The organism is Methylobacterium sp. J-118, from assembly GCF_057836565.1.
In genome coordinates this window covers 2891424-2947867 of sequence record NZ_JBYQFA010000001.1, presented here as the reverse complement: position 1 = coordinate 2947867, position 56444 = coordinate 2891424, and the positions used below count along the sequence as shown (strand labels likewise).

General features: G+C 70.4%; 50 protein-coding genes and 1 tRNA gene (2 of these 51 cut by a window edge). 10 read left to right on the top strand and 41 right to left on the bottom strand.

Features of this window, described 5'->3' with window-relative positions; genetic code table 11:
- The 5 genes from AC3IF3_RS14205 to AC3IF3_RS14185 form a co-directional block, all read left to right on the top strand.
- A protein-coding gene (locus AC3IF3_RS14205) for a TlyA family RNA methyltransferase (RefSeq protein WP_489229294.1) crosses the window boundary here: on the top strand, positions 1 to 141 show its 3' end. The gene continues 642 nt to the left of window position 1, outside the view; only the last 141 of its 783 coding nucleotides appear in the window; its start codon lies beyond the left edge, outside the window; its stop codon occupies positions 139 to 141.
- On the top strand, positions 138 to 1373 hold the full coding sequence (locus AC3IF3_RS14200; RefSeq protein ID WP_489229292.1) for a class I SAM-dependent RNA methyltransferase: 1236 nt from the start codon (positions 138 to 140) through the stop codon (positions 1371 to 1373). The genes AC3IF3_RS14205 and AC3IF3_RS14200 overlap by 4 nt, the downstream gene beginning before the upstream one ends.
- 51 nt (positions 1374 to 1424) lie before the next feature.
- Entirely contained in the window at positions 1425 to 1697 is a 273-nt protein-coding gene (locus AC3IF3_RS14195) for a hypothetical protein (RefSeq protein WP_489229290.1), read from the top strand.
- Between the two features lie 313 nt (positions 1698 to 2010).
- Entirely contained in the window at positions 2011 to 3015 is a 1005-nt protein-coding gene (locus AC3IF3_RS14190) for a magnesium transporter CorA family protein (RefSeq protein ID WP_243969896.1), read from the top strand.
- A gap of 97 nt (positions 3016 to 3112) precedes the next feature.
- Positions 3113 to 4798, top strand: a complete 1686-nt coding sequence (locus tag AC3IF3_RS14185; RefSeq protein WP_489229288.1) for a methyl-accepting chemotaxis protein — start codon at positions 3113 to 3115, stop codon at positions 4796 to 4798.
- Positions 4799 to 5529: 731 nt separating this feature from the next.
- On the opposite strand, the gene AC3IF3_RS14180 is transcribed toward AC3IF3_RS14185, so the two are convergent.
- From AC3IF3_RS14180 to AC3IF3_RS14165, 4 genes are all read right to left on the bottom strand, one after another.
- Positions 5530 to 7218: a B12-binding domain-containing radical SAM protein gene (locus tag AC3IF3_RS14180; RefSeq protein ID WP_489216719.1), complete on the bottom strand. Its 1689-nt coding sequence runs from the start codon at positions 7216 to 7218 to the stop codon at positions 5530 to 5532.
- 243 nt (positions 7219 to 7461) lie between these two features.
- Positions 7462 to 8268, bottom strand: coding sequence for an SDR family NAD(P)-dependent oxidoreductase (locus AC3IF3_RS14175; protein WP_489220338.1), 807 nt, complete (start codon positions 8266 to 8268; stop codon positions 7462 to 7464).
- A 32-nt stretch (positions 8269 to 8300) separates the two neighbouring features.
- Positions 8301 to 9068 carry an enoyl-CoA hydratase-related protein gene (locus AC3IF3_RS14170; protein WP_489229286.1) on the bottom strand — a complete coding sequence of 256 codons (768 nt, stop codon included), beginning with the start codon at positions 9066 to 9068 and terminating at the stop codon, positions 8301 to 8303.
- A gap of 9 nt (positions 9069 to 9077) precedes the next feature.
- Positions 9078 to 10817 (bottom strand): acyl-CoA dehydrogenase family protein, encoded by a 1740-nt coding sequence (locus AC3IF3_RS14165; RefSeq protein WP_489229284.1) that lies wholly within the window; start codon positions 10815 to 10817, stop codon positions 9078 to 9080.
- Between the two features lie 133 nt (positions 10818 to 10950).
- On the opposite strand from AC3IF3_RS14165, the gene AC3IF3_RS14160 reads away from it, so the two are divergent.
- Entirely contained in the window at positions 10951 to 11949 is a 999-nt protein-coding gene (locus tag AC3IF3_RS14160) for an L-threonylcarbamoyladenylate synthase (RefSeq protein WP_489229282.1), read from the top strand.
- A gap of 142 nt (positions 11950 to 12091) precedes the next feature.
- On the opposite strand, the gene wrbA is transcribed toward AC3IF3_RS14160, so the two are convergent.
- Positions 12092 to 12688 carry an NAD(P)H:quinone oxidoreductase gene (gene wrbA, locus AC3IF3_RS14155; protein ID WP_489229280.1) on the bottom strand — a complete coding sequence of 199 codons (597 nt, stop codon included), beginning with the start codon at positions 12686 to 12688 and terminating at the stop codon, positions 12092 to 12094.
- 147 nt (positions 12689 to 12835) lie between these two features.
- Between wrbA and AC3IF3_RS14150 the strand changes: the two genes are divergently transcribed.
- Complete coding sequence (locus tag AC3IF3_RS14150) at positions 12836 to 13708, top strand: LysR family transcriptional regulator (RefSeq protein ID WP_489231298.1); 873 nt, start codon at positions 12836 to 12838, stop codon at positions 13706 to 13708.
- A 6-nt stretch (positions 13709 to 13714) separates the two neighbouring features.
- On the opposite strand, the gene greA is transcribed toward AC3IF3_RS14150, so the two are convergent.
- From greA to tuf, 18 genes are all read right to left on the bottom strand, one after another.
- A complete protein-coding gene (gene greA, locus AC3IF3_RS14145; protein ID WP_243969881.1) occupies positions 13715 to 14188 on the bottom strand; it encodes a transcription elongation factor GreA in 474 nt (157 codons plus the stop codon).
- 43 nt (positions 14189 to 14231) lie between these two features.
- A complete protein-coding gene (gene acuI / locus AC3IF3_RS14140; protein ID WP_489229278.1) occupies positions 14232 to 15218 on the bottom strand; it encodes an acrylyl-CoA reductase (NADPH) in 987 nt (328 codons plus the stop codon).
- A gap of 79 nt (positions 15219 to 15297) precedes the next feature.
- A complete protein-coding gene (locus tag AC3IF3_RS14135) occupies positions 15298 to 15888 on the bottom strand; it encodes a hypothetical protein (protein ID WP_243969879.1) in 591 nt (196 codons plus the stop codon).
- Positions 15889 to 16101: 213 nt separating this feature from the next.
- Complete coding sequence (locus tag AC3IF3_RS14130; RefSeq protein ID WP_489220336.1) at positions 16102 to 17196, bottom strand: cell wall hydrolase; 1095 nt, start codon at positions 17194 to 17196, stop codon at positions 16102 to 16104.
- Between the two features lie 288 nt (positions 17197 to 17484).
- Positions 17485 to 21693, bottom strand: coding sequence for a DNA-directed RNA polymerase subunit beta' (gene rpoC, locus AC3IF3_RS14125; protein ID WP_243969877.1), 4209 nt, complete (start codon positions 21691 to 21693; stop codon positions 17485 to 17487).
- A 174-nt stretch (positions 21694 to 21867) separates the two neighbouring features.
- Positions 21868 to 25992 (bottom strand): DNA-directed RNA polymerase subunit beta, encoded by a 4125-nt coding sequence (gene rpoB / locus AC3IF3_RS14120; RefSeq protein WP_489216705.1) that lies wholly within the window; start codon positions 25990 to 25992, stop codon positions 21868 to 21870.
- A gap of 248 nt (positions 25993 to 26240) precedes the next feature.
- The gene (gene rplL / locus AC3IF3_RS14115) at positions 26241 to 26618 is read right to left on the bottom strand and encodes a 50S ribosomal protein L7/L12 (RefSeq protein ID WP_243969874.1); all 378 of its coding nucleotides are present in this window, start codon (positions 26616 to 26618) and stop codon (positions 26241 to 26243) included.
- Between the two features lie 49 nt (positions 26619 to 26667).
- Entirely contained in the window at positions 26668 to 27186 is a 519-nt protein-coding gene (rplJ, locus tag AC3IF3_RS14110; RefSeq protein ID WP_489229276.1) for a 50S ribosomal protein L10, read from the bottom strand.
- 655 nt (positions 27187 to 27841) lie between these two features.
- A complete protein-coding gene (locus tag AC3IF3_RS14105; RefSeq protein ID WP_489231297.1) occupies positions 27842 to 28018 on the bottom strand; it encodes a type II toxin-antitoxin system RelE/ParE family toxin in 177 nt (58 codons plus the stop codon).
- A gap of 294 nt (positions 28019 to 28312) precedes the next feature.
- Positions 28313 to 29968 carry a B12-binding domain-containing radical SAM protein gene (locus tag AC3IF3_RS14100; RefSeq protein WP_243969867.1) on the bottom strand — a complete coding sequence of 552 codons (1656 nt, stop codon included), beginning with the start codon at positions 29966 to 29968 and terminating at the stop codon, positions 28313 to 28315.
- Positions 29969 to 30210: 242 nt separating this feature from the next.
- A complete protein-coding gene (locus AC3IF3_RS14095) occupies positions 30211 to 30501 on the bottom strand; it encodes a GIY-YIG nuclease family protein (RefSeq protein ID WP_489216696.1) in 291 nt (96 codons plus the stop codon).
- Between the two features lie 73 nt (positions 30502 to 30574).
- Positions 30575 to 31273, bottom strand: a complete 699-nt coding sequence (gene rplA, locus AC3IF3_RS14090) for a 50S ribosomal protein L1 (protein WP_243969864.1) — start codon at positions 31271 to 31273, stop codon at positions 30575 to 30577.
- A gap of 11 nt (positions 31274 to 31284) precedes the next feature.
- Positions 31285 to 31734, bottom strand: coding sequence for a 50S ribosomal protein L11 (gene rplK / locus AC3IF3_RS14085; protein ID WP_243969862.1), 450 nt, complete (start codon positions 31732 to 31734; stop codon positions 31285 to 31287).
- 206 nt (positions 31735 to 31940) lie between these two features.
- A complete protein-coding gene (gene nusG, locus AC3IF3_RS14080) occupies positions 31941 to 32474 on the bottom strand; it encodes a transcription termination/antitermination protein NusG (RefSeq protein ID WP_243969957.1) in 534 nt (177 codons plus the stop codon).
- Positions 32475 to 32532: 58 nt separating this feature from the next.
- The gene (gene secE / locus AC3IF3_RS14075) at positions 32533 to 32829 is read right to left on the bottom strand and encodes a preprotein translocase subunit SecE (protein WP_243969861.1); all 297 of its coding nucleotides are present in this window, start codon (positions 32827 to 32829) and stop codon (positions 32533 to 32535) included.
- Between the two features lie 181 nt (positions 32830 to 33010).
- Positions 33011 to 33087: transfer RNA gene (locus AC3IF3_RS14070), tRNA-Trp, on the bottom strand.
- A 211-nt stretch (positions 33088 to 33298) separates the two neighbouring features.
- On the bottom strand, positions 33299 to 34153 hold the full coding sequence (locus AC3IF3_RS14065) for a DUF1444 domain-containing protein (protein WP_489216693.1): 855 nt from the start codon (positions 34151 to 34153) through the stop codon (positions 33299 to 33301).
- 197 nt (positions 34154 to 34350) lie between these two features.
- A complete protein-coding gene (gene tuf, locus AC3IF3_RS14060) occupies positions 34351 to 35541 on the bottom strand; it encodes an elongation factor Tu (protein ID WP_489216691.1) in 1191 nt (396 codons plus the stop codon).
- 309 nt (positions 35542 to 35850) lie between these two features.
- On the opposite strand from tuf, the gene AC3IF3_RS14055 reads away from it, so the two are divergent.
- Entirely contained in the window at positions 35851 to 36714 is an 864-nt protein-coding gene (locus AC3IF3_RS14055; RefSeq protein ID WP_243964800.1) for an outer membrane protein, read from the top strand.
- Positions 36715 to 36813: 99 nt separating this feature from the next.
- On the opposite strand, the gene phnN is transcribed toward AC3IF3_RS14055, so the two are convergent.
- From phnN to phnG, 9 genes are read right to left on the bottom strand one after another with little or no spacing between them, the layout of a single operon-like run.
- Complete coding sequence (gene phnN / locus AC3IF3_RS14050) at positions 36814 to 37377, bottom strand: phosphonate metabolism protein/1,5-bisphosphokinase (PRPP-forming) PhnN (RefSeq protein WP_489229274.1); 564 nt, start codon at positions 37375 to 37377, stop codon at positions 36814 to 36816.
- Positions 37377 to 38513 carry an alpha-D-ribose 1-methylphosphonate 5-triphosphate diphosphatase gene (locus AC3IF3_RS14045; RefSeq protein ID WP_489229272.1) on the bottom strand — a complete coding sequence of 379 codons (1137 nt, stop codon included), beginning with the start codon at positions 38511 to 38513 and terminating at the stop codon, positions 37377 to 37379. The genes phnN and AC3IF3_RS14045 overlap by 1 nt, the downstream gene beginning before the upstream one ends.
- An 11-nt stretch (positions 38514 to 38524) precedes the next feature.
- The gene (phnL, locus tag AC3IF3_RS14040) at positions 38525 to 39232 is read right to left on the bottom strand and encodes a phosphonate C-P lyase system protein PhnL (RefSeq protein WP_243964797.1); all 708 of its coding nucleotides are present in this window, start codon (positions 39230 to 39232) and stop codon (positions 38525 to 38527) included.
- Positions 39229 to 40002 (bottom strand): phosphonate C-P lyase system protein PhnK, encoded by a 774-nt coding sequence (gene phnK, locus AC3IF3_RS14035; RefSeq protein ID WP_489216687.1) that lies wholly within the window; start codon positions 40000 to 40002, stop codon positions 39229 to 39231. Before phnK ends, phnL begins: the two co-directional genes overlap by 4 nt.
- Positions 39999 to 40475 (bottom strand): GNAT family N-acetyltransferase, encoded by a 477-nt coding sequence (locus AC3IF3_RS14030; protein ID WP_489229270.1) that lies wholly within the window; start codon positions 40473 to 40475, stop codon positions 39999 to 40001. Before AC3IF3_RS14030 ends, phnK begins: the two co-directional genes overlap by 4 nt.
- On the bottom strand, positions 40472 to 41476 hold the full coding sequence (locus AC3IF3_RS14025) for an alpha-D-ribose 1-methylphosphonate 5-phosphate C-P-lyase PhnJ (RefSeq protein WP_489229269.1): 1005 nt from the start codon (positions 41474 to 41476) through the stop codon (positions 40472 to 40474). Before AC3IF3_RS14025 ends, AC3IF3_RS14030 begins: the two co-directional genes overlap by 4 nt.
- A complete protein-coding gene (locus AC3IF3_RS14020) occupies positions 41473 to 42579 on the bottom strand; it encodes a carbon-phosphorus lyase complex subunit (protein WP_243964794.1) in 1107 nt (368 codons plus the stop codon). Before AC3IF3_RS14020 ends, AC3IF3_RS14025 begins: the two co-directional genes overlap by 4 nt.
- 2 nt (positions 42580 to 42581) lie before the next feature.
- On the bottom strand, positions 42582 to 43169 hold the full coding sequence (gene phnH / locus AC3IF3_RS14015) for a phosphonate C-P lyase system protein PhnH (RefSeq protein WP_489229267.1): 588 nt from the start codon (positions 43167 to 43169) through the stop codon (positions 42582 to 42584).
- Positions 43170 to 43171: 2 nt separating this feature from the next.
- Positions 43172 to 43642: a phosphonate C-P lyase system protein PhnG gene (gene phnG / locus AC3IF3_RS14010; RefSeq protein WP_489229266.1), complete on the bottom strand. Its 471-nt coding sequence runs from the start codon at positions 43640 to 43642 to the stop codon at positions 43172 to 43174.
- Between the two features lie 79 nt (positions 43643 to 43721).
- Between phnG and phnF the strand changes: the two genes are divergently transcribed.
- Positions 43722 to 44465: a phosphonate metabolism transcriptional regulator PhnF gene (gene phnF / locus AC3IF3_RS14005; RefSeq protein ID WP_489229264.1), complete on the top strand. Its 744-nt coding sequence runs from the start codon at positions 43722 to 43724 to the stop codon at positions 44463 to 44465.
- Positions 44466 to 44471: 6 nt separating this feature from the next.
- Here the strand turns inward: phnF and phnE (AC3IF3_RS14000) are convergent, their stop codons facing one another.
- The 8 genes from phnE (AC3IF3_RS14000) to AC3IF3_RS13965 all read right to left on the bottom strand — a co-directional run bounded on the left by phnE (AC3IF3_RS14000) (position 44472) and on the right by AC3IF3_RS13965 (position 54063).
- Positions 44472 to 45338, bottom strand: a complete 867-nt coding sequence (phnE, locus tag AC3IF3_RS14000; RefSeq protein ID WP_489216679.1) for a phosphonate ABC transporter, permease protein PhnE — start codon at positions 45336 to 45338, stop codon at positions 44472 to 44474.
- A complete protein-coding gene (phnE, locus tag AC3IF3_RS13995; RefSeq protein WP_489229263.1) occupies positions 45335 to 46225 on the bottom strand; it encodes a phosphonate ABC transporter, permease protein PhnE in 891 nt (296 codons plus the stop codon). Before phnE (AC3IF3_RS13995) ends, phnE (AC3IF3_RS14000) begins: the two co-directional genes overlap by 4 nt.
- A gap of 7 nt (positions 46226 to 46232) precedes the next feature.
- Entirely contained in the window at positions 46233 to 47162 is a 930-nt protein-coding gene (gene phnD / locus AC3IF3_RS13990) for a phosphonate ABC transporter substrate-binding protein (protein ID WP_489216675.1), read from the bottom strand.
- Between the two features lie 81 nt (positions 47163 to 47243).
- Positions 47244 to 48092 (bottom strand): phosphonate ABC transporter ATP-binding protein, encoded by an 849-nt coding sequence (phnC, locus tag AC3IF3_RS13985; RefSeq protein ID WP_489229261.1) that lies wholly within the window; start codon positions 48090 to 48092, stop codon positions 47244 to 47246.
- A 168-nt stretch (positions 48093 to 48260) separates the two neighbouring features.
- Positions 48261 to 48887, bottom strand: coding sequence for an LbetaH domain-containing protein (locus tag AC3IF3_RS13980; protein WP_489229259.1), 627 nt, complete (start codon positions 48885 to 48887; stop codon positions 48261 to 48263).
- Positions 48880 to 49566 (bottom strand): DUF1045 domain-containing protein, encoded by a 687-nt coding sequence (locus AC3IF3_RS13975; RefSeq protein WP_489229257.1) that lies wholly within the window; start codon positions 49564 to 49566, stop codon positions 48880 to 48882. Before AC3IF3_RS13975 ends, AC3IF3_RS13980 begins: the two co-directional genes overlap by 8 nt.
- Positions 49567 to 49598: 32 nt before the next feature.
- Entirely contained in the window at positions 49599 to 50747 is a 1149-nt protein-coding gene (locus AC3IF3_RS13970; RefSeq protein WP_489229255.1) for a ceramide glucosyltransferase, read from the bottom strand.
- Between the two features lie 118 nt (positions 50748 to 50865).
- On the bottom strand, positions 50866 to 54063 hold the full coding sequence (locus tag AC3IF3_RS13965) for an autotransporter family protein (protein WP_489229253.1): 3198 nt from the start codon (positions 54061 to 54063) through the stop codon (positions 50866 to 50868).
- A 429-nt stretch (positions 54064 to 54492) separates the two neighbouring features.
- Between AC3IF3_RS13965 and AC3IF3_RS13960 the strand changes: the two genes are divergently transcribed.
- Complete coding sequence (locus AC3IF3_RS13960; protein ID WP_489229251.1) at positions 54493 to 56121, top strand: inorganic phosphate transporter; 1629 nt, start codon at positions 54493 to 54495, stop codon at positions 56119 to 56121.
- Between the two features lie 198 nt (positions 56122 to 56319).
- Here AC3IF3_RS13960 and AC3IF3_RS13955 read toward each other — a convergent pair whose 3' ends face one another.
- Positions 56320 to 56444, bottom strand: the final stretch of a protein-coding gene (locus AC3IF3_RS13955) for a hypothetical protein (protein WP_489229249.1). 127 nt of this gene lie beyond the right edge of the window; 125 of the gene's 252 nt are visible here — the last part of the coding sequence; its start codon lies off the right edge, out of view; its stop codon occupies positions 56320 to 56322.

Genomic DNA, 56444 nt, shown 5'->3' with positions numbered 1-56444 from the left:
CCGGCGGTCCATGCCGAGGTCTGCGCGGCGATCCGCGCCGCTTTGGAGGGGTTCGGCGCCGCGATCCTCGGGCTGATCGACTCGCCCGTCACCGGCGGCGACGGCAATGCCGAGTTCCTGGTCGGCGCGAGGCTGCCGTGAGCGAGACGGTCACGATTCAGGAACTCGGATCCCGCGGCGACGGCATCGCGGAGGACGGGACCCCCGTCCCCTACGCGCTGCCCGGCGAGCGGGTCGCGATCCGGCGGGACGGGCGTCGCGCCGAGCTTCTCGGCGTCGAGCGGCCCTCCCCCGATCGCGTGGCGCCGTTCTGCCCCTACGTCATGCAATGCGGCGGCTGCCGGACGCAGCACCTCGCGCGGCCGGCCGAACTGGCCTGGAAGCGGGGCCTCGTCGCGCAGGCCCTGTCCCAGGCCAGGCTCGCCGTGGAGCCCGAACCCGCGATCGACGCGCACGGCGCCGGACGGCGGCGGCTTACGCTCCACGTCCGGGCGGTGGACGGCCGGGCCGAGGCCGGGCTGATGGCGGCGCGCAGCCACGCGCTGGTGCCGATCGACCATTGCCCGATCACCGTGCCGGCGCTGCACGCGGCACCCGAGGCGGCACGCCGCCTCGCCGCCCCCCTCGGCCACGGCCGAAAACCCCTCGACGTGGCGGTCACCGCCACCGACCAGGGGCTCGACATCGACCTGCGCGGCCACGGCCCGGTGAGCGCCGGCGTCGCCGCCGCCCTGGTGCGGATCGCCGGCGAACTCCGCCTCGCCCGGCTGTCGCTCCACGGCGAGCGCCTGATGGAGGCCGAACCGGTCTCGGTGGCCGGCAGCGGCACGCCCCTCTACCCGTCCCCCGGCGGCTTCCTGCAGGCCACCGCCGCCGGGCAGGCCGCCCTCACCGCGCTGACCCTTGCGGCCCTCGGGCCGCGCCCGCGGCGGGTCGCCGACCTGTTCGCGGGCTGCGGACCGCTCACCCTGGCGATGGCCAGGCAGGCCGCCGTCCACGCCGTGGAATCCGATGCGGCGGCCCTGGCCGGCCTCGACCGGGCCGCCCGCGCGGCCACGGGCCTGCGGCGGATCACCGTTGAGCGCCGCGACCTGTTCCGCCGGCCGCTGCTGCCGCCCGAGCTGGACGCCTTCGACGCGGTGGTGTTCGACCCGCCCCGGGCCGGCGCGGAGGCCCAGGCCCGGCAGCTCGCCGGGTCGCGGGTGCCGCTGGTGGTCGGCATCGCCTGCGACGCCGGCACCTTCGCCCGGGACGCGGCGACCCTCGCGGCCGGCGGCTACGGGCTCGAGACGGTCACGCCGGTCGATCAGTTCCGACACGCGGCCCATATCGAGATGGTCGGGGTGTTCCGCCGCGCCGCGCGGCGCCCGTGAGCCACGCAACCGGCCGCCGAGTCTCACGTTCTTTCGGCGATTGGAGGTTCCATGACCCGAGGATCCCTGCGCCCCCTGGCCCTGGCCGCCCTGAGCCTCGCCGTTCCCTTCTCGCTGGCGGCACAGACCGTCGCGCCGGATCAGACCGGCACGGGCGGCGGACCGGCCTCGACGGTCACGGCGCCGAACACCAACCGCCTCGGCGTGACCAAGCCCCCGGGCACCTCCCTGGGACCGGGCGAGGTCCCGACTCGGACGGAACGGCGTCGCGAGCGGACGCTGACCAACACGATCGACGGCAGCATCTGCGACGGCTGCAATTAGCGCAGCCGCGCGCACGATGGGCATCGGTTTCCGGGACGAGACGGCGCCTGTCCGTGATCGGGCGGAATGTCCCGGGTCCCATGTCCGGGGGGATCCGGGCGGTGGGGACCGGCCCGCATGCGGAGGCGCAGCGGCCACACCGCCTGAATCCGCGCCCGATCTGGCCGCCGTCCCCGCAATGCGGGTCGCGATGTCACGGAAGCGTCAGAAAACACCGCCACACCCGCGGCGCCGCTTGCGCCGGGCATCCCCGTGCCGGATTCGGACTCAACCTGGCGCTGTGTCGTGACCGTCCTGCATCCGAGACCCGTTCGTGATCTTCATCCACCAGCCCGCCATCGGCGCCGGATCCACGCTGCTTGAACGCCGCGTCATCGATCTTCAGGACACGATCCCCGAGGACACCGTCTGGCTCGACCTGATCCGCCCGAGCCGCGAGGAGGAGCTGAAGGTCGAGGCCTTCGCGGGCATCGAGGTGCCGACCCGCGAGGAGATGAAGGACATCGAGCCCTCCGAATTGCTCTACGTCGAGGAGGGCGCCCGCTACATGACCGGGCGGGTCCTGTCGAAGGTGAGCGAATCCGAGGAGCCGGGCCTGGCCGGCATCACCTTCGTCCTGCGCGGCAACCGGCTCGTGACGGTGCGCTACGAGGAGCCGCAGGCCTTCCGGATGTACACGCAGCGCGCCGGCCGCTCGATGGGCAATGGCGGCGGTTCCGTGACCTCCGGCGAGACCATCCTGGCCGGCCTGATCGAGGCGGTGATCGACCGGGCCGCCGACGTGCTCCAGCTCCAGGGCGAGCGGATCGACCGCCTGTCGGGCAAGATCTTCGAGGTGCAGGACGACCCCTCCGCCCGCAACACCGCCCTCCAGGACACGCTGCGGGCGCTGGGCCGGCACGGTGACCTGATCTCGAAGCAGCGCGAGAGCCTGGTCTCCATGGAGCGGATCCTGCTCTCGCTCTCGGCGACCTACCGGACCAACAAGGCGCCGCGCGATCTGCGGGAGGATGTCCGCTCCACCCTGCGGGATCTTCAATCCCTGGAGGAACACGCGACCTTCCTCAACAACAAGATCCAGTTTCTCCTCGACGCGACGCTCGGCCTCGTGAATCTCGAGCAGAACAACATCATCAAGCTATTCTCGGTCATGGCGGTCGTCTTCATGCCGCCGACCCTGATCGCCTCGATCTACGGCATGAACTTTAAGTCCATTCCGGAACTAGATCTCTCGTACGGCTACCCCATGGCGCTGGTCATGATGGTGATTGCCGCCGTATTCCCGTACTTTTTCTTCCGGTGGAAGAAGTGGCTGTAGCCAAGAGTGCTGGGGCAGATCCAGTAAATAATTAAGAAGTCTCTGAGAGAACGTCCGAGCCTGAAACCGCGGCCCGTCCGCGAAGACGGATGTGGCCATGCGATTCTCCCTGAAGACCGTCCTCTCCGGCGCGATCGGCCTGCTGGCGCTCGCCGCCGTCGGCCAGGGCATCGCCGGCGTCGTCTCCCTGTCGGAGATCGAGCAGAACGCCAGGGCGGTCTCCGAACGGGCCCTGCCCGCCCAGAACCTGGCCGAATCCATCGGGACGGCCGTCCGGGACGCGCGGCTGAACCTCTACAGGATCGCGGTGGCCTCCCCCGATGACGTCGCCCTGGACAAGAACCAGACGGCGCTGACCGACACGCTCGGGTCGCTCGCCGACCTGCGCCAGGCCTTCCAGACCCATCTGACGGCGCCCGCCGACCGGGCGACCTACGAGCGCTTCACCACGGCCTGGAACGCCTACCAGAACATCCAGCTCCAGGTGGTCGAGCTGATGATCGCGGGCGACAGGGCGGGCGCCCTGGCGCTCGTGCTCGATCCCGCCACGGGCGCGCAGAACGAGGCCGCGGTCGCCAGCCTCACCACGGCGATCGCCTCGGCCCGGGCGCAGACCGAAGCCAACGTCGCCGAGACCGCGCAGGAAGCCACGCAGGCCAAGCGCATCGCCCTGGCGGCCACCGTGGTCGGTCTCGCGGTCGCCGCCGCGGCGATGCTCTTCGCCATCTTCGGGATCGCCCGCCCGATCGAGCGGATGACCGGCACGATGGGCCGGCTGGCCGAGGGCGACGAGACCGTGCCGGTCCCGCATACGGGCCGCCGCGACGAGATCGGCGCGATGGCGGCCGCCGTCCAGGTGTTCAAGGACAACCTGATCCGCAGCCGCGCCCTGGAACAGGAGACCGCCCTCGCCCGCGAAGGTGCGGAGATCCAACGCCGGCGCGCCGTCCACGCCATGGCGGAATCCTTCGAGGCCGCGGTCGGCGGCGTGCTGGCGCGGGTGGCGGACGCCGCCCTCGGCCTGCGCGCCGAGGCCGAGGCGATGTCCGGCACGGCCACGGACACGGCCGAGCGCGCCGCGACGGTGTCGGGCGCCGCACAGGAGGCTGCCACGCATGTCGGGACGGTGGCGGCGGCGGCCGAGGAACTCGGCGCCTCGGTCCAGGAGATCAGCCGTCAGGTGGACGGCTCCGCCGATCTCGCCCGGGGCGCGGTGGTTCAGGCCGGGGAGACCGCGGGCCTCGTCCAAGAGCTGAGTACGGCGGCGGGCCGGATCGGGGACGTGGTCCGGCTGATCACCGATATCGCGGGCCAGACCAACCTGCTCGCGCTGAACGCCACCATCGAGGCCGCCCGGGCCGGCGAGGCCGGGCGGGGATTCGCGGTGGTCGCCGCCGAGGTGAAGCAGCTCGCCGCCCAGACCGCCAAGGCCACCGGGGAGATCACCGGTCAGGTCGGGCGCATCCAGGAGGCGACCGGACAGACCGTGGGGGCGATCGACGGCATCGCGGCGCGGATCCGCGAGATCGACGGCGTCGCGACCTCCATCGCGGCCGCCGTGGAGCAGCAGGGCGCGGCGACCCGGGAGATCGCCCGCAACGTCGCCGAGGCGGCCGCCGGGACCGGCGCGGTCACCGGGACGATCGACGCGGTGGCGCAGGCCGCCGACGCGACCGGCACGGCCGCCACGCGGATGCTGGCCTCGGCGGCGAGCCTCTCGGAGCAATCGGCGGACCTGCGCCGGGAGATCGACACCTTCCTGGCGACGGTCCGGGCCGCCTGACGACGACGCCGCCGCTTCGGGGCGCAGGTTGCGAGCGACGGTCTTCAACATCCCTGCCGGATGAGGGCACCGGCCGGATCCAACGGCGCGCCCCTCTGCGGGCTACCGGTTTCACACATCGCGTTTGGGATCATCGCACGGTCGACGGGTGTGGCAGTCCAAAGCCACCCCGCGCCTTCCCTTCCCCGCAGAGCCAACGGATTCGCACGTCTCAGTCTGACACCAACCCTCTAAAGAAGAAGCGCTTTTCCCCCCCCTTGCGGTGAGGGGTTAGGGGTGGGGGTGGCTCAGAAGGCACCGCAGCGTTCGACCCTGCACCACCCCCACCCTTGATCCCTCCCCGCAAGGGCTACGGGCGACACAGGTTAGAGGTCTCAGCGAGCTCGCCGGCCAGATCGGCGGGGCGCGGGTCCCCTCTCCCGCCCGGGAGAGGGGGCCTGTCGCGCCGGGTCACGAGCGGCGTGCCTTGAACCGGTGTCGCCCATAGCCGCAAGGGGGCGGAGAGAACGCGTCGGCCAGCGAGGTGTGAACAGCGTAGCCCCGCGGAGGGGGACGGGAGGGCGCGTGACCGTTCGGTACCGCCCTGCCCGTCGACCGGGCGATCGATCAGATCGCGATTTGTCAGTCCAATAGCCGCCGCACGATTGACCGCGCGTCGCGGCCTGCCCGACCGCCCGAGCCTCAAACCTGCGCAGACCGCCGGGATGGGGCGAATTGGATCTGCCGATCCGTCAGGCCACCGCGGCGAGGTGCTTGACCTCCGCCCGCGCCACCACCTTGCCCACCGGCGCCGCCTTGCCGCTGACCTCGGCTTCCGGAGCCAGGACCGGCGGCTGCACCCAGCGGCCGGCGTCGAGTTCAGCGATCCGGCCGTTGATCTCGCGGATCACGTAGCGCGAGAACGGGTAGACGTGCAGGTAGATCACCATGTTGGACACCACCGCCTCGAGGGCGGCCGGGTTGTGGCGGGCGGTCTCCAGGAACACGCTCCAGAAGTGCTTGGCCAGTTCCGGCCGCCGCACGGTCATCCGCCAGCACACCCGGGCCAGCGACCAGAGGTCGTGGGCGATGTGGCGCCAGTTGAGCTTCTGGGCGGCGAATTTCGGCCGCTTTACCCGCCGCGCCACGACCCGGACCCGGTCGAAGAAGTTGGCCGGATCGTAGATCTCCTCGAGCACGTCGCGGTAATCGCCCAGCACGTCGCGCTGTGGGCGCAGGGTCACGAAGTTGATCCCCTGCGTGCACTGGTCGCCCTGGTCGGCGGTGGTCGCCGCGTAGTTCTCGTAGAGGCGGCCCTCCTTGCGCAGGCGGCGCGAGAGCTGCGTGTTCGGCAGGGCGAAGAGCAGGCCGACCATGGCGATCGGGATGCCGGTCTGGCTGATGCACAGCGACATCGCCTTGCTGATGCTGTCCTTCTCGGTGTCGAAGCCGACGATGAAGCCGGCGGTGACGAACATGCCGTGCTCGTAGAGCTTATGCACGCTGTCGGCGATCGAGCGCTTGGTGTTCTGCTTCTTCTGCGTCTGGATCAGCGTCGCCTCGTCGGGCGTCTCGATCCCGGTGAACAGGGCGAAGAAGTTCGCGTCCCGCATCATCCCGAGCAGTTCCTCGTCGTCCGCGAGGTTCAGCGAGGCCTCGGTGGAGAACTTGAACGGGTAGCCGTGCTCCTCCTGCCACCGGATCAGGTGCGGCAGGAACAGCTTGATCGCCTTCTTGTTGCCGATCAGGTTGTCGTCGACGAAATCGACATGGCCGCGGTAGCCGAGGCCGTAGAGCCGGTCGAGCTCGGCCAGCATCTGCGGCGTGGTCTTGGTCCGCGGCGCGCGGCCGTAGAGCTCGATGATGTCGCAGAACTCGCAGGTGAACGGGCAGCCGCGGGAGAACTGGACGCCGATGTAGAGGTAGTGGCTGAAGGTCAGCAGGTCGAAGCGCGGGATCGGGCTCGTGGTGACGTCGGCCTTGAACTTCTCCGCCGTGAACCGGCCGCGGCGCTCGCCGGCCTCCCAGGCGGCCACGAAGGTGTCGAGGATGCCCTCGGCCTCGCCCAGCACCAGGAAATCGGCCTTGTCGTAGACCTCGGGCGTCGAGGTCGGGGCGGGGCCGCCGACGCAGACCGGCGTGCCGAGCGCCACGCACCGGTCGATGACGACCAGGCAATCCGGCTCCTGGGGGAGCATGCCCCCGGTCATCACGAGGTCGGCGGCCCGGATCTCGTCGTCGCTCAGCTCTTCGCAGTTGCGGTTGACGAGCGACACCTGCCAGCGCGGCGGCAGCATCGCGGCCAGCGTGATCAGGCCCAGCGGCGGCGCGGGCGCGCGGGCGCCCTGCAGCTCCATCGCCTCTTTGAAGTTCCACATGGAGTTTTCGTAGAACTTCGGGAACACCATCAGCACGCGCGGGGCCGTGTTCGCATCCGACATGCCAGTCAACCTCATTCCCTACAGGCGGCCCCGCCCGATCCCAATTCGACCGGGCGCAGAATCGCCCCCTGACCTGCGGGCGAATTGAGGCCGTTTTTCGCTCCCGCAGCAATCCGACGTGCCGCTGACGCCAGGACGCCCGGCCCAGCGCCCCGAATCAAGCCCGCGGGGCCGTGCGGCCGCTGCGGCGCCGCGATTGTCGGGCGGCTGCGCCATTTCCGCGACAGGCCCCGCGCCGCACACTCACGGCGCGACCCGGAAGCGCTCCGGCCGGGTCCCGTCCGCATCGGTGAAGCCGTAGATCCGGGCGAGATCGCCCGCGTGCAGCACCGCCCCGGCATGGGCGGCGACATCCGGGTCGGCCGCGAGGGCGGCCAGCGCCCGGCCCGCGTAGAGCGGACCCTCGGTGGCGTGTTCGTCCTGTCCGAGATCGTGCGCCCGCTCGGTGGCGACGAAACCCGGCGACAGGCCCAGGGCGGTGACGCCGTGCGGCGCGAGTTCCCGGGCGAAGGCCAGGGCCAGACGATTGGTGGCGGCCTTGGCCGAATCGTAGAAGATGTCGCCAAGATAGGCCTCCGTCCCGAAGGAGACGAGGGCGATCAGCCCCGCGCGCGCCGCCACCATGGCGGGGGCGACCGCGCGGGCGAGCAGCAGGGCCGGGAGCGGCCCCGCCTCCAGGAAGCCCAGATACGGCTCGGCCGAGCGGCGCCAGAACGGCGTGCCCCAGCCAGCCCCGTCGGGGTAGCGCTCGCCGTCATAGCCCTCGTTGCCGCCCCACACGCTGCAGGCCGCCACGTCGATGCGGCCGAAGCGCCGCAGCATCCAGTGCACCAGCGCGTCGGTGGCGCGCTCGGACCGGTGATCGCACAGGTAGTGGTGTCCGCGCCCGCCCGCGGCATCGACCATCCGGGCGGTGTCCTCGATCGATTCGGGCCGCATCTCGGTGCGCGCCCCGGTCTCGCTGGAGCGGGCGGTGACGATCACCGTGGCCCCGGCCTCCCCCAGGGCCCGGGCGAGCCCCCGCCCGACGCCCCGCGACGCCCCCGCCACCAGGCAGATTTTCCGGGACAGATCGGGCGTGCTCACGCCGACGAAGCAGGCTTGGCGCGCGACAGGAAGGCGGCGAGCCGCTCCTGCGATTCCGGCGAGCGCAGCTGCGCGTCGAAGGCCCTGGCCTCCGCCTCCAGGGCTGCCTCGACCTGAGCCTGGTCGCCCCGGATCAGCGCCCGGGAGGCGGCCAGCGCCCCGCGCGGCAGGGCGGCGAGCTTGGCCGCCTGGGCGAGGGCCTGCTCGACCAGCATGTCGGCCGGCAGCACCGCGTTGACGAGGCCGAGCGCCTGCGCCTCGTCGGCATCGAGGGGGCGGGACAGGAGCAGCAGCTCCGTCGCCCGGAGCCGGCCGACCCGCAGCGGCAGCAGGTAGCTCGACGCCGCCTCCGGCACGAGGCCGAGTTCCACGAAGGGCATGCGCAGCCGCGCCGCCGGGCTGGCGTAGACGAGGTCGCAGTGCAGGCACAGGGTCGCGCCGATGCCCACCGCGATCCCGTCGACCGCCGCCACCAGCGGGGTGCGCGTCCGGGCGAGCTGGCGGATGAAGGCCAGCGCCGGCGAGGCGCTGAACCCGTCCCCGGCCCGGCCCATGAAGTCGGCGAGGTCGTTGCCGGCACTGAACATGCCCGGCTGGCCGGTGAAGACCACGGCGCCGATACTCTCCGAAGCGTCGGCCTCGGCGAGGGCGTCGCGCATGGCGTCGTACATCGCACCGGTGAGCGCGTTCTTCTTCTCCGGGCGGTTCAGGGTGATCAGGCGGACGCCGCCCTGGAGATCGTCGATCGCGATGGTGTCGGCCATGTCGTCCCCTCAAACCGCCAGCGCCAGCGCGGCCTCATCCGTGAAGGCACCGCCCTCGGCAACGCTCTGCTCCAACCCGCCCGCGGCCACGAGGAGATTCTCGGCGTAGAACCGGGCGAGCGCGATGCGGCCGGCATGGGCGGGGTCGGTATCGCCGGCCTTCAGGGCCGCGCTCGCCGCCAGCGCGCTCCGCGCCAGGCAGGCCCCTCCCAGGACCAGGCCGAACAGGCGCAGATACGGGCTCGCCCCGGCCAAAGCCGCCTCCGGGCGGTTCGAGGCCAGAGCCGCGAGCTGGTGACTGGTCGCCCGGTCGAGGCTGCCGATCCCGTCCCGCAGCCGCGCCGCCATATGGCCGAAGGCGGGGTCGCCCGCCTTGAGCATCTGTTCCGTGGCCCGGCGCATCCAGGCGATCTGCGACCGGGCGGTGGCGCCGCCGTTGAGCGGCAGCTTGCGGGCGGTGAGGTCGATGGCCTGGATGCCGTTGGTGCCCTCGTAGATGCCGAGGATGCGGGCGTCGCGCATCAGCTGTGCCGCCCCGGTCTCCTCCACGAAGCCCATGCCGCCATGGACCTGCACGCCGAGCGAGGTCACCTCGTTGGCGAGGTCCGTGGAAAAGGCCTTCGCCACCGGGGTCAGCAGGGAGGCGCGGTCCAGGCCGGCCTGGCCCTCCGCCCCCTTCGACGCGTCGAGGGCGGCGGCGGTGAGGTAGCAGATGCCCCGGGCCGCGGCCGTATAGGCCTTCATGGTCAGCAGCATGCGCTGCACGTCCGGATGGGCCGCGATCGGGCTCGTCGCCTCGGCGGCGCCGATCGCCCGGCCCTGGCGGCGCTCCCGCGCGTAGGCGAGCGCCCGCTGGGTCGCGGCCTCGGCGACGCCGACGCCCTGGAGGCCGACGTTGAGCCGCGCCGCGTTCATCATCGTGAACATGCAGGCCAGCCCCTTGTTCTCCTGGCCGATCAGCCAGCCGGTGGCGCCGCCGTCGTCGCCGAAGGCCATGGAGCAGGTCGGCGAGGCGTGGATCCCAAGCTTGTGCTCGACGCCCGCGCAGCGGAGGTCGTTGCGGCTCCCGTCCGGCAGCACCTTCGGCACCAGGAACAGGGAGATGCCCCGCGTGCCCACGGGCGCGTCCGGCAGCCGGGCCAGGACGAGGTGGACAATGTTGTCCGAGAGATCGTGTTCGCCGTAGGTGATGTAGATCTTGGTGCCGGTGATCCGGTAGGTGCCGTCGCCCGCCGGAACGGCCCGGGTCCGCAGCAGGGCGAGGTCGGAGCCCGCCTGCGGCTCGGTCAGGTTCATGGTGGCGGGCCATTCCCCCGAGACCAGTTTCTCGAGATACCGCGCCTTCAGAGCGTCGGAGCCGTGGGCCGCCAGCGCCTCGATGCCGCCCTGGGTCAGGAGCGGGCAGAGGCCGAAGGCGAGGTTGGCGCCGTTCCACATCTCAGTGCAGGCGGCCTCGATCAGCTTCGGCAGGCCCTGGCCGCCGTGATCGGCCTCCGCCGAGAGCCCGTTCCAGCCGCCTTCGGTGAAGGTGCGGTAGGCCTCGCGCCAGCCCGGCGGCGTGGTGACGCGCCCGTCCGCGAACGGCGTGCCGTACCGGTCGCCGACCCGGTTGAGCGGGGCGATCACCCCGGCGGCGACCCGCCCGGCCTCGGTGAGGATCGCCTCGGCATCCTCCTGATCGAACGCCCCGAGCCCGGCCACGTGGCGGAGGCTGAACAGCATCTCGGGGACCGGGGCGCGGTAACTCATACGATCCTCCTCGTCGCGGCCCGCCCATTCGACCCGGGGCGGGTTTGACCGCGCCCGCGGAGCGGGTCTACGGCGGGCCGAGGATAGGCGCGTGCGCGGCGCGCCGCCATCACCCCGTGGAACGGCTTCCCGCATGAACGATCCCGGGTCAACGGTCCCGGCCGCGACCCGGCGGCTCGCCCCCGACGCGGCCGGCCTCGGCGAGGCCGCCGCGCTCCTGCGGGCGGGCGGCCTCGTGGCCTTCCCCACCGAGACGGTCTACGGCCTCGGGGCGGACGCCACCGACGCGCGCGCGGTGGCGCGGATCTTCGCCGCGAAGGACCGGCCGCGCTTCAACCCGCTGATCGCGCATCTCCCGGATACGGCCGCGGCCCTGGCGGAGGGCCTGTTCGACGATCCGGCGCGCCGCCTCGCCGAGGCGTTCTGGCCGGGCCCGCTCACCCTGGTGGTGCCGGCGCGACCGGGCACGGGGGTCTGCGACCTCGCCCGCGCCGGCCTGCCGAGCGTCGCCCTGCGGGTGCCGGCGCATCCGCTCGCGCGGGACCTCTTGGACCGGGTCGGCCGGCCGGTGGCGGCGCCCTCGGCCAACCGCTCGGGCCGGGTCAGCCCGACCCGGGCGGACCATGTCCTCGCCGATCTCACAGGCCGGATCGCCGCGGTGCTCGACGGCGGCGATACGCCGGTGGGCGTCGAATCGACCGTGGTGGCCTGCCTCGGCGGCACGCCGCGGTTGCTGCGGCCGGGGGGAACCACCCGGGCGGCGCTGCGCGCGGTCCTGGGCTTCGCGCCGGACGGTCCCGCTGCGGACGATGCCGACCGGCCGGGAGGGCCGGGCTTGCTCGCCTCGCACTACGCGCCGCGGGCGCGGGTACGCCTCGACATCGTGAGCCTTGAGCCCGGGGAGGCGCTGCTGCTGTTCGGCGCCGGCCAGCCCGAGGGTCATGCGCGGGCCTGCGCCACCCTGAACCTGAGCCCTGCGGGGGACCCGGCCGAGGCGGCGTCCCGCCTGTTCGGGGCGCTGCGCGACCTCGACGCCTCGGGGGCCGCCACCATCGCGGTGGTGCCGATCCCCGCGGATGGCCTCGGCGAGGCGATCCGCGACCGGCTGGCCCGGGCCGCCGCGCCCCGGTGAATGCGCCGAGGTTTTTTTTCGACGGACGCGGAACGGATCCCGCCGCCGCCTGTTGATTGGTCACGAAGGCCTTCTCAGCCCCCAATGGCCTTTTCCCTTCCAGGCTCGGAGCAATCCGAGCCTTTTTTCTTGGGTTTTCGCCTCAGGCCAGCTTGGCCGCGATCCCCGCCACGTGGCGGCCCTGGAAGCGGGCGCCCTCCAGTTCCACGGCGCTGGGCTGCCGGGAACCGTCGCCACCCGCGATCGTGCTCGCGCCATAGGGCGTGCCGCCCTTGACCGCCTCGACCCCGCCCTGACCCTGGAAGCTGTAGGGTAAGCCGACCACCACCATGCCGTGGTGGAACAGCACCGTGTGGAAGCTCGTCAGCGTGGTCTCCTGGCCGCCGTGCTGGGACGCGGTCGAGGTGAACGCCGAGCCGACCTTGCCGACCAGCGCGCCCTTCATCCACAGGCCGCCGGTCTGGTCGATGAACTGCTTCATCTGCGCGGCCATGTTGCCGTAGCGGGTGGGCGTGCCGAAGATGATCGCATCGTACTGGGCCAGCTCGTCGACGGTGGCGATCGGGGCGGCCTGATCGAGCTTGAAGTGGCTCTGCCGGGCGACCTCCTCCGGCACCAGCTCCGGGACGCGCTTCACGGCAACCTCGGCCCCCGTCTCGCGGGCGCCCTCGGCGACGGCGTAGGCCATCTGCTCCACGTGCCCGTAGGTCGAGTAGTACAGCACCAGAACCTTGGCCATGCGGTGATCTCCCGTCTTTCCTAATCCAACCGCCAGCGGTCGACCGAATCACGCGGCGGCGTGGTCGCTTCTCCATGGCGCGTTTTGCGCCTTGCATGAATGCCCTCGCATGCAAGAATGGTCTTGCTACTCTGCAAGGATCACGACGTGCCGCTCGACTGGGACGAGTTCCGCTTCGTTAAGGCAGTAGCCGATGGCGGCGGCCTCGCCGCCGCCGCCCAGGACCTCGGGATCAATCATTCGACCGCGTTCCGGCGCCTGGGGGCCCTCGAAGCGCGGCTCGACGTGCGGCTGTTCGAGCGCCTACGCGCCGGCTACGTGCCGACGGCCGCCGGGCAGGCGATGATCGAGGCCGCGGCCCGGATCGAGACGGACGTGACCCGGTTCGCGCGGACCGTGGCCGGCCAGGGCGAGACACCCGCGGGGGAGTTGCGGCTGACGGCGCCCACCGGCTTCGCGACGGGTCTCCTCATGCCGATCCTCGCGGATTTCTGCATCCGCTATCCCGCGATCCGCATCGATCTGATCCTCGCGGAGGAGGCGCTCAACCTGTCACGCCGGGATGCCGACGTGGCGATCCGCGCGAGCCGGGGTCCGAGCGAGACTCTGGTCGGGCGCCGGCTGACGGGGCTGGCCTGGGCAATCTACGGCAGGGCCGACCGGGACTACGGCGACCTGAGCCGGGAGGCCTGGGTCGTACCGGGACCGGCCGTCGCGGGCGGCCTGTTCGCCCGCTACGGCGAAGGGCGGATCCCGCCAGAACGGGTGGTGCTCCGGCTCAACACCGTGACCGGGCTCGACGCCGCGGTGGCGGCAGGACTCGGAATCGGTCCCCTGCCCTGCTTCGAAGCTGACGCGAACCCAGCCCTGCGGCGGCTCGGCGGCCTGCAGCCGGACCTCGGGGCCGATCTCTGGCTGCTGACCCATCCGGATCTGCGCCATGCCGCCCGGGTCCGGGCCTTCATGGACTACTTCGCGGCGGCGATCCTGCCGCTCCGGCCGCGCTTCGAAGGCCGGTAAGCCGGCTCAGCGGATCTCCACCACCTCGACAGCGTGGCCGTTCACCTCGACCACGTCGCCGATCGTCTTGCCGGTGATGGCCTTGGCGAGGGGCGCCACGTAGGAGATCGAACCCTTGTGCGGATCGGCCTCGTCCTCGCCGACGATCCGGAAGGTCTGGCGCGTCTCTTTGCCAGCGTCGTCCTCGCGGACCACCGTGACGGTCGAGCCGAAATGCACCGTGTCGCCGCTCATCGGCTCCACGAGTTGCGCGGTGTTCTTCCGAGCCGCCCAGTAGCGCAAATCACGCCCGATCCGGGAATCCTCGGCCTTGTCGGCGGGATCCAGGGAGGCGACCTCCTTTTCTAGACGCGCGACCTCGGCCTCGATCTGGGCCAGGCCCTCCGCGGTGACGAAATTGGTGTGGGGCGAGACCGGCCGGTCCGGCAGGTTCTCGAATGCTTCCCCGCCCTCAGGCTCTTTGACGAATGCGACGCTCATAAGCACGGTAACACGCCGGGAACGGCACAGGTTCCAGCCGCCCTCAACCAACCTCGACCACCGTCCGCCCGCGCACCTTGCCGGCCAGGATCGCCTCGCCCATCCGGCCGACCTCCTCCAGGCGTACCCGGCTGGTCATGGCGGCGAGCTTGCCGAGGTCGAGGTCGCGGGCGAGCCGGGCCCAGGCCGCGCGCCGCTTCGCCTGCGGGGTGGTGACGCTGTTGATGCCGAGCAGCGAGACCCCGCGCAGGATGAACGGCGCCACCGAGGTCGGCAGGTCCATCCCCTGCGCCAAGCCGCAGGCCGCCACGGCCCCGTCGGCCTTGGTCATGGCGAGCAGGTTGGCCAGCGTGGTGGAGCCGACCGCGTCGACGCCCGCCGCCCAGCGCTCCTTGCCCAGGGGCTTGCCGGGCTTCGACAGCTCCGCCCGGTCGAGGATCTCGGCGGCGCCGAGGCTTTTCAGGTAGTCGGCCTCCCCGTCCCGGCCCGTGGAGGCGATCACGTGCCAGCCCGCCCGGGCGAGCAGGGCCACCGCCACCGAGCCGACGCCCCCGGAGGCGCCGGTGACGATCACCGGACCGTGGTCGGGCGTCACCCCATGCGCCTCCAGCGCCAGGCAGCACAGCATCGCCGTGTAGCCCGCGGTGCCGACCGCCATGGCCTGCTCGGCGGTGAGACCCTCAGGCAGCGGCACCAGCCAGTCGCCCTTGACCCGGGCGCGCTGCGCGTAGGCGCCGAGATGCGTCTCGCCGACGCCCCAGCCGGTGAGCACGACGGCGTCGCCGGGCTTGTACTCGGGATGCTCGGAAGTCTCGACGATCCCCGAGAAGTCGATCCCGGGGATCATCGGGAAGCGGCGCACCACCGACGATCGGCCGGTGAGCGCGAGGCCGTCCTTGTAGTTCAGGGTCGAGTGCGTCACCCGCACGGTGACGTCGCCGTCCATCAGGTCGGCCTCGTCGAAGTCCCGGAACGCGAGGCTCTGGCCGGCCTCGCCCTTCTCGACCACCCAGGCCTTGAACGTTCCCATCGTCACCTCCCGCCGGCGCGGATCGCCTTTCGCCGTGAGGTGTCGCCGGGACGTCCGGAATCAAGGCGGTCCGGGGGGATCAGTATCCCTCGTAGCGGCTGCCGTTGGAGAAGCCGAGGGCGACGCCGACGTCCGACGAGCTGGCGCCGGTCATGCCGAGGGCGTCCGGGATCGAGCCGATCAGCGGGCCGCCATAGGCGGCCGGACGATAGCCGTATCCGCCGTAGCCGCCGCCGACCGGCACCCAGCCGGCCCGGGCGGGCGCCACGAGGACGCGCCGGCTGACGCTGGCATATTCCGGCGGGATCGTCTCGGGGATCGACTCGGCGGGCCGCACCAGCACGGTCCGGGTCCGCACGGCGAAGCGCGGCGGCGTGGTCACCCAGCAGCCGATCAGCTCGCCGCCGGGACCGCGGCTCGTCTGCCAGAAGCGGCCGCCCGGCGAGACCATCACGCGCTCGGACACGGTGTCGTAGACCGGCGGGACGGTGCGGTAGACCGTCCGCGGCGGGCGCACGAGCATCGTCTCCTGCACGGTGTCGTAGACCGGCGGCGCGACCACGTGGCGGTAGCATTCGGAGCCGTAGCAGCCGCCGGCCCGGGCCGGCGCGGCGAGCAGCAGACCGCCGAGGGCGGCGAGAACAAGAGTGCGAGCGACCGGCGCGGTCATGGACATCCTCGGGTACGCGATACGGGCGAGACGCGGCGCGAACGCGGCGCACGTCTCGACGCACCAGAGGCCAGACTCGTTGCCCGACGCGCAAGCATTATCGGAAACGAAGGTAAAATTAACCCTCGGTTTCGACTGCTTAGATGTCGTCTACCTAGGTAGAATTGTTCGGATCTCGGTCAGGATCTCTTATGAAGTCCTGAGCGGATGCGGTCAGGTCTGGCCCGCTCGGAGCTGATAGAAGATGTGCCGGCCGATCACGTCCATCTTGCGCAGGCGGCGGGCCCAGCCCGGCCGCACGTAATCGGCGTGGTAATGGGTGGCGGCCCCGACCTCGGCCAGGTAGGTCCGCCCCTCGATCACCGAGCGGGCGATGCGGGTCGCCGATTCCCAGGCGCCGGCATCGGTGATGCGCAGGGACTTGCCCTCGCAGGCGAAGGAGAACTGGCAGCCCATGTAGTGGTGCCGGTTCTGATAGACGACGCCGCAGACGCTCGCCGGGTAGAGGCCGCTCTTCACCCGGTTGAGCACCACCTGGGCGACGGCCGCCTGACCGGCCTCGGGCTCGCTCCGGGCCTCGAAATAGACCGCCTCCGACAGGCAGCGCTGCTCCTTGTCGAGGGATTCCGGGTCGATCAGGTCGGCGTAGCGCCGCCGCGCATCCTCCGGCACCGGCTGGGCGCTGTCCGGGCGCTCGGTGCGGATCGCGAAATCGGGCAGCGCCAAGCTCGCCGCCGCCACCTCGACGGGGATCGCGTCGGCGGGCGCCGGGGTGGTCGACGACAGGGCGACGGCCCGGGGCACCGGCGGGGTCGAGCCGTCGAACCGCGCGGGGTCGCCGTCCTCGGTGAGATCGGCCGTCCCCTCGCCCGTCGAGGCGGCGCTGCCGGCGCCGGTGGTGAGGCCGAGATCGGGCACCGAGACGAAGCCCGGCTCCTCGGAATCCGGGTCCCAGACCGCCGAACCTTGCGTCAGCACGCCGGTGACGCTGCCGGTGACGTCGCCGAACACCAGGGCGCCCCCGGCCTCGCGCAGGGCGGCGGCCCGCCGGGCGAAGCTCTCGGCCGGCGGCCGGGCCGGGTTGCCCTTGCCGGCCCGCTGCACCACCGGGAAGACGTGCGCGCCGGTCTTGAACACCGTCTGGGGCGGGGCGTCGCCGAGGGCGCGCAGGGCGGATCCGATCAGCACGGTGCCCGGGGGCAGCGGCGGAACGGTGTCGGCGTCGATCACCGCGCGCCGGCTCGCCCCGATGGCGTTCTCCGTGCCGGCATCGGCCGTGAACGAGACCAGGAGGCCGAGCCCGGCCATCCAGGGCGTCATGGCGGCCGAGAGCCAGCGCAGGCTCGATTCCCGTCGTCCTCGTCTCATGCCCACGACGCCAGACCCGTACTCAAGCACCCGAACCGGCCCGATCCTCCCCGTTTCCAGGGTGTTTCTGCGGCCGAGCGGAATTTATCGCCCGGTATGGTTGAGCCCCGGTTAAGTCGGGGCCGAGCGGACCGGCCCGGTTCGACCCACCCGCGGTGGCGCGCACGAAAAAGGGCGGCCCGGAGGCCGCCCTGTCTCGTCTCGAACCCCCTTGCGTCGTGACGGGCGTCACTCGGCAGCGGGGGGGAGCTCCTCGATCGGATCAGCGGCGCTGCCGGCCTGCTTCTGCTGCAGGATCATCGCGTCGCGGCGGCGGGCGATGGAGCGGATATCCGCCACCATCGAACCGGTGCCGGCCGGGATGAGCGAGCCGACGATCACGTTCTCCTTCAGGCCTTCCAGGGTGTCGACCTTGCCGTTGACCGCCGCCTCGGTGAGGACGCGGGTGGTCTCCTGGAACGAGGCCGCCGAGATGAACGACTTCGTCTGCAGCGACGCCTTGGTGATGCCGAGCAGGACCGGGACGCCCTGGATCGGCTTCTTGCCCTCGGCGAGCAGCTTCTCGTTGAAGTCGGTCAGCTCCGTGCGATCGATCTGGTCGCCCGAGAGGATGTCCGAATCGCCGCCGTCGGTCACCTCGACCTTCTGAAGCATCTGCCGGACGATCACCTCGATGTGCTTGTCGTTGATCGACACGCCCTGCAGCCGGTAGACCTCCTGGATCTCGTTGACGAGGTAGGCCGCGAGTTCCTCCACGCCCTTGATCGCCAGGATGTCGTGCGGCGCGGGGTTTCCGTCGACGATGTAATCGCCGAGTTCGACAACGTCCCCGTCCTGCAGGTGGATGTGCTTGCCCTTCGGGATCAGGTACTCGACCGCCTCCGAGCCGTCATGCGGCGTCAGCGTGAGCCGGCGCTTGTTCTTGTAGTCGCGGCCGAACGCGATGGTGCCCGACTTCTCGGCGATGATCGCCGCGTCCTTCGGGCGCCGTGCCTCGAACAGCTCCGCCACCCGCGGCAGACCGCCGGTGATGTCGCGGGTCTTGGCCGAGTCGGTCGAGACGCGGGCCAGGATGTCGCCGGCCTTCACGCTCGCCCCGGGATCGAAGCCGATGATGGCGTCGACCGGCAGGAAGTAGCGGGCGTCCGAGCCGCGCGGCAGCTTGAGCGCCTTGCCCTCCTTGTCGACCACCACCATCGCGGGCTTGAGGTCCGAGGTCCGGGCCGAGCCGCGCCAGTCGACGACGACGCGCTTGGCGATGCCAGTCGACTCGTCGGTGGTCTCGGTCATGGACTGGCCGTCGACCAGATCCTCGTAGGCTACGAGGCCGTCGACCTCGGTGAGGATCGGACGGGTGTAGGGATCCCACTCGGCGATCCGCTGCCCGCGCTTGATCTTGTCACCCTCGTCGACCCGGAGCTTGGCGCCGTATTGCAGGCGGTGGACCGCCCGCTCGACCCCGTCCGAGCCCACGATCACCACCGCCACGTTGCGGCCCGTGGCGATCAGGTCCCCGTCCGTGTTCTTGGCGATTGTCCGGTTTCGAACCTTGATCGTGCCCTCGAAGCTCGACTCGATGAAGGACGAGTCGGCGATCTGGGCGGCACCGCCGATGTGGAAGGTCCGCATCGTGAGCTGGGTGCCCGGCTCGCCGATCGACTGCGCCGCGATGACGCCGACGGCCTCGCCCATGTTGACGGGCGTGCCGCGGGCGAGGTCGCGCCCGTAGCAGGTGGCGCAGACGCCGCTCTTGGTGGCGCAGACCAGCACCGAGCGGATCTTCACCTCCTGGATGCCGGCGGCGTTGATCGCCGGCAGGTGCCGCTCCTCGATGGTCTCGCCGGTCTTGACGATCACCGTGCCGTCCGCGGCCACGAGATCCTCGGCCGTGGCGCGGCCGAGGATGCGGGTGGCGAGCGTCGCCACGACCTGGCCGGCATCCACGATGGCGCGCATCTTGATGCCGTTGGTCGTGCCGCAATCCACCTCGCGGATCACCGCGTCCTGGGCCACGTCGACGAGGCGGCGGGTCAGGTAGCCGGAGTTCGCGGTCTTCAGGGCGGTGTCGGCGAGGCCCTTACGGGCACCGTGCGTGGAGTTGAAGTACTCCAGCACGTCCAGACCTTCCTTGAAGTTCGAGATGATCGGCGTCTCGATGATCTCACCCGACGGCTTGGCCATGAGGCCGCGCATCGCCGCGAGCTGCTTCATCTGGGCAGGCGAGCCACGGGCACCCGAATGGCTCATCATGTAGATCGAGTTGACCTGCTTGTCGGCGCCGTTCTCGTCCTTCTGGACGCTGGAGATGCGATTCATCATCTCGGCGGCGAGCTTGTCCGAGCACTTAGCCCAGGCATCGACCACCTTGTTGTACTTCTCGCCCTGGGTGATCAGGCCGTCGTTGTACTGCTGCTCGTAATCCTTCACGAGCGCGCGGGTCGTGTCGACGATCGACCACTTGTTGTCCGGCACGACCATGTCGTCCTTGCCGAACGAGATGCCGGCCTTGAACGCGTGGTTGAAGCCCAGCGCCATGATCCGGTCACAGAAGATCACCGACTCCTTCTGACCGCAGTGGCGGTAGACGGTGTCGATCATCGCCGAGATCTCCTTCTTGGTCATCAGCTTGTTGACGACGTCGAAGGGCACCTTGGCGTGCTTGGGCAGGGCGCCCGACAGGATCACCCGGCCCGGGGTGGTCTCGTAGGTCTTGGTCAGGGGCTCGTTGTCCGGGCCGATACCGGTCCAGCGCCACTTGATCTTGGAGTGCAGCGACACGGCCTTGGCGGCGAGAGCATGCTCCAGCTCGCCCATCTCGCCGTAGACGCCCTGCATCGGGTTCTTGGTGTTGCCCGGCTTGTGCTCACCCGGCGCCCCGTCGGCCACGATCGACAGGTAATAGAGGCCCAGCACGATGTCCTGCGACGGCACGATGATCGGCTGACCATTGGCCGGGTGCAGGATGTTGTTGGTCGACATCATCAGGACGCGCGCTTCCAGCTGCGCCTCGAGCGACAGCGGGACGTGCACGGCCATCTGGTCGCCGTCGAAGTCGGCGTTGAACGCGGCGCAGACCAGCGGGTGCAGCTGGATCGCCTTGCCCTCGATCAGCTTCGGCTCGAAGGCCTGGATGCCGAGGCGGTGGAGCGTCGGCGCGCGGTTCAGCATCACCGGGTGCTCGCGGATCACCTCGTCGAGGATGTCCCAGACCTCCGGCTTCTCTTTCTCGACCAGTTTCTTCGCCTGCTTCACCGTGGCGGAGAAGCCCTTGGCGTCCAGCCGCGCGTAGATGAACGGCTTGAACAGCTCGAGCGCCATCTTCTTGGGCAGGCCGCACTGGTGCAGCTTCAGCTCCGGACCGACCACGATCACCGAGCGGCCGGAATAATCGACGCGCTTGCCGAGCAGGTTCTGGCGGAACCGGCCCTGCTTGCCCTTCAGCATGTCGGCGAGCGACTTCAGCGGGCGCTTGTTGGCCCCCGTGATCACGCGGCCGCGGCGGCCGTTGTCGAACAGGGCGTCGACGGCCTCCTGCAGCATCCGCTTCTCATTGCGGATGATGATGTCGGGGGCGCGCAGCTCGATCAGCCGCTTCAGGCGGTTGTTGCGGTTGATGACGCGGCGGTAGAGGTCGTTCAGGTCGGAGGTCGCGAAGCGGCCGCCATCCAGCGGGACCAGCGGGCGCAGGTCCGGCGGGATCACCGGCACGACCGTGAGGATCATCCATTCCGGCTTGTTGCCGGACATCTGGAAGGCCTCGATGATCTTGAGCCGCTTCAGGAGCTTCTTGGGCTTCAGCTCCGAGGTGGTGACGGCGATCTCCTCGCGCAGATCGTTGGCGATCTTGTCGAGGTCGAGCTCCTGCAGGATGCGCCGGATGGCCTCGGCGCCGATCATCGCGGTGAAGCTATCCTCGCCATACTCCTCCTGGGCGCGCAGATACTCCTCCTCCGACAGGAGCTGACGCTCCTTCAGGGGGGTGAGGCCCGGCTCGATGACGCAGTAGGACTCGAAGTACAGGATCCGCTCGAGGTCCTTGAGGGCCATGTCGAGCAGGAGGCCGATGCGCGACGGCAGCGACTTCAGGAACCAGATGTGGGCGACGGGCGCGGCCAGCTCGATATGGCCCATCCGGTCGCGCCGGACGCGCGCGAGGGTGACCTCGACGCCGCACTTCTCGCAGATGACGCCCTTGTACTTCATGCGCTTGTACTTGCCGCACAAGCACTCGTAGTCCTTGATCGGCCCGAAGATGCGCGCACAGAACAGGCCGTCGCGCTCGGGCTTGAAGGTCCGGTAGTTGATCGTCTCCGGCTTCTTGATCTCGCCGTACGACCAGGAGAGGATCTTCTCCGGCGACGAGATCGAGATCTTGATCTGATCGAAGCTGACCGGTGTGGCCTGCTGGTTGAAAAGGTTCATGACCTCTTGGTTCATGATCCGCTCCTTGCTGACGCCGATCGCCCCGCGCCGGGCCATCGTGTCCTGAAAAAGATCCGGCGCCGCGCCCCGTTCGAGCGCCGCTGACCGTCGTCACCGGAGGCCCCGCCCCTCCCCGCTCGACCGTGGCGGCGTCGATCCGCCGCCACGGGAGGTCTCTTGCGACGATCGCTACTCGGCGGCGTCCGCCGGCGGCTCGAGCTGGTCGTTGGCGGCCTTCTTGGAGGAGGTGAGCTCGACGTTGAGGCCGAGCGAGCGCATCTCCTTGACGAGCACGTTGAACGACTCGGGGATGCCGGCCTCGAAGGTGTCGTCGCCGCGGACGATCGCCTCGTAGACCTTGGTGCGGCCGGCCACGTCGTCCGACTTCACCGTGAGCATCTCCTGCAGCGTGTAGGCCGCGCCGTAGGCCTCCAGCGCCCAAACCTCCATCTCGCCGAAGCGCTGACCGCCGAACTGCGCCTTGCCGCCCAGCGGCTGCTGGGTGACGAGCGAGTACGGGCCGATCGACCGGGCGTGGATCTTGTCGTCCACCAGGTGGTGCAGCTTCAGCATGTAGATGTAGCCCATCGTCACCTTGCGGTCGAAGGGCTCGCCGGTACGCCCGTCATAGAGCGTCGACTGCGCCGAGCGGTCGAGGCCGGCCATCTCCAGCATCTGCTCGATATCGGCCTCCTTGGCGCCGTTGAACACCGGGGTGGCCATCGGCACGCCGCGGCGGACGTTGTTGCCGGCCTCGGCCAGCTCCTCGTCCGTCAGGCCGTCGAGCTCGCCCGGCGAGTAGATCGCCTCCATCTCCTGACGCAGCGGCGCGATGTCGTGCGACTTCAGATAGGCATCCACCGCCTTGGAGACCTTGCGACCCAGGCCCGCAGCCGCCCAGCCGAGGTGCGTCTCCAGGATCTGTCCGACGTTCATGCGCGAGGGCACGCCCAGCGGGTTGAGCACGATGTCGGCATGCGTCCCGTCCTCCAGGAACGGCATGTCCTCGATCGGCACGATCCGCGACACGACACCCTTGTTGCCGTGGCGGCCGGCCATCTTGTCGCCCGGCTGGATCTTGCGCTTCACCGCCACGAAGACCTTGACCATCTTCATAACGCCGGGGGGCAGCTCGTCGCCGCGCTGCAGCTTCTCGACCTTGTCGAGGAAGCGCTGCTCCAGGCGCTTCTTCGACTCGTCGTACTGCTTCTGCATCGCCTCCATCTCGGTCATGAGACGGTCTTCGATGACGGCGAACTGCCACCATTGCGAGCGCGGGTAGTCGTTGATCAGCTCGCGGGTGAGCGTGGTGTCCTTCTTGAAGCCCTTCGGGCCGGCCACCGGCGCCTGACCGATCAGCACGTCCGCGAGACGCGCATAGGTGTTGCGGTCGAGGATCGCCTGCTCGTCGTCGCGGTCCTTGGCGAGCCGCTCGATCTCCTCGCGCTCGATCGCCTGGGCGCGCTCGTCCTTGTCGACGCCGTGGCGGTTGAACACCCGCACCTCGACGATCGTGCCGGTGACGCCCGGCGGCACCCGCAGGGAGGTGTCGCGCACGTCGGAGGCCTTCTCACCGAAGATGGCGCGGAGCAGCTTCTCCTCCGGCGTCATCGGGCTCTCGCCCTTCGGGGTGATCTTGCCCACGAGGATGTCGCCGGCATTCACCTCGGCACCGATGTAGACGATGCCGGCCTCGTCGAGGTTCTTGAGCGCCTCCTCGGAGACGTTCGGGATGTCGCGGGTGATCTCCTCCGGCCCGAGCTTGGTGTCGCGGGCCATCACCTCGAACTCCTCGATGTGGATCGAGGTGAACACGTCATCCTTCACGATCCGCTCGGAGAGCAGGATCGAATCCTCGAAGTTGTAGCCGTTCCACGGCATGAACGCGACGAGCACGTTCCGGCCGAGGGCCAGCTCGCCGAACTCGGTCGAGGGACCGTCGGCGATGATCTCGCCCTTCTTCACGAACTCGCCGACGCGGACCAGCGGCTTCTGCGTGATGCAGGTCGACTGGTTGGAGCGCTGGAACTTCTGCAGGCGGTAGATGTCGACGCCCGGCTTGGTGGCGTCGGCCTCCTCGGTGGCGCGGATGACGATACGGGTGGCATCGACCTGATCGATGATGCCGGCCCGGCGGGCCGCGATGGCAGCCCCGGAATCCCGGGCGACCACCGCCTCCATGCCGGTGCCCACGAACGGGGCGTCGGCGCGGACCAGCGGCACCGCCTGACGCTGCATGTTCGAGCCCATGAGGGCGCGGTTGGCGTCGTCGTTCTCCAGGAACGGGATCAGCGCCGCGGCGACCGAGACCAGCTGCTTGGGCGACACGTCCATGAGGTCGACGCGCTCGGGCCCCACGACGATCACCTCGCCGGCCCGGCGGCAGACCACGAGGTCCTCCGTGAGCTTGCGGGCCTCGTCCATCTGGGCGTTCGCCTGGGCGACGTAGTACTTTGCCTCCTCCATGGCCGAGAGGTAGGCGACCTCGTCGGTGACCACGCCGTCGCGGACGCGGCGGAACGGGGTCTCGATGAAGCCGTACTTGTTCACCCGGGCGAAGGTGGCGAGCGAGTTGATCAGGCCGATATTCGGGCCTTCCGGCGTCTCGATCGGGCAGATGCGGCCGTAATGGGTCGGGTGCACGTCGCGCACCTCGAACCCGGCGCGCTCGCGGGTCAGACCGCCCGGGCCGAGCGCCGAGAGGCGGCGCTTGTGCGTCACCTCGGAGAGCGGGTTGGTCTGGTCCATGAACTGCGAGAGCTGCGACGAGCCGAAGAACTCGCGCACGGCGGCCGCCGCGGGCTTCGCGTTGATCAGGTCCTGCGGCATGACCGTGTCGATATCGACCTGGCTCATGCGCTCGCGGATGGCGCGCTCCATGCGCAGGAGGCCCAGGCGGTACTGGTTCTCCATGAGCTCGCCCACCGAGCGGACGCGGCGGTTGCCGAGGTGATCGATGTCGTCGACCTCGCCCTTGCCGTCGCGCAGCTCGACCAGCGCCTTCACCACCGCCAGCATGTCCTCCTTGCGCAGCGTCCGCACGGTGTCGGCGGCGTCGAGGTCGAGGCGCATGTTCATCTTCACGCGGCCGACCGCCGAGAGGTCGTAGCGCTCGGAATCGAAGAACAGCGAGTGGAACATCGCCTCGGCGGTGTCGAGGGTCGGCGGCTCGCCCGGGCGCATCACCCGGTAGATGTCGAACAGCGCGCCCTCGCGGCCGGAATTCTTGTCCACCGCCAGGGTGTTGCGGATGTAGGGACCGACATTGACGTGGTCGATGTCGAGCACCGGCAACTCGGTGATGCCGACATCGTCCAGGCTCTTCAGGAGCTTGTCGGTGATCTCCTCGCCGGCCTCGGCCCAGATCTCACCGGTCTGCGCGTTGACCAGATCCTCGGCGATGTACTGGCCGACGAGATCCTCGTCGGTCGCCTTGAGGAACCGGGTACCCTTCTCGGTGATCTGGCGGGCGTTGCGGGCGTTGAGCTTCTTGCCGGCCTCGAGCACGACCTCGCCGGAATCGGCGTCGATCAGGTCGACGGTGGCCTTCATGCCCTTCATCCGCTCGGCGTCGAACGGCACGCGCCACTCGGCACCGTCGCGGTCATAGGCCACGCGGTTGTAGAAGGTCGACAGGATCTCCTCGCCGTCGAGGCCGAGCGCGTAGAGCAGCGACGTCGCCGGCAGCTTGCGCTTCCGGTCGATGCGGACATGGACGATGTCCTTGGCGTCGAACTCGACGTCCAGCCAGGAGCCCCGGTACGGGATGATGCGGGCGGCGAACAGGAGCTTGCCCGAGGAATGGGTCTTGCCCTTGTCGTGATCGAAGAACACGCCCGGCGAACGGTGCATCTGCGAGACGATGACCCGCTCGGTGCCGTTGACGATGAAGGTGCCGTTCTCCGTCATCAGGGGCATGTCGCCCATGTAGACGTCCTGCTCCTTGATGTCCTTGACCGACTTGGCCTGGGTGTCGGGATCGACGTCGAACACGATCAGCCGCAGGGTCACCTTCAGCGGGGCCGCGAAGGTGATGCCGCGCTGGCGGCACTCGTCGACGTCGTATTTGGGCGCCTCGAAGGTGTAGCGCACGAATTCGAGCAGGGCGGTGGCGGCGAAGTCGGAGATCGGGAAGACCGACTTGAACACGCTCTGCAGGCCCTCGTCGCCGCGCCCGCCTTCGGGCTCGTCGACCATCAGGAACTGGTCGTAGGACGCCTTCTGAACCTCAATGAGGTTCGGCATCTCGGCAACTTCCTTGATCTTGCCGAAGAACTTCCGAATGCGCTTGCGACCGACCAGCGTGTTGGCCATGTGACCTCGCTCCTACCCGCGTGCCTCACGCCCGGGGAAGCGTTCCCGCGAAGGGACCTCCCGCACCGGGCCGTGACGCGCGCCCCGCCGGGCGGCGCCACCGAACCGAAATCTCATCTCCGGCCCCTGACGGGACCGTCCGCCGAAGCGGCCTAAAGCCCGCGGGCACGACACCCGCGGGCTCCAGTCACGACAGGCCCGGAACGGACCTCCGTGGGGTGACGGGCCGGGATCGGCCCATCGTCGACTTACTTGAGCTCGACCTTGGCGCCAGCCTTCTCGAGCTGGGCCTTGAGCTTCTCGGCCTCGTCCTTGGAGACGGCCTCCTTGACGGGCTTCGGCGCGCCTTCGACCAGATCCTTGGCTTCCTTGAGGCCCAGGCCGGTGATGGCGCGGACTTCCTTGATGACCTCGATCTTCTTCTCGCCGGCGGCGGCGAGGACGACCGTGAACTCGGTCTGCTCCTCGACGGCGGCGGCGGCGCCACCGGCGGCCGGGCCGGCGGCCACGGCGACGGCAGCAGCGGCGGAGACGCCCCACTTCTCTTCGAGCATCTTGGCCAGGTCGGCAGCCTCGAGAACGGTCAGCGAGGACAGGTCGTCGACGAGCTTGGCAAGATCAGCCATTTTCAATTCCTCTCAGATATCGGTTCGAACAGGTGATTTTTGAAGGGCCTCAGGCGGCCTCGTCCTTGGTGGCATAGGCCCCGAACACGCGGGCGAGCTTGGCCGCCGGCGCATTGACGACCTGAGCGATCTTGGTCGCGGGCGCCTGCACGAGGCCCACGATCTTGGCGCGCAGTTCGTCGAGGGACGGGAGCGAGGCGAGGGCCTTCACGCCGTCCGGGTTCAGGGCAGTCGTCCCCATCGCGCCGCCGAGGATCACGAGCTTCTCGTTAGCCTTGGCGAAATCGACCACGACCTTGGCGGCGGCGACCGGATCGCCCGAATAGGCGAGCAGGGTCGGGCCCTTCAGGAGCGGCTTGATGGAGGCGACATCCGTGCCATCGAGTGCGATGCCGGCGAGGCTGTTCTTGGCGACCTTCACGGTGGCGCCGGCCTGCTTCATCTGCGAACGCAGCTTCTGCATGTCGGCGACCGTGAGGCCCTTGTAGTGGGCCACGACGACGACGGCGCTCTGACTGAACACGCCGTTGAGCGTCGAGACGAGATCAGCTTTAGCTGTCCGGTCCACTGGGCTCTCTCCGGTTGGCGGAACCCGGATTCGGGTCCGCCGGTTGCACATGCCGCCCGGACGTGATCTCGGCCGTAAGACCGGGAACGTCCGAACGACGCTTCGCGGCCCTGTCCCCGCGCGTGCCCCTGGAGGCCGCCTCGGGCGAGTGGGTTCAAACCGATACCCCTCCCGCGGCCGGGGCCGGGGCGAGGCGTTGTCGAATTCGGTCTTCCCCGTCTGTGCAGGCTGGTGGATTAAGCCGGCGAACCGGCGCCTGCAGTCTCGGACAGGACATGGCCGGACGAGGCTCCGCGGGGCTCGTCACCCCTAGGATCCTTACCGGCCAGTGCCACCCGGTTGCCCGGGCGACATTTCGAGCGGAAAACGGCCGATCGGCCGTCTCCTTCCGTGAGGATGAAATGCGTAAGGCGCGGTGTATAGAGCCTAGCAAACCGCCTGCCAAGGGCCGAAGCGCGACTTTTCCGCCGCAGGCAAGGGTTTGCCGGCTCGGGTTGTCCTCGCCACTCACGCCTCGCTCGGCTTTGCCGACCGACCGAGCAGAGCGTCGACGTCGCGCCCGCGATAGAGGATGCGCAGGACATCAATGCGCGTCTCACGCAGGGCATATGCGATGACCACGCGACGCTCAAATGCGACGAGCCGTAGCCCGGGCCTAAGATCGATCGTCCCGGGTAAAACCAACCTTCGGAAGCTGAGATAGCGACTCGCAACGGTTCCGGATCAGCCGGATGAATGTGATCGCGTGTTCCGGGCTGTCAGATGCGATGTAATCGTAAAGCGCATCGAGATCCGCGACCGCCTCGGCGCGGAGCGTGATTCCAAAGTCCACCGTTGCCGTCCACCCGGCGTGCGTGCCGTTCCTCCAGCCGGGCGAAGGCTGAAGCAACTGGGATCCCCGGTCGTGAATCGTCGAAGGCGGCAACGATCGCGGCTAGGACTTCGTCCCGGTGCTCGGCTTCCATCGCAATGTGCTCTTCCAGCAGGCGCAAACCCACGGCGATCACATCGGATGGAGTCCGGAATCAACCCACCTGGACCTGGCTTCGCACGAAGCGATCGAGGTCGGAGGTCAGGTCGATGTCAGCCATGCGTGGCTACAGCAATCCGGAGCTCGTGGCACAGGCTACGCCGCCTCGCGCTCCGGCACCAGCTTGCGCCGGGCCGCCTCCCACCAGGTCCGGTCGCGGGCGGCCTTCTCCGCCTCCTTCGCCTCCGCGGCCCTGGCGGCGTAGAACGAGGCGTTGTGCTCGCCGCGCAGGGCCTCCCGGGTGAAGCGGATCAGGTGGTGGGCGACGAAGCCCATGTTGAACACCGCCTCGATCTGCCCCCGCTTCAGCGCGTAGCCGGCCGCGCTCCAGAACGGCTTGCGATAATCCGAAAAGATCCCGACCCGCGTGATGATGTTGAAGCCGAGGATCAGGCCCCGGCGCAGGTTGGTGCGGGTCAGCTTGCCCGCCGTCGGCGTGGTGATCCGGTTCGGGTAGGTCACCGCGCATTGGTGCTTGAACCGCTCGAAGATCTTCTCGGGCGTGTAGGCATGGGCGATGGCCCGGCGCCAGCTGCTCACGACGGTATCGTGCGGGCGCTTGAACAGGACGTTCGATTCGAGGCTGGCATCGTGGATGAGCCGGCCCTCGCGGGTGAGCCGGTCCCAGAGCGGGGTCTTGGGCAGGGCCTGGAGAAGGTTGATAGTCAGCACGGGAATCGCCGAGCGGTCGATGAAGTCGATCAGGTTCTGCTCGGATTGGTCCGAATCGGAATCGAGCCCCAGGATGATGCCCGAGGTCACCTCGAGCCCGTAGGAATTCAGGGTCTCGATCGCCTCGTACATCGGCACGGCGGCATTGTGGGTCTTGTCGATGCCCTTGAGGGCGTCCGCCTCCGGCGTCTCGATGCCGACGAACACGGTCATGAAGTTCGCCTGCCGCATCAGCTCGAGGATCTCGGGCTGCTTGGCCATGTTCAGCGTCGCCTCGCAGGCGAACTGCAGCGGGTAGGCGTTCTTCTTCTGCCACTCCACGAGGTGCGGCAGCATCTCGCGGGTCGCCTTGCGGTTGGCGATGAAGTTGTCGTCGACGAAGTAGACCACCGCCGGGTGGCCCGGCTGGCTGATGATGGCGTCGAGTTCGGCGCACATCTGCTCGGGGCTCTTCAGCCGCGGCTGGCGGCCGTAGAGCTGCGGGATGTCGCAGAACTCGCAGCGATAGGGGCAGCCCGAGGAGAATTGGAGGGAGCCGATCAGGTAGCGCTTGAGCGGCGCCGCCTCGTAGGCCGGGGCCGGGAAATCGGCGAGGGCGAGGCGGTCCTTGGTCTCCAGCACCACCTGGGCGGGGGGCGGCGTCAGGTCGGCGTCGAGGCGCGCGACCAGCTGGTCCGTGGCGTCGCCGATCTCGCCGACGTGGAGGTAGTCGAAATCGCCGTACTTTTCCGGGGCGCCCGAGACCGAGGGGCCGCCGAGCGCGGTGACCTTGCCGGCCGCGCGGGCACGGTCGCGGATGTCGTGGATCTGGGGCTCCTGGATGTGCATCCCGGAGACGAAGACCGCATCGGCCCAGGCGAAGTCGGCCGGGCCGGCGCGGCGGATATTCTCATCGATGAACCGGCATTCCCACGCCTCGGGCATGTAGGCCGCGATCAGCAGCAGCCCCTGCGGCGGCATGAACGCCTTCACCCCGCCCATCAACGGATAGGCGTGGGAGAATGTCCCGAAGGACGGCGTGTAGGCGGGGAAGACGCAGAGAATGCGTCGCTTGGAGGTGACCGTCAGGGTGCATCGCATGGCGGCCTATCTAGCACAGCCGCGCGCGTTGGCGCCCCCCTCCACCGTTAAGAATGCCGTGAGGAAAGTGGCGCCGCTGTCGCGGCGATTTGTGTGCTGGGTCCCGGGTCGCATTCCGCTAGCGCTCCATGCGCCCGGGAAAGGGTGGGTGTTTCATCCTGCACCACCCTTTTCCCGGACAGGTGCAGCGACAGCGGAACCTGATCCGGGACCCAGCACAAAACTCGCCGCGAAGCGGCTCATCAGACCAGATCGTCATACCGATCGCGCCACGCGGGATTGAATTCCTCGATCAACGCGAGCTTCCAGGCCCGCCGCCAGCGCTTGATCGCATAGTCCCGTACCCGGGCATCGATGATCCGCGGACAGGCTTCGTACCAGACCAGCATGGTCACGCCGTAATCCCGGGTGAACCCCGGCATGGCGCCCGTACGATGCTCCCAAACACGCCGCGCCAGATCCGTGGTCGAGCCGGTGTACAGCGTGCCGTTCCGCCGGCTCGCCAGAATGTACACGTGGGACAGCCGCTCCATCCGCGCCCCCGCAACGGAAAACGCCCGGCCGTTTCCGGCCGGGCGCTCCGCAGCGTAGATGCTCTGCCTTGCCTCAGGCGGTCAGGACCGTGTTCGGCTCGACCTTCACGCCCGGGCCCATCGTCGAGGTGACGGCGATGCGCTGGACGTAGGTGCCCTTGGCGCCCGCGGGCTTCGCCTTGGCGACCGCGTCGGCGAAGGCCTTGATGTTCTCGACGAGCTTGTCGGCATCGAACGAGACCTTGCCGACGCCGGCATGGACGATGCCGGCCTTCTCGACGCGGAACTCCACCGAGCCGCCCTTGGCGCCGGCGACGGCGCCCTTCACGTCCATGGTGACGGTCCCGACCTTCGGGTTCGGCATCAGGCCGCGCGGGCCCAGCACCTTACCGAGACGGCCGACCAGCGGCATCATGTCCGGGGTCGCGATGCAGCGGTCGAACTCGATCTTGCCGCCCTGGACGATCTCCAGGAGATCCTCGGCGCCGACGATGTCGGCGCCTGCCGCCTTGGCGTCGTCCGCCTTGGCGCCACGGGCGAAGACCGCCACGCGGACCGTCCGGCCGGAGCCGTTCGGCAGGTTGCAAACACCGCGGACCATCTGGTCGGCGTGGCGGGGATCGACCCCGAGATTCATCGAGACCTCGACGGTCTCGTCGAACTTCGCGGTGGCCCGCTCCTTCACGAGCTTGATCGCCTCGTCGAGGGAATAGAGCTTGGTAACCTCGATGCCCTCGCGGGCGGCGCGGATGCGCTTGCCTTCCTTAGCCATGATGTCCTCCCTCAGGCCGTGACTTCGAGGCCCATGGCCCGGGCGGAGCCGCGGATCATGGCAACGGCCGACTCCACCGAGTCGCAGTTGAGGTCGGGCATCTTCTTCTCGGCGATCTCGCGCAGCTGCGCCTCGGAGATCTTGCCGACGGTCGGGCCCTTGCCGGGGGTCTTCGAGCCGGAGGCCGGCTTCTTGCCGATCTTCAGCCCGGCGGCCTTCTTCAGGAAGAAGGTGACCGGCGGCTGCTTCATCTCGAAGGTGAACGAGCGATCCTGATACGCGGTGATGACCACCGGGATCGGGGTGCCCTTCTCGATCTGCGCGGTCTTCGCGTTGAAGGCCTTGCAGAATTCCATGATGTTGAGGCCGCGCTGACCGAGCGCGGGGCCGATCGGCGGCGACGGGTTCGCCGCGCCGGCCGGGACCTGAAGCTTCACGTAACCCGTGATCTTCTTCGCCATGGGATATCTCCCAAACTGCGTCCGCCGCCGGGCTGCCTAAGCGCGGGCGGGTCGGACGGTTGCAGGTCGCGGTGCGATCCGTGGATCCCGGAGGCGAGGCCGGGCGGATCTCCCGCGGGTGATCGGCAAGCGGCGAATGGCGAACGGCGCGTGGAAGGCCGAAGCCCCCTATTCGCCATTCGCCATTCGCCATTCGCCTCTTACGATCAGGCCTTCTCGACCTGGGCGTATTCGAGCTCCACCGGGGTGGCGCGGCCGAAGATCGACACGGCCACCTTGAGGCGGGAGCGGGCCTCGTCGATCTCCTCGACGGTGCCGTTGAAGCTGGCGAAGGGGCCGTCGGCGACCCGGACGGTCTCGCCGATCTCGAACGAGACGGACGGCTTCGGCCGGTCAACGCCCTCGGCGACCTGGCCCTTGATCCGCTCGGCCTCGGAATCGGGGATCGGCACGGGCTTGGACTTGTCGGCGCCGAGGAAGCCCGTGACCTTCGGGGTGTTCTTGATGAGGTGGTAGACCTCGTCGGTCAGGTCGCACTTCACCAGCACGTAGCCGGGGAAGAACTTGCGCTCGGCGTCGACCTTCCGGCCGCGGCGCACCTCCACGACCTTCTCGATCGGGACCATGACCTCGTCGAACAGCTCGGCCAGCCCGCGCTGGGCCGCCTGGTCCCTGATGGACTGTGCGACCTTGTTCTCGAAGTTCGAGTAGGCGTGGACGATGTACCAGCGCTTCGACACGGTTGCGTTCAACTCCGACAAGTCCGCGAGGTCTCCCTCGTTCAATCGCGCCCCGGCCTCAGAGGCCGAGGATCAGGCCGACCACGAAGCGCAGGGCCTGGTCCACCACGGTGAAGAACAGGCTCGTCACCACCACCATCACGAAGACCATGATCGTGGTGATCGTGGTCTCGCGGCGGCTCGGCCACGTCACCTTGCGCGCTTCGTCGCGGACCTGGGCGAAGAACTCGCCGGGGGTCGCGCGCTTCTGCGGCGCCCGGACCGGCGTCGCCGGACGGGCCGGCGGCGGGTTCGCGGGACCGCGGGCCGCGCCGCGCACCAGATCCACCTTCTTGGTCGCTTCGTTCGATGCCATGGTGCCAGTGTCTGTCGCGTGTTCGGCCCCGGGCAGAGACCGCTCCGGGAACGCGAATGTCGGCGCCGAGGACCCGGATGGGCCCGCACCGACGGTCGCTTCAGATCTCGGATTGGGCCCGCTCTAGCGCAACTCCGGCGGCTTGTCGACCGGGCCGCCGCGCGGGATCGGGCAGGATGTCTGGCAGGAGTGGAGGGACTCGAACCCGCAACCTCCGGTTTTGGAGACCGGCGCTCTGACCAGTTGAGCTACACTCCTAGCGCGTTGCCCAATGCCTCATCGTGGACCGGCTTGCAAGGGGTTCGGCGGCATGGTGGAGGCCGGCGAACCCGGAATCGCATCCCTGCATCCCGGTCACGTGGGGATGCGGCCCCGCGAAGGGCGCGAGACCTCGGTTTCGGCGCCGCGCTGCCGGGCCCGATCGGCCGGAGGCATCCCCGGTTACGGCGAACCGCGCAGCCGCCGGGAATCAGCGGCCGTGATCCGCCCGCTCCGTCGTGTTCAGCGGCCGGACCTGGTGGCCGTCAAAGCAGAACAGCTCGTCGCTGCGGCCATACGGTCCGGTGCGCAGGTAGCGCGTCGCTTCCGCGGCCAGGTCGCGTCGGGCCGGGCTGCCGGACGGCCAGGCGAGGAGCAGGTTGCGCGTCGGTCCGGCCAGCGTGATGCTGTCCGTCTTGAGGGCGGTCCGGATCTCGTCGAGATAGGACGGCACGAGCAGCCGCGCGATGGCGAAGTCGTCGCCGGGATCAGCCATGGCGAACAGGGGCGCACCGTCCCCGAGCACGAGCTCGAACGGCGCATCCGCCGAGGTGGCGGCCAGGTTCGCTACGGCCGTCGTCTCCACCAATGCGGGATCGACCTGCCAGCCCGCGAGCATCTCGCGGGTCACGTACTGATAGCGATTCGGCTCGTCGAGGACGTAGACCACGTGCAGCGTCTCGGAAAACCGACGATGCGCGAGCATCTTGTATTGTTGGAGGATCTCGTTCGGCACGAGCTGCGGGCGCAGGCGCGACCGGATCGCCGCGAAGTCGCCCGTGTCCGGCGCGGGGACGGCCTTCGCGAAGGCGACGCCGAGGAACTCCTCCACCTCCCGACGGCGTTCGGTTTCGGAGAGGCCGTCGACGCGCTGATACAGGTTGGTGAGGTCGATCGTCTTCGTGCCGACGCTGATCTGCGCCGGATCCGCCTCCAGAAGGATTTTCGCCCCCGGCCGGAGGCCCTGGATCAGCACCGCCACCTCCGCGCGGAAGCGTCCGTCGGTCAGCGCATCACCCCAGGCCGCGCCGGCCAGGACCGCCGCTCCCACACAGATCAGGGCCATGAGACACCCGGCCCGGAGAATGGAGCCGACCGACATCCGAGTCTCCCCGAAGACCGCGCGGAGACACGACAAAGCAACGCCGGCGCTCCGTCAAGACGAAGGCCGGCGGGACTCATATCGATCCGGGTCGATATCCACTGGACTCACCCCGGAGTGCTTGCGGCCCGGCGCGCGGTGCGCCGGGCCTCGCGCGCGTTTCAGTCGTTGATGGCGGCGACGACGCCGGCGCCGACGGTGCGGCCGCCCTCGCGGATGGCGAAGCGCAGCTTCTCCTCCATGGCCACCGGCACGATCAGCACCACGTCCATGGTCACGTTGTCGCCCGGCATCACCATCTCGGTGCCCTCCGGCAGGGTCACGATCCCGGTCACGTCCGTCGTGCGGAAGTAGAATTGCGGCCGGTAGTTCGTGAAGAACGGCGTGTGCCGCCCGCCCTCTTCCTTGGTCAGGATGTAGGCCTCGGCCTTGAACTTGGCGTGCGGCTTCACCGAACCCGGCTTGCACACGACCTGGCCGCGCTCCACGTCCTCGCGCTTCGTGCCGCGCAGCAGCACGCCGACGTTGTCGCCCGCCTGGCCCTGGTCGAGCAGCTTGCGGAACATCTCCACGCCGGTCACCGTCGTGGTCTGCGTGTCGCGGATGCCGACGATCTCCACCGTCTCGCCGACCTTCACGATCCCGCGCTCGACCCGGCCCGTCACCACCGTGCCGCGCCCCGAGATCGAGAACACGTCCTCGATCGGCATCAGGAACGGCAGGTCGATCGGCCGCTCCGGCTGCGGGATGTAGCTGTCGACGGTGGCCATCAGCGCCAGCACCGCCTCCTTGCCGATCTTGGGCTCCTTGTCCTCCAGCGCCATCAGCGCCGAGCCCTTGGTGATCGGGATGTCGTCGCCCGGGAAGTCGTACTTCGACAGGAGCTCGCGCACCTCGAGCTCGACCAGCTCCAGCAGCTCCTCGTCGTCGACCATGTCGACCTTGTTGAGGAACACCACCAGCGCCGGGACGCCGACCTGGCGGGCCAGCAGGATGTGCTCGCGGGTCTGCGGCATCGGGCCGTCGGCCGCCGACACCACCAGGATCGCGCCGTCCATCTGCGCCGCCCCGGTGATCATGTTCTTCACGTAGTCGGCGTGGCCGGGGCAATCGACGTGGGCGTAGTGCCGGTTGGCCGTCTCGTACTCCACGTGCGCCGTCGAGATCGTGATCCCGCGCGCCTTCTCCTCCGGCGCCTTGTCGATCTGGTCGTAGGCCGTGAACGTCGCCCCGCCCGTCTCGGCCAGGACCTTCGTGATCGCCGCCGTCAAAGACGTCTTGCCGTGATCCACGTGCCCGATCGTGCCGATGTTGCAGTGCGGCTTGGTGCGAGCGAACTTTTCCTTGCCCATGATTCCCATTCCTGCGGCGGGGACCAATCGGAGGCCCCGGATCCTGGTCGGCCGCCCCGAACTCGGACAGGGGCGCAAAACGCGGTCCGCTTAGAGGGTCGGCCGCCGGGGATCAAGGTCCCGCACGCGGCGGGGCCCTGCGGCCGCCTCCGCTGTCAAGCCGCACCTCAGCGTCTTGAACGTGGAATTATCAGTCTCCGGAAATCGAACCGGCACTTTCGGGACACAGTGTGGCAGCGGAGGCATAGCGGGATCTGTGCCGCCCAGCTTAACTGCGCTCAACAACGCACAAGCTTGGATCCCGCCACCATGATGAAGAAGCTCCTCCTCGCCAGCGCCGCGACCGCCCTGGTCACGACGGCCGCCTCGGCCGCCGACCTGCCGCGCCGCGCCGCGCCGCCGCCGGTGTTCACCCCCGTGCCGGTCTTCACCTGGACGGGCTTCTACGCCGGTCTCGAGTCGGCCTACACCTTCACCGACCGTGAGCGCATCACCACGGTCGGCGTCCTGCCGGGCAACGCCAACAACGTGGCGCTCGGCCGCCGCCCGTTGCTGACCTCGACCTCGCAGGACGGCATCGCCAACGTCGGTGGCACCGCCGGCTACAACTACCAGTTCACGCCCGGCTCGGGCATCGTGGTCGGTATCGCCAACAGCATCGACTGGACCGACATCACCAAGAATCGGGTGGTGCTCGGCACCGGCAACGTCGCGGGCGGCGCGCCGAACATCAGCCAGTTCCGTCAGAGCCTCGATTGGCTCGGCACCCTCACGGGCCGCGTCGGCTACGCCTTCGATCGCGTCCTGGTCTACGGGATGGGCGGTCTCGCCTACGGCAACGTGTTCCACGACGCCAACTTCTACACCCCGGGCGGGCGCCTGCAGTTCGCCGGCCGCTACGACGACTTCAAGACCGGCTTCGCCTATGGCGGCGGTATCGAGTTCGCGCTGCCGACCGACAGCTTCCTGAACACCTTCGCGATCGGACGCTACCTGGGCATCAAGTACGACGCCATCACCGTGAAGGCCGAGTACCTGCACTACGATCTCGGCAGCCAGAGCGTGCTGGTCGGCGCCATCGCGGGTGTCGGCAACGGCTCCTACATCTCGCGCTTCCGCACGGAGGGCAGCATCGTCCGCGCCGGCTTCAACTACAAGTTTGGCGGCTTCTAGTCCTCTCAACATCCCCCGGGACGCTTGTCCCGGGCGAGCCATGGGGCGCGTGCCGGATCCGGCACGCGCCCTTTTTCATGGCCGGTATCGCGTGACGCCTCAGCTTGCCGATCGATCCTGAGGGCGATCGGCTCCGCAGGTGCGCAGATGCGCCACCAAGCGCTCTGCCCCGGACGCCGGCGCGCCCACGTTGAGAATCCTCAGGTCGGCCTCGACAGGGACCTCGCGGGCGAGCCGCGCGGCGAGGTCGCCGTCCTCGGCCCGGCCCCGGGCGGCGAGGCGCTGCATCAGGATCTCGGGGGGCGCCGTGATCTCGACGACGCTCACGCGCGGGTCGGCGGCGCGGGCCTGTGCCACGACGCGGCGGGAGACGTTGCAGACCACCACGTGCCCCGCCGCCACGAGACGGCCGGCCTCCGCCGGGATGGCGTAGCCGAGGCCGTGGGCGCGCCAATGCAGGGTGAAGCAGCCCTCGGCACAGCCCTCCGCGAAGGCGGCCGCATCGATCTCATCGTTGTCCTCGTCCGGCGAGGGCGGTCGCGTCACGAGGCGGCGCGGGAAGACATAGCGCGGGTCTCCGGCGAGCGCCGCCCGCGCCAGCCGGATCAGCGTGTCCTTGCCGGCCCCGCTCGGGCCGACCACCAGGACCAGGCACCCCGCCATCAGGCGACCCGCCGGCCGGCGCGCCAGACCTCGCGGACCACCGGCACACCCTCGGCCCGCTGCACCCGGACGAGGTCGGCCCGCAGGCCCAGCGCCAGGGCGCCGCGATCGGTCAGGCCGGTGGCGCGGGCCGGGTTCGCCGTCACCGTGGCGAGCGCCTCCGGCAGGGTGATCGCCGGCACCCGCTCGGGCAGCAGGAAGGCCGCCATGAGCAGGCTCGCCGGTACGTAATCCGACGACAGGATGTCGAGATGCCCGGCCTCGGCCAGCGTCTGGGCGGCGACGTTCCCGGAATGCGAGCCGCCGCGGATCAGGTTCGGCGCGCCCATCATCACGGTGAGGCCCCGGCGGTGGGCGGCCTGCGCCGCCTCCAGGGTGGTGGGGAATTCGGCGAGCCGCACCCCCTCGCCGACCGCGAGATCGACATCGGCCAGGGTGGTGTCGTCGTGGCTCGCCAGGGGGATGCCCATCTCCCGCGCGTAATGGACCAGGGCCGGGCGGTTGCTGGCATTGAGGGCCTGGCCGTCCCGGATCTTGCGCTCGGTGTTGGCTCGAATCTCGTCGATCGGGCGGCCGCCCCGGGTCGCGTAGGTGAAGTACTTCTCCATGTCGCGGAACTGCCGCTGGCCCGGGGTGTGGTCCATCAGCGAGATCAGGCCCACGGGATGGTGGGCGCTGAAGGCCGCCACCGAGTCGAGCACGTCGGACGAGGGCAGCTCGCAGCGCAGATGCGTGAAGTGCTCGGCCCGGAACAGGCCCTGGGCGCGCGCGGTGGCGATCGCCGCCCCCAGCTGCTCCAGCTCCGAGCCGAGGCCGCTGCCATCCGGATCGCTGCCCGCGCGCAGGGAATCGAACACCGTGGTGATGCCCGAGGCGGCGATCTGCGAATCGTAGGCCAGCACCGCCCCGAGCGGGTGCCAGCGCACCTTCGGCCGGGGGGCGTAGTGGCTCTCGAGGTGGTCGGTATGCAGCTCGATCAGCCCCGGGATCAGGTAGTCGCCCCCGAGGTCGAGGCCGCGGGCTCCCGCGCGTCCCTCGCCGATCTCCGCGATGGCCCCGTCGATGACGGCGAGCCAGCCATGCTGAATCCGGTCCGGCAGGACCAGGGTCGCGTTCTCGATGATCAGGTCGTCCATCGTATCGGTCCTCAGGCTGCCCGGGCTGGCGGCGCGAAGCGGGTGACGTCGACCACCCGGGTCGCTACAGCATCGCGCATCTCGCTGTCGTGGAAGATGCCGAGCACGCCGGCCCCGCCCTTCAGCTTCTCGCGCACCAGCTCGGCCACCACGGCGCGGTTCTGCGCGTCGAGGGAGGCGGTCGGCTCGTCCAGCAGCAGCAGCGGCCGGTCGGCGATCAGGCCCCGGGCGATGTTGACCCGCTGCTGCTCGCCCCCCGAGAAGGTCGCGGGCGGCAGGCCCCAGAGCCGTTCGGGCAGGTTGAGCCGGGCGAGCAGATCCTTGGCCCGGGCCTGCGCCGTCGCCGCGTCGAGCCCGCCCTCGCGGCCGGCGGCCTCGACCACGTCGAGGGCCGGGACCCGGGGGATCACCCGCAGGAACTGCGACACGTAGGCGATGACCCGGGCCCGCAGGGACAGCATCACCCGCGGGTCGGCCCGGACCACGTCGATCACGGCGTCGCCGTCCCGGATCCGGATCGCGCCCGCATCGCAGCGGTAATTGCCGTAGGCCATCTTGAGCAGCGAGGACTTGCCCGCCCCCGAGGGGCCGCCGAGCACCACGCACTCGCCGGGCTCGACCGCGAGGCTGACATCGCCCACCACCGGCAGCACGACGCCGCCGCGCAGGTGCAGGGTGAAGCTCTTGGCGACGTCCTGGAAGGTCAGAAGCGCGGTCATGCGGCGAGCACCGAGGAGACGAGGAGCTGGGTGTAGGCCTGCGCGGGATCGTCGAGCACCTGGTCGGTCAGCCCGGTCTCGATGACCCGGCCGGCGCGCATGACCACGATCCGGTGCGACAGGAGCCGCGCCACCGCGAGGTCGTGGGTGACGATGATCACGGCGAGCCCGAGCTCCGCCGAGAGCCGGCGGATCAGGTCGAGGAGCCGGGCCTGGACCGAGACGTCGAGCCCCGAGGTCGGCTCGTCCATCAGCACCAGCCGGGGGCCGGTGACGAGGTTGCGGGCGATCTGGAGCCGCTGGCGCATGCCGCCGGAGAACCGCGTCGGCGGGTCGTCGATCCGGTCGGCGGCGATCTCGACCCGGCCGAGCCAGTCGAGCGCCTGGGCGCGGATCCGGCCGTAATGGCGCTCGCCCATCCCCATCAGCCGCTCGCCGACATTGCCGCCGGCCGAGACCGCCATGCGCAGGCCCTGGGCCGCGTCCTGGCGGACGAAACCCCACTCGGTGCGCATCAGCGCCCGACGCCCGGCCTCGCTCAGGCCGGCGAGGTCGCGCAGGCCGCCGTCGCGCATCCGGTAGGAGACCGTCCCGGCATCCGGGGCGAGTTCGGTGGCGATGAGGGAGAGCAGCGTCGACTTGCCCGAGCCGGATTCGCCGACGACCGCCAGCACCTCGCCGGGCACCAGGTCGAACGACACGTCGGCGCAGGCGAGGCGGGCGCCGTAGCGCTTGGTCAGGCCGCGGACCTGAAGCAGGGGCTCGCTCATCGGGTCACCTCTGCGACGTCCGGCACGAAGGGGGGATCCAGGCGGAAGCTGTAGCCGTAGCGCTCGAAGCCGAGGCCCTCGTAGAAGGCGTGCGCCGGCTTGGCGTCGACATTCGACGACAGGGCGAGCTTGTAGCAGCCCCGGGCCTGGGCGAGGCGGAACGCCTCATGCATCATCGCGCGGCCGAGGCCGCCGCCGCGATGCCCGGACGCGACCACGACGCTCTCGACCAGAGCCGAGGGCATGCCCCAATGGGCGATGTTGTCGAGGACGATGAGGCAGAAGGTGCCGACGACCGCGCCGTCGACCTCGGCCACGTAGAGCCCGTAATCGGGATAGGCGGTCTCGAGCCGATCGAGGAGCGCTTCCGCCTGCGCCAGGGTCGCCACTCGCCCGCCGTTCAGCTCAGCGTAGAGGTTGAGGATGGCGGGGAGGTCGGGCTGCCCGGCCCGGCGGACCGTGAGGCCGGTCATGCCGCGTCCCCCGTGCCGATATGCCCGTCCGCGCGGCGGCCCTCGCAATGGTCGGTGTCCGAGCAGACGAACATCCGCCGGCCGGCATCGTCGAGCAGCACCTCGTCGAGATAGACGCCCTCAGCTCCGCACAGCGCGCAAGGGTGGGTGAATTCCTGCACGCGGAACGGATGGTCCTCGAAATCGAGGCTGCGGACCCGGGTGTAGGGCGGCACCGCGTAGATGCGCCGCTCGCGGCCCGCGCCGAACAGCTGGAGGGCCGGACAATCGTCCATCTTGGGGTTGTCGAATTTCGGCGTCGGCGACGGGTCCATCACGTAGCGGCCGGCCACCTCCACCGGGTAGGCGTAGGTGGTGGCGATGTGCCCGTGCCGGCTGATATCCTCGTAGAGCTTGACGTGCATGGCCCCGTACTCGGCGAGCGCGTGGAGCTGGCGGGTCTCGGTCTCGCGCGGCTCCAGGAAGCGCAGGGGCTCGGGGATCGGCACCTGATAGACCAGGGTCTGCCCCTCCGAGAGCGGCGTCTCGGGGATGCGGTGGCGGGTCTGGATGATCGTCGCCTCGGCGGTCCGGGTCGTCGTCGCGACCCCGGAGGTCTTGGCGAAGAAGCGGCGGATCGAGACCGCGTTGGTGGTGTCGTCGGCGCCCTGATCGATGACCTTGAGCACGTCCGCCCGACCGAGGATCGCCGCCGTGACCTGCACGCCGCCGGTGCCCCAGCCGTAGGGCATCGGCATCTCCCGGGAGGCGAACGGCACCTGGTAGCCCGGCACCGCGATCGCCTTGAGGATCGCCCGGCGGATCATCCGCTTCGTGCCCTCGTCGAGATAGGCGAAGTTGTAGCCGGAGCCCGTGTCGCCCCTCTCCTCCCCCTTGCGGGGAGGAGCCGGAGGTGGGGGTAGTGCAGGATCGAGCGCTACGGTGCCGTCTGCACCACCCCCACCCCTGACCCCTCCCCGCAAGGGGGAGGGGAATGAAGCCGGCATCGCTGTTTCGCTCATTCCGCGGCCTCCTGCATCTCGACGGGTTCGGATTTCCGCTCGAACTCGGCGCGTAGCCGGCGAACCAGTTCCAGCTCGGCCTGGAAGTCGACGTAGTGCGGCAGCTTCAGGTGCTCGACGAAGCCGGTCGCCTGGAGGCTGTCGCAATGGGCGAGCACGAATTCCTGGTCCTGGGCCGGGCTCGCCACCGGCTCGCCGAGTTCCTCCGCCCGCAGGGCCCGGTCGACCAGGGCCATCGCCATGGCCTTGCGCTCGCTCTGGCCGAAGGCGAGCCCGTAGCCGCGGGTGAACTGGGGCGGCGCCGCCCCCGAACCCTTGAACTGGTTGACCATCTGGCATTCGGTGAGCCGGACCCGGCCGAGCGGCACCGGGAAGCCCAGCTCCTCGGGGACGAAGTCCACCGCGACTTCGCCGACCCGGATCTCGCCCACGAACGGGTGGGTGCGGCCGTAGCCGCGCTGGGTCGAATAGGCGAGGCCGAGCACGAAGCCCTCGTCGCCCCGGGCCAGGGCCTGGAGCCGCAGGGCCCGGTCGGCGGGGTAATCCACCGGCTCCCGGGTGAGGTCGCCCGGGGGCGTGCCGTCATCCGGGGGGGCGGCCTCGATCAGCCCGTCCCGGGCCAGCAGGTCGGTGACCCGCGGGCAGTGCCCGGCATCGTCGCGCGGCTCGGCCTCGGCGGCGGCCTGGACCTCGCCCTCGGCGGCCAGCGCAAAGTCGATCAGCCGGTGGGTGTAGTCGAAGGTCGGCCCGAGCACCTGCCCGCCGGGCAGGTCCTTGAAGGTCGCCGAGACCCGGCGTTCCACCGCCATGACGCCGGTATCGACCGGCACCGAGGCGCCAAAGCGCGGCAGGGTCGTCCGGTAGGCGCGGACCAGGAACACCGCCTCGACCACGTCGCCCCGGGCCTGCTTGAGGGCCAGAGCCGCGAGGTCGGGGTCGTAGAGCGAGCCCTCGGTCATCACCCGGTCGACCAGCAGGGCCATCTGCGCGCGGATCTGCGCCACGGACAGCTCCGGCACCGCGGGGTCGCCGCGGCGGGCCTCGGCCAGGAGCCGGTGGGCGTTGTCGATGGCGGCCTCGCCGCCCTTCACGGCCACGTACATGGCTAATTCTCCGTGACGGCGGTGGAGCGCGGCAGGCCGACGACCCGGCCGGGGGCGGTGAGGATCAGGTCGACGCCCAGGGGGAAGTCGGCGCGGTTCTCCGCGCACTGGGCGACGAAGCCCTCCGGCAGGGGCGCCAGCGCCACGCGGGCGGTGCCGCGGATGCCGGGGCCGGCGAGGCACAGCCCCGCCCCCTCGGTGATCGCGTCGAGGGCGAGCACCAGGGTGGTGGCGGTGTCGGGATAGGCCGGCGTGCCGGACGCGAAGGTGCCGAGCGGCGGGCAGCGGGCCGGATCGCCGATCAGCGCGAAGGCGGCCCCGGCCGGATCGTCGGTGAGGGGCGCCCCGGTGTGGAAGCGCAGATACACGGCGACCTCGGGGGCCGCCGCCAGGCCGGCATCGAGCCAGACCGGCGTGTCGGCATCGGTGAGCGCCAGCGCCACGGCGGCGAGTTCCGGGGTCAGCGGCGCCGGGGGCTCGAGGCCGGCTCGGAGCGGCCGGGGCCGCCCCGGCCGGGCGAGGGCATCCATCACCGCGCGGAACGTGTCCTGCGCATCGTGGACCGGATCGGCGAAACCGGGTGCGAGCATGCTCAGTCCTCCCCGCGGGCGACGGTCAGGAATTCGACGCGGGTGGCGGCGATGCGCCGTGCCGCCTGTCGGCGCGCCGCCTCGGTCCGGGCGGCCGCGCCGGCGAGGGCCGCCTCGACCCCGGCGCGCCGTGCCGAATCCTGCCAGAGGGCGTCGAGGATCGCGGCCAGCCGCGCCTTCGTGCGGTCGCGACCGAGATGGTAGGCGAAGCCGGTGCTGCCATCCGGGAGACGGATCGACGCCCGGGTCACGCTGACCTCGCCGAAATGGAACGGCCGCCCGTCGCCGCCGATCCGGCCCTCGGCCATCACCAGCCCGGTTTCCGGGGGGCGCAGATCCTCCGCCGCCGGGGCATCGAGGCACGCGACGGCGGCTTCGAGCTCACTCCGGCCGGCTTCGGCGCAGAGCGCCATCATCGCCCGCCGGGCTTCGATCCCGGGACCATTCTGCGGTCCCGTCGGGTTCGGGGTCATCGCGAATCCCTCCGTCGCATCGTTGTATAGATATATAGACAACTGGCGCCCCGGGCACAAATGAAGTTTGGATGACAGGATGGACGCACAGGAGCAGGCGCCCGGCCTCGTCCGGGGTGAGGGACTGGCGGCGTGGCGGCAGATCGCCGACGCCCTCACGGCCGAGATCGCCGCGGGATCCCACGCACCCGGGCAGCAGCTTCCCACCGAGGCGGCGCTCGCGGCGCGGTTCTCGGTGAACCGACACACGGTGCGCCGGGCCCTCGCCGCCCTGGCCGAGAGCGGCCTCGTGCGGGCCAGCCAGGGCCGGGGCACCTTCGTCGAGGACGCCCCGCTGGCCTACCCGATCGGGCCGCGCACCCGCTTCTCCGAGATCGTCGCCGGGGCCGGCCGCGAAGCCTGGGGCGACCTGATCGCCTCGGGCACCCGCCCGGCCGGCTCCGAGCAGGCGGCGGCGCTGGCGCTCCCCCCCGGCGCGCCGGTGCTGGAACTGCTGACGGTCCACCGGGCGGACGACACCCCGCTGTCGACGGCGCTGACCTGGCTGCCGCTGCCACGCTTTTCGGGCTTCGCCGAGGCCTATGCCGAGCGCGGCTCGATCACCCGGGCGCTGGCGGCCTGCGGCGTCCACGACTACACCCGGCTCTCGACGCGCATCCGCGCCCGCCCGGCCGATGCCCAGGAGGCGGGGCGCCTCGACATCGCCCCCGGGCGGGTTGTGATGGTCGTCTCGAGCGTCAACATCGACCAGGCGGGCGTGCCGATCCAGGCGAACCGCACCCTGTTCGCCGCCGACCGGGTGGAGCTGGTGATCGGCACGTGAGGCCGGTCAGCGCGCCGCCGGCCCGATCAGCGCCCGGCGCAGGCGGGTCGAGACCCCGTCGATCGCCGCCACGGTGACGAGGATCATCAGGACCAGGAAGGCGACCTGCCTCAGCTCCAGCACGCGGATCAGCTCGGTGAGATACTGGCCGATACCGCCGGCGCCGACGATGCCGATGATCGTGGCCGAGCGGGTGTTCGATTCGAAGAAGTACAGCACCTGGCTCGCCAGCACCGGCAGCACGGCGGGGATCAGGCCGAAGCGGATCCGGTGCAGGGCCGAGCCGCCCGAGGCGACGACGCCCTCGCCGGGCCGGCGGTCGCAGGTCTCGATCGCCTCGGAGAACAGCTTGCCGAACGCCCCGAAATCCGAGCACGCGATGGCGAGCGCCCCCGCGAAGGGGCCGAGCCCGACGACGTTGATCCAGATCAGCGCCCAGATCAGCACGTCCACCGAGCGCATGACGTCGAGGCCGCGGCGGACGGCGAAGCGCGCGAACGGGTTGGGGACGACATTCCGGGCGGCCAGGAACGCCACCGGGAAGGCCAGGATCGCCGCCGTCAGCGTGCCGAGGAAGGCGATGCCCAGGGTCTCGCCCAGCGCGTGCAGGAAGGTCCAGAACTGGCCCTCCGGGGACGGCGGCAGCATCAGCACCGCAAAGGTGCCGAGCCGCCCGAGCCCGTGGAGGATCCGCGCCACCGAGAAATCGAGGCGCCAATAGCCGAACGCCGCCAGTCCGAGGAGGAGGCCGATCACCCCGGCCAGGCGTGCCCGCGCCGCCCAGTCGATGCGGAACTGCGCCGGGTAGCGGGCGCGCAGCCGGGCGAGGTCGGCCCGGGCGGTCGCCCGCAGGGTCTCGGACCGCGCGCTCATCGTGCGTGCTCCGGGCCGATCAGCCGATGGCGGACCCGCTCGGTGGCGAGGTCGATGCAGAACACGGTGAGGATGATCAGCACGAGGATCGCGCTGACATCCGCATAGTAGAAGTTGCGGATCGCCACCAGGAATTCCTGGCCGATGCCGCCGGCGCCGACGAAGCCCATCACCCCCGCCCCGCGCACGTTGATCTCGAACCGCAGCAGCGCGTAGGAGGCGAAATTCGACAGCACCTGGGGCAGCACCGCGAAGCGCACGGTCTCGATCCACGTGGCGCCCGAGGCCGACAGGCCCTCGACGGGACGCATGTCGATGTTCTCGACCACCTCGGAGAACAGCTTGCCGAGCGCCCCCGTGGTGTGGATGGCGATGGCCAGCACGCCGACCATCGGCCCGAGGCCGAAGGCGATCACGAAGAGCAGCGCGAACACCACCTCGGGGACGGTGCGGCAGACCTCCAGGAAGCGCTTGGCGGCGATGCGCAGCAGGCGCGACCGCGCGAGGTTGGCGGCCGCCAGGAAGCTCAGGGCGAAGCCCGCGAGCCCGCCGAGCAGCGTGCCGAGATAGGCCATCAGCAGGGTCTCGCCCAGCAAGCCAAGCCAGTTCGGCAGGCCCCAGTACCAGGCGCGGACGTCCTCGATCGGATGGTCGAGGCCGATCGGCGGCAGGATCTCTTGGATATACGCGGTGAACTTGCCGATGTTCTCGATGAAGACCAGCGGCCGCACCTCGGCGGCGAGCCCGGCGAGCAGCGCCAGCACCGCGACGATCGCGAAGCCCGCCAGCGTGCGGCGGCGCGCGGCCCGGGTCGCCGCCGCGTAGAGGCCGGAGAGGGCGGCTTCCCGCTCCGGCGGCAGGGGTGTCGGGCCGTGCGAGGTCGGCATGCCCGGATCAGGACTTCTTGCGCTGCTCGTCGTTGAACTTCAGCATGTCGATGATCGGCTGATAATCCTTCAGCGTCACCGGGGTGAGGCCCTGGTCCTTGCCGTCCGACAGCCGGTCGAACGCCGCCTTGTCGGCGGTCGGCAGAGCGATGAAGGCCTGGCGGATCTTGGCCTTCAGGTCGTCGGGCAGGCTCGCCAGCACGGCGAAGGGGCCCTCCGGCAGGAAGTCGGACTTGAACACCACCCGGAAGTCCGACTGCTGCATCGGCGTGCCGTCCGGCTTCTTGAGCATGCCCTTGGCGGCCATGCGGGTGACCATCGTGTCGGTCTCGGAGTTCCAGAGATTGGCGGCGGCGTCGGCGGTGCCCTGGGTGAGCGCCAGGACGGCGTTCTCGTGGCTGCCGGCGTAGAAGGTCTTGGCGAAGAACTTCTCCACGTCGTAGCCGGCCCGCTTGAGGAAGAAGCGCGGCGCCTGGTTGCCGGAGGTGGAATTGGGGTCGACCAGAGCGAGGTTCTTGCCCTTGAGGTCCTCGACCGTCTTGTACGGGCTCGTGGCCAGCACGTAGACCACCGAATAGTAGCCCGAGGCGCCGGTCTCGTGCTTCTGGTTCACGATCGGCTCGATCTTCACCCCGGTCATCACCGCCCGGGCGAAGGAGGCGGGGCCGTACCAGGCGATCTGGATGTTGCCGGCGCGCTGGCCCTCGATCACGGCCGCGTAGTCGCTGGCGACCCGCAGCTTCACCGGCACGCCCAGGGTCTTGGTCAGGTAGGCGGTGAGCGGCGCCCAGCGATCGGCGGTGCCCGAGGCGTTCTCGGCGGGGATCACGCCCAGCGTCAGTTCGGGATACTGGGCCTTCCAGTCCTGGGCGGCGGCCGGCAGGCCGAGGAGCGCGAGGGCGGCGGCCGCGGCCGCGAGGGTGCGTCGGGTGATCATTGCGTTCTCCTGTGCGGGCCCTGGGGCAGGGCTCGGCCGGCCGGCCCCCTGCGCGCCGGGGTGACGGACATCGTTGTCGGCTCAGGCGCCGATCGCGGCTTCGCGGACCGGACGCGCGGGCATGGAGCCGGGCAGGCCCGGCATGGCCGCCCGCTGCTCCGCCTCGCGCTGCGCGGAATCGTCGAGCACCTCGCCGGCCTCCAGCCCGTAGAGCCGGCGCGCCACGTCCTCGGTGAGGTCGAAGGGGCCGCCCTCGAACACCACGCGGCCCGCCGCGAGGCCGACGAGGCGGTCGCAATAGGCGCGGGCGAGGTCGAGGGAATGCAGGTTGCACAGCACCGTGATGCCGTAGCGCCGGTTCACGTCGGCGAGCGCATCCATCACGAGGCGTGTGTTGCGCGGGTCGAGGGAGGCCACCGGCTCGTCGGCGAGCAGGATCTCGGGCTCCTGCACGAGGGCGCGGGCGATGGCGACGCGCTGCTGCTGCCCGCCCGACAGGCCATCGGCCCGCTGGCCGGCGAACTCGCCCATGTCGAAGCTCTCCAGGGCGGCGAGCGCCATGGCCCGGTCCGCGTCGGACCACAGGCGCATCAGGGCCCGGTGGCTCGGCACGTGACTGAGGCGCCCCATGAGCACGTTGGTCATCACGTCGAGGCGGCCGACGAGGTTGAATTGCTGGAAGATCATGGCGCAGCGGGTGCGCCAGTCCCGCAGGGCCCGGCCCCGCAGGGTCGTGACGTCCCGCCCGTCGTGGAGGATACGGCCCGAACTCGGATCCGCCAGCCGGTTGATCAGGCGCAGCAGCGTCGACTTGCCGGCACCCGAGCGGCCGATCACGCCGACGAAGCTGCCGGGCTCGATCCGCAACGAGACACCGTCGACCGCGCGCCGGTCGCCATACTGGCGCGTGAGATCTTCGATGACGAGCATGCATCCATCCGCGGCGGAATGGCCGCAGCTAAACGCCGCTTCTACGACGGTTGGATGACGAAGACCTCGGAATATCTATAGCCGACGAATGAATAGGGATCCGCGCGGGTATCTTACCGAGATGATGTCGCCGCCACGCGGACGAAGACGGTGTCCGCGGCGGCGATGTCACGCCGAAGCTTCGTGACGGTCCAGAAACGCTTCGATGGCGAGCCCGCGGAAATCCGGCAGCGCCCGGCGCAGGCGCGCGTGATCCCAGTCCCACCAGGCGAGGCGCTCCAGGCGCGCGGCGATCGCCTCGGGGAAGCGGGGCCGCACCGGCCGCGCGGGATTGCCGACCACGATCGTGTAGGGGGCGACATCGCGGGTGACGATCGCCCCCGCCCCGACCACCGCGCCGGTGCCGATGCGGCGGCCGGGCAGGACGACGACCCCGTGGCCGATCCAGACGTCGTGGCCGATCGTCACCGGGCTCGACCGGCGCCGGTCGAAGAAGGCGTCCTCGTCCGCCTCCTCCGGCCAGTAGGCGCGGGCCCGGTAGGTGAAATGCGCCTGCGATGCGCGCTCCATCGGATGGTTGCCGGGATTGATCCGCACGCTCGCGGCGATCGAGCAGAACTTGCCGATCGTCGTGTAGATCACCTCGCCGTCCTGGGCGATGTAGGAATAATCGTCCAGGACCGATTCGGTGATGCGGGTGCGGGCCCCGATCTCGGTGTAGTGGCCGAGGCGGCTTGCCTGGACCCGGGCGCTGGGATCGATGGCGGGCGCGAGCCCGAGGGGCTGGTCAGCCATGGGCGTCTCCGAAGGGCAGGCGCGCCAGGAGCCGGAACGGCCCGGACCCGTCCTGGGTCAGGAGGCACACCGCGTCGATCACGGCGGGCTCCGGGCCCGAGGCGGCATAGGCCGCGGCGAGGCGCCGGTGCCAGCCGTCGTGGTCGGGCCCCGGCAGGGCGTCGGTCAGGGTCATGTGGAAGCGGAAGGCCTCGAACACGTAGGGGTAGCCCCAGCGGTCGAGCAGCGCGCGGCCGCGGGAATCCAGCCGCTCCGGCCGGCGCTTCGCGCGCTCGGCCCCGGTCAGCGGCGCCCGGAACGGGTCGAGGGCGGCGACGCATTCGGCCGCGAGCAGGCCCAGACCCGGCGGCGGGGCCTCCGGCACCAGGGCGAGGAACGGTCCGAGCGCCGCGACCACCAGCGGCCCGAGCGGCACCGGCGGGTGCGCGGCGGCGAGGCCCCGGGCGGCGGCGACGAGATCGGCCTCCGCGGTCCCCGGCGCGAGGCGCAGCGGCGCCTTGAGGGTCGCGTGGAAACCGTAGAGCCGGGCCCCCGCCGTGACCGCAGCGAGGCCGCCCGGTGTCTCCGGATGCGGGACCGTCCGCCCGGACGCGTTGTCGTAGCCGAGCACGGCGTTGCCGAACGCCTCCAGACGCGAGCCCGGAGCAGGGAGCCAGTACAGGGCGTAGCGGCGCGACACGTCCAAAGCCTCCGGGTATCTCGCGGCATTCCTCAGGCCGTCGGCGCGTAGCTCCGGGCGTCGGCGGGCCGGCGCGGACGGACATCCATGGCGTTGCCGCGCCACACGATGGCGCTCTGCACCCAGGCGCCCAGCCAGATCGCCGGGATCAGGAGATCGCGCACCAGGAAGACCGCCGGCATGCGGGGCGAGCGATGCCAGCCCGCGCGGACCGCGAGCCAGTGCTCGGCTCCGTAGCACAGGACCGCGATACCCGCAGCGCCGGAAAGTCCGGCGAGGCTGCCGGACCACAGCGCCAGCAGCAGCGCCGGCAGCAGGACGCCGCTGCCGATCTCCGGGATGAAGAACAGCGGGAAGGTCACCCGCCGCAACCGGGCCCAGCGCAGCTGCCGCGCCCAGACCTCCCGGAAGCCGCGGGGTCCCAGGGGCTGCTCGAAGGGGCTCGCCACGAGATGGACGCGCTTGCCGGCGGCCCGGACCAGCTTGGTGGCGGCCGCGTCCTCGGCGATCTCGGCGGCGAGCGCCTGGAGGCCGCCCTGCGCTTCCAGGAACGGCTTGTGCCACAGCATGCTCTTGCCCTGCGCGAAACCCAGGCCGAACGCCTCGGCGGCGTATTGCCAGCGCGCCTGCAGGGTGTTGAGGAAGGCGCACTCGACCTCGGCCATGAAGCTGCCCGGGCGCGCGCCGGCCGGGGTCGAGCAGACGAGGCCGGTCTCCTCCCGCCACGCGGCCTGGAGGCACTGGAGGTAATCCGGCGGCATGGCCACGTTGGAATCGGCCAGCACCACCCAATCGTGGGCGGCGGCGCGCCAGCCGGGCAGGCAGTTGTTCAGCTTCGGGTTCTCGCTGACGCGCTCGTCGCCGCGGATCAGGCGGGCCGGCACGTGGGGATGGGCGGCGATCAGGCGCTCCACCAGCGGCACGATCGGATCGGCCGGATCGGCCACGCAGAAGATCAGCTCGTAGGCCGGATAGTCGAGGCGGAAGCTCCGGGTCAGCATCTCCTCGCTGTAGGCCTCGACCCCGTGGAGCGGGCGGACCAGGGAGACGGGCGCCCCCGCCGGAAACCGCGACGGCCCGTGGCTTCGGCCGATGCGCCGGCCCGCGATGGCGATGCTGCCGATCTGGACGAGGGCCAGGAGCGCGCCGAGGGCGAGGGCCGGCACCGTGGCGTCAATCATGCGGGATCCCCCGTTGGCGTCCTGAGCGGCCCGGTCGCTAGCGGCCGGACCGCGTCAGTCGTGTGACACGCACGGGATGCGGGCCGGATATTGCCGGCCCGCGGTCGCGGCGTGGTCCTCAGAACCGGAGGGTGAAGTTGCCCTTGACGGCCTGATCCTGGGCCCGGGTGCCGGTCTGGCCGGTATAGGCGACGCCGAGGCTCGCGTTCGGCGCCACCGCCAGGTCCAGGCCGACCTCCGCCACCAGCGCGTCCCGGTCGATCGGAACGCCCGCGCTCAGGAAGGCCGGGCCGGTGCCGAAGCGCAGCAGCGCCGCCGGCACCACGTCCCCGAACGCCCTCCGGTATCCGATGAGCCCCCGCAGCGTCACCGGCAGACCCAGGCCCAGGTCCAGGCTGGTCTGCGCCCGCAGCCCGACGGTGGCCGCCCCGAGGTCGTAGTCGCGCGCGAAACTCGTCAGCGCCGCCGCGCCCCCGGCCTCCGCGAAGGCGTCCCGCCGGATCCCGACATAGGCCCCGCCCACGAACGGCTCCAGATAGGCCGCCGCCGGCTGGACCGCCGCCGCCGCGCCGTCCTTCGACACCAGCACCGCCGGCGCCGGCGCGCCCAGCACGATCTTCCAGCCGAGCTCGCCGAAGCCCTGCAGGGTGTGGCCGCCGCCATGCCCGGTCAGCGTGTCCGACAGCCCGTACAGCACCGCCCGCCGGGTGCGCGTATCCGTGTCGGCGTAAATCACGCCCAGCCGCAGCGAGACCGGCCCCAACTCGGCGCCGCCGTAGACGCCGCCGAACCCGCTCTTGAGCGTCGCGCTCTCCGCCCGGCTCAGGCCGCCGCTCCGCCCGGCGCTGTCGAGATTGGCCTCCGTGTAGCCGCCGACCACGCCGAAGCGCAGCCCGCCCGGCAGGCGTACATCCGCGCCGGCGGCGAAGCCCGCGATCTGCCGGTCGAGGTCGAAGGCGTTGCCGCCCCCGCCGGCCGTGCCGAACGCCCCGAAGCCCTGGCCCCAGAGCCCGAAGACCTGCGGGTCGAGGGTGCGCACCGGCACCCCCGCCACCACCGGCGCCCGGCCCGGCAGATCGGCCGTGTAGGCGGCCGGCAGGCTTCCGTAATCGAGCCCGGTGCCGGGATTGCCCCAGCGCAGGCGGTCGAGCACCGCCTCGCGCACGAAGAACGCGGTCTCGTAGGCGGTCGAGACCGTGCTGGCGTGGATGTCGCCGGCGAGCGCCCGGAAGGCGGCGCCGGCCTCGCCCGTGGTGAAGCCGGACGCGGCGTCGTAGAGCCGGCCGGCGCCGCCCGCCTGGATGGCGTCGGCCGCGGCCGCGCCGTTGCGGCCGGTGGCGGAGCTGGAGAACGCCACGTCGTTGCGGGTGAGCGTCAGGTCGACCTCGTTGGCCAGGTAGCGCAGGCCCGGGCTGAGGAAGGCGAGGTTCGACGTGACGCCGGCGAACTGGCCCGAGACGCCGCCGCCGGCGGTGAGGATCGCGTAGGTGGTGCGCGGGCTGTAGCTGCCCGAGGCGGCCAGCACCTGGACGGTGCCCCCCGACAGGGCGGCGGCGCCGCCGGCCGCGATCCGGTCGGCCTGGCCGGCGGCGTTGGCCTCGACCTGGTAGGTCGAGCCGGGCGCGAAGGCGACCGCGCCGGTGACCGAGAGCGTGCCGATCGCGGTGCCCGGCGCCACCGTGCCCCCGGACAGGGCGCTGATCCCGCCGACCGTGCCCGATCCGCCGAGCAGGCCGCCGGAGCCCACGAAGGCGGTGCCCGCGATGGTGCCGTTGGCGTAGAGGGCGCCGCCCTGGCCGATGGCGACATCGATGGCCAGGCTGTCGGCGGTGTCCATCCGCAGGGTGCCGGTCACGTTTCCGAAGTACCCGGCGGCGGAGTACAGGTCGATGCGGCTCCAGTAGCTCAGCGCGCTGCCGTAGAAGGCGGCCAGCGCGTTGGTCTCGGTGTTGACCAGGATCTGGTTGATGGTTCCCGTGGACAGCTGGCCGTAGAGGCCGCCGCCGGGCGCCAGGGTGCGGGCGGCGGTGGTGGAGCCGCCGTAGAGGGGGGCCAGCAGGATCGACGCGTCCGGCCCGTTGGCGGGGGCCTGCTCGCGGGGGGCCTGGGCGAGGCTCAGGGTCGGCAGGCCGTAGGTGAGCCGGCTCTGGTAGGTGGCATGGTTGGCGGCCGACGGGAGGTAGGGGTTGCCGGCGCCGTTGGCCGCGCTGCCGGCGCAGGCCGCGACGGTGTTGCCGCACTGGGCGGCGAGGTAGGCCTGGATCTGGCCCTGGGCCTGGACGAACTGGTTGGGCAGGTTGATCGCCGTGCCGGTCACCGCGGCGTTGTTGATGTAGGCCGGGTTGGTGAAGGCCTGGGCGAGATCGTAGGCGGCGAGCGCCCGGCTGCCGATGATGTCGAGGGGGTAGTGCACGCCCAGCACGATGCGGTTGTTGGCGTAGTCGGCGGCGCGCAGCAGCATATTTTGGTATTGCTGGGGCACCAGCATCGCCAGGAGGATGCCGTCCGTGAAGGCGTAGGTGGTGTGCCCGCTCGGGAAGGACGGGTTGGTGGCGATCCCGTTGAGCGCGGTCGGGTCGAAGGCGTTGTACTGGGACGGCGCCACCTGCACCGGCCGCGAGGATCCGTAGACGTCCTGGCCCGCTTGCGTGTTGGTGACGCCGTAGGCGAGGTCGTAGACGCTGTTGGTGGTGTTGGGCAGGCCGTTATAGGTCGGCAGGGTGTAGCCGGCCGGGGCCACGGCGGGCACCGCCACGTAGTTGGCCGGGGTCACGCTCGGATTGGTGGCCGCGCCGTTGGCGAAGTAGTTCTTGGCGACGCCGAGATTGTTCCCGGAGAAGGTGTAGGCGCCGGCCAGCAGGCTGACGACGCTGCCGAGGGGGCCGTTCACGCCCGGCGCGACGCCGCGCTGGTAGATCGGCCCGAGCTGGGCGCCGAGGCCGCCGACGAGCTGCTGGGGCACGATGCCGTTGATCGCCGTCTGGGCCGGCAGGCCGCCCGCGAGGTTGGCGGCCACCCCGTAGGTGCCGAGCCCCGAGGCGGACAGGTCGTTGCTGATCGAGCCGAGCAGGTTCTTGTCGCTGATCGCGTTCTGCTGCTGGGACAGGCCGGCCGCGTTGTTGAGCGCCACCCCCTGCGACAGGTTGAGCTGCAGCGTCCGCTGACCGGTCGCGGTGGCGTTGAGCGCCAGATAGGGGGCCAGGAGATTGAGCACGTTGACGTCGGACGGCGTCGTGTTGGCGGTCTGTGCCTGCGCGCCCGGCCCGAATACCGCGACCGTCAAGGCCGCGATCGAGATCCCGTGTCGTAACGTCATGTCTGGCCCCCAAAGCCGCGGCCATTCGGCCTGCGGCGGGAGGTTTAGCGAAATACGCGGCTCCGCCAGCGTCATAATTAAGTCATCTTCAGCAGAATCGCTGCGTGTCGCATCGAAGCAACAGATCGATAACTTAGCCAGCACAGCAAAGTCCCGGTCTTCATCTGTCGGGAAACCGCCGAACATCCTCACCGCGAGGCGAAAGCTCTGCGCGTGCCGTAACCCCGTCGGCCGACAGGGGCACGCGCGGCGCGGCGAAGGCGGATGCATCGCGCGGGCCGCCCGGCCGAAGTGGTTCCAGCACTGCGCAGTCCTTCGCCGCGCGAATGGTGTGACCCGCAACCCGGATCGAAGGGTGCCGTCACCGAAGCGTCACGCGCGGATCTTAATCCCGCATTCACCAGCACAACCGGTTCCGCGCGAGGGTTCATGTCCGATTCTGCCGTGATCCCCTCGGGGATCCTAGGGAACAGGCCCGCGGGCGGGCCGCGCCTCGAACATCGGATCCATCCCGGCGGGGTGATCGCGTTCCTGCTCGTCCTGGTGGCGGGGCTCGGCTACGCGGTGGTGAGCCTGATCACCGACATGAACGCGGTCGGCGAGGCACCGCTGGCCTACGGCGCCTTCGCGCTCCTCGGCCTCGCCCTGCTGATCGCCCTCGCCTTCGAGTTCGTGAACGGGTTCCACGACACCGCCAACGCGGTCGCCACGGTGATCTACACCCACTCGCTGCCGCCGCTCGTGGCGGTGATCTGGTCGGGCTTCTTCAACTTCCTCGGCGTGATGCTCTCCTCCGGCGCGGTGGCCTACGCCATCGTCACGCTGCTGCCGGTGGAGCTGATCCTGAACGTCGGCTCTGGGGCGGGCTACGCGATGATCTTCGCGCTGCTGCTGGCGGCGATCATCTGGAACCTCGGGACCTGGGCCATGGGCCTGCCGAACTCGTCCTCCCACGCCCTGATCGGATCGGTGCTGGGCGTCGGCCTCGCCAACCAGCTGATGAGCGGCGGCGACGGCACCTCGGGCGTCGACTGGGGCCAGGCGCTCAACGTGTTCAAGGCGCTGCTGTTCTCACCGGTCTGCGGCTTCGTGCTGGCGGCGCTGCTGCTGCTCGCCCTGAAATTCGCCGTGCGCCGCAAGGACCTCTACGAGGCGCCGAAGGGCGACGCCCCCCCGCCCCTGTGGATCCGGGGCATGCTGATCCTCACCTGCACGCTGGTCTCGTTCTTCCACGGCGGCAATGACGGGCAGAAGGGCATGGGCCTGATCATGCTGATCCTGATCGGCGCCGCCCCCACCGCCTACGCCCTGAACCGCACCATGTCGGACGACACGACGCCGGCCTTCATTCAGACCTCGACGGCGGCAAGCCAGGTGTTCTCCGCCCACGCCCCCGGTGCCGCGGCGCCGGATGCCGCCGCGGCGCGCCGGACTGTGACGGAGGCGCTGAAGACCAAGGCGGTGAACACGCCTCCGGTCTACGCGGCCCTATCCGTGCTCTCCACCGACATCGCCGCCAGCGTGAAGAACTACGGTGCGATCCGGACCGTGCCGGCCGCCCAGACGCAGAACCTGCGCAGCGACATGTATCTCGCCGCCGACGCGGTGCGTGTCCTGCCGAACGCGGGTGCCGATCTCTCGGAGGCCGAGAAGGCGACGCTGAAGCGCTACGCGGGGCTGCTCAACGACGGCACGCGCTACATCCCGGGCTGGGTGAAGGTCTGCGTGGCCCTGGCGCTCGGCCTCGGCACCATGGTCGGGTGGCGGCGCATCGTCGTGACCGTGGGCGAGAAGATCGGCAAGACGCACCTGACCTACGCGCAGGGTGCCTCCGCCGAGATCGTGGCCGCCGGCACGATCGGGCTGGCCGAACTCTACGGATTGCCGGTCTCGACCACCCACATCCTGTCCTCGGGCGTCGCCGGGACGATGGCGGCCAACGGCTCGGGCCTGCAGATGTCGACCGTGCGCAACATGGCGCTGGCCTGGATCATGACCCTCCCGGCCGCCATCACGCTCGCCGCCGGACTGTTCTTCATCCTGCGTCACCTGTTCTGACACGGCGCACGCGGCGTCCCGGACTCCGAAGCCGGGACGCCGCGCCACGTTCCGAGTCGCATCGTCCCGGACGCCGATCCCCGGCCTCCGGGACGATTCCGTTTCGCAGCCGGTCGGACCGGCCGGCCCGCCCCGCACGCCCCCCCGGGCGCGGAGCGGGCGGCCTGCGCCCCGCCGGCTGCGGCGCCCCCCGGCGCCTCAGGAACTCGCCATCGCCCGGACGAAGGCCAGGCAGGTCCGGCGCGCGGCCGCATTCTCGATCCCCGCGAAGATGGTGACGAGATCGGCCGCCTGCCTGACGGCTTCGTCCTGCCGGTCCTTGT

Bases quoted from the DNA above. Each gene is read 5' to 3' on its own strand.
- phnF (WP_489229264.1), top strand. From the start codon at position 43,722: ATGGACGCACAGGAGCAGGCGCCCGGCCTCGTCCGGGGTGAGGGACTG.
- AC3IF3_RS14185 (WP_489229288.1), top strand. From the start codon at position 3,113: ATGCGATTCTCCCTGAAGACCGTCCTCTCCGGCGCGATCGGCCTGCTG.
- phnG (WP_489229266.1), bottom strand. From the start codon at position 43,642: ATGACCCCGAACCCGACGGGACCGCAGAATGGTCCCGGGATCGAAGCC.
- AC3IF3_RS13960 (WP_489229251.1), top strand. From the start codon at position 54,493: ATGTCCGATTCTGCCGTGATCCCCTCGGGGATCCTAGGGAACAGGCCC.
- rpoC (WP_243969877.1), bottom strand. From the start codon at position 21,693: ATGAACCAAGAGGTCATGAACCTTTTCAACCAGCAGGCCACACCGGTC.
- AC3IF3_RS14130 (WP_489220336.1), bottom strand. From the start codon at position 17,196: ATGGCCGGGCTCGGCCTCCTGGTCTCGTTCACGGCCGATGCCGGCACG.
- rplL (WP_243969874.1), bottom strand. From the start codon at position 26,618: ATGGCTGATCTTGCCAAGCTCGTCGACGACCTGTCCTCGCTGACCGTT.
- rplK (WP_243969862.1), bottom strand. From the start codon at position 31,734: ATGGCGAAGAAGATCACGGGTTACGTGAAGCTTCAGGTCCCGGCCGGC.
- secE (WP_243969861.1), bottom strand. From the start codon at position 32,829: ATGGCATCGAACGAAGCGACCAAGAAGGTGGATCTGGTGCGCGGCGCG.
- AC3IF3_RS14195 (WP_489229290.1), top strand. From the start codon at position 1,425: ATGACCCGAGGATCCCTGCGCCCCCTGGCCCTGGCCGCCCTGAGCCTC.
- rpoB (WP_489216705.1), bottom strand. From the start codon at position 25,992: ATGGCCAACACGCTGGTCGGTCGCAAGCGCATTCGGAAGTTCTTCGGC.
- AC3IF3_RS14020 (WP_243964794.1), bottom strand. From the start codon at position 42,579: ATGTACGTGGCCGTGAAGGGCGGCGAGGCCGCCATCGACAACGCCCAC.
- AC3IF3_RS14095 (WP_489216696.1), bottom strand. From the start codon at position 30,501: ATGGAGCGGCTGTCCCACGTGTACATTCTGGCGAGCCGGCGGAACGGC.
- phnH (WP_489229267.1), bottom strand. From the start codon at position 43,169: ATGCTCGCACCCGGTTTCGCCGATCCGGTCCACGATGCGCAGGACACG.
- AC3IF3_RS14135 (WP_243969879.1), bottom strand. From the start codon at position 15,888: ATGACCGCGCCGGTCGCTCGCACTCTTGTTCTCGCCGCCCTCGGCGGT.
- AC3IF3_RS14160 (WP_489229282.1), top strand. From the start codon at position 10,951: ATGAACGATCCCGGGTCAACGGTCCCGGCCGCGACCCGGCGGCTCGCC.
- AC3IF3_RS13970 (WP_489229255.1), bottom strand. From the start codon at position 50,747: ATGATTGACGCCACGGTGCCGGCCCTCGCCCTCGGCGCGCTCCTGGCC.
- phnL (WP_243964797.1), bottom strand. From the start codon at position 39,232: ATGACCGCGCTTCTGACCTTCCAGGACGTCGCCAAGAGCTTCACCCTG.
- wrbA (WP_489229280.1), bottom strand. From the start codon at position 12,688: ATGGCCAAGGTTCTGGTGCTGTACTACTCGACCTACGGGCACGTGGAG.
- acuI (WP_489229278.1), bottom strand. From the start codon at position 15,218: ATGGGAACGTTCAAGGCCTGGGTGGTCGAGAAGGGCGAGGCCGGCCAG.
- AC3IF3_RS14065 (WP_489216693.1), bottom strand. From the start codon at position 34,153: ATGGCCCTGATCTGTGTGGGAGCGGCGGTCCTGGCCGGCGCGGCCTGG.
- AC3IF3_RS14170 (WP_489229286.1), bottom strand. From the start codon at position 9,068: ATGGCCGACACCATCGCGATCGACGATCTCCAGGGCGGCGTCCGCCTG.
- tuf (WP_489216691.1), bottom strand. From the start codon at position 35,541: ATGGGCAAGGAAAAGTTCGCTCGCACCAAGCCGCACTGCAACATCGGC.
- phnC (WP_489229261.1), bottom strand. From the start codon at position 48,092: ATGCTCGTCATCGAAGATCTCACGCGCCAGTATGGCGACCGGCGCGCG.
- AC3IF3_RS13980 (WP_489229259.1), bottom strand. From the start codon at position 48,887: ATGGCTGACCAGCCCCTCGGGCTCGCGCCCGCCATCGATCCCAGCGCC.
- greA (WP_243969881.1), bottom strand. From the start codon at position 14,188: ATGAGCGTCGCATTCGTCAAAGAGCCTGAGGGCGGGGAAGCATTCGAG.
- rplA (WP_243969864.1), bottom strand. From the start codon at position 31,273: ATGGCTAAGGAAGGCAAGCGCATCCGCGCCGCCCGCGAGGGCATCGAG.
- phnE (WP_489216679.1), bottom strand. From the start codon at position 45,338: ATGAGCGCGCGGTCCGAGACCCTGCGGGCGACCGCCCGGGCCGACCTC.
- AC3IF3_RS14055 (WP_243964800.1), top strand. From the start codon at position 35,851: ATGATGAAGAAGCTCCTCCTCGCCAGCGCCGCGACCGCCCTGGTCACG.
- AC3IF3_RS13965 (WP_489229253.1), bottom strand. From the start codon at position 54,063: ATGACGTTACGACACGGGATCTCGATCGCGGCCTTGACGGTCGCGGTA.
- phnK (WP_489216687.1), bottom strand. From the start codon at position 40,002: ATGAGCGAGCCCCTGCTTCAGGTCCGCGGCCTGACCAAGCGCTACGGC.
- AC3IF3_RS14165 (WP_489229284.1), bottom strand. From the start codon at position 10,817: ATGAGTTACCGCGCCCCGGTCCCCGAGATGCTGTTCAGCCTCCGCCAC.
- AC3IF3_RS14045 (WP_489229272.1), bottom strand. From the start codon at position 38,513: ATGGACGACCTGATCATCGAGAACGCGACCCTGGTCCTGCCGGACCGG.
- phnN (WP_489229274.1), bottom strand. From the start codon at position 37,377: ATGGCGGGGTGCCTGGTCCTGGTGGTCGGCCCGAGCGGGGCCGGCAAG.
- AC3IF3_RS14025 (WP_489229269.1), bottom strand. From the start codon at position 41,476: ATGAGCGAAACAGCGATGCCGGCTTCATTCCCCTCCCCCTTGCGGGGA.
- AC3IF3_RS14180 (WP_489216719.1), bottom strand. From the start codon at position 7,218: ATGTCGGATGCGAACACGGCCCCGCGCGTGCTGATGGTGTTCCCGAAG.
- AC3IF3_RS14100 (WP_243969867.1), bottom strand. From the start codon at position 29,968: ATGCGATGCACCCTGACGGTCACCTCCAAGCGACGCATTCTCTGCGTC.
- phnD (WP_489216675.1), bottom strand. From the start codon at position 47,162: ATGATCACCCGACGCACCCTCGCGGCCGCGGCCGCCGCCCTCGCGCTC.
- phnE (WP_489229263.1), bottom strand. From the start codon at position 46,225: ATGCCGACCTCGCACGGCCCGACACCCCTGCCGCCGGAGCGGGAAGCC.
- AC3IF3_RS14030 (WP_489229270.1), bottom strand. From the start codon at position 40,475: ATGACCGGCCTCACGGTCCGCCGGGCCGGGCAGCCCGACCTCCCCGCC.